This is a genomic window from Saccharopolyspora indica (assembly GCF_027853965.1).
Lineage (GTDB): Bacteria > Actinomycetota > Actinomycetes > Mycobacteriales > Pseudonocardiaceae > Saccharopolyspora > Saccharopolyspora indica.
Map to the genome: position 1 here is coordinate 337,827 of NZ_JAQGLB010000004.1, position 56,419 is coordinate 394,245.

59 protein-coding genes (2 of these 59 only partly in view) are annotated in these 56,419 nt (G+C 71.4%); 35 read left to right on the forward strand and 24 right to left on the reverse strand.

Annotated features, from left to right (window positions below; genetic code table 11):
* Positions 1-809, reverse strand: the 5' portion of a protein-coding gene (locus OU416_RS12210) for an FAD-binding oxidoreductase (protein WP_270927007.1). 295 nt of this gene lie to the left of the window's left edge; only the first 809 of its 1,104 coding nucleotides appear in the window; it begins with the start codon at positions 807-809; its stop codon lies beyond the left edge, outside the window.
* 298 nt (positions 810-1,107) lie between these two features.
* Between OU416_RS12210 and OU416_RS12215 the strand changes: the two genes are divergently transcribed.
* Both OU416_RS12215 and OU416_RS12220 read left to right on the forward strand, forming a co-directional pair.
* Positions 1,108-1,902 carry a pyridoxamine 5'-phosphate oxidase family protein gene (locus OU416_RS12215; RefSeq protein WP_270927008.1) on the forward strand — a complete coding sequence of 265 codons (795 nt, stop codon included), beginning with the start codon at positions 1,108-1,110 and terminating at the stop codon, positions 1,900-1,902.
* A gap of 122 nt (positions 1,903-2,024) precedes the next feature.
* Positions 2,025-2,507 carry a MarR family winged helix-turn-helix transcriptional regulator gene (locus tag OU416_RS12220; protein ID WP_093159055.1) on the forward strand — a complete coding sequence of 161 codons (483 nt, stop codon included), beginning with the start codon at positions 2,025-2,027 and terminating at the stop codon, positions 2,505-2,507.
* 227 nt (positions 2,508-2,734) lie between these two features.
* Here OU416_RS12220 and OU416_RS12225 read toward each other — a convergent pair whose 3' ends face one another.
* Positions 2,735-3,601, reverse strand: coding sequence for a hypothetical protein (locus OU416_RS12225; RefSeq protein WP_270927009.1), 867 nt, complete (start codon positions 3,599-3,601; stop codon positions 2,735-2,737).
* Positions 3,602-3,744: 143 nt separating this feature from the next.
* Here OU416_RS12225 and OU416_RS12230 point away from each other — a divergent pair, with 143 nt between their 5' ends.
* From OU416_RS12230 to OU416_RS12240, 3 genes are all read left to right on the forward strand, one after another.
* The gene (locus OU416_RS12230; protein ID WP_270927010.1) at positions 3,745-4,239 is read left to right on the forward strand and encodes a MarR family winged helix-turn-helix transcriptional regulator; all 495 of its coding nucleotides are present in this window, start codon (positions 3,745-3,747) and stop codon (positions 4,237-4,239) included.
* Entirely contained in the window at positions 4,236-6,797 is a 2,562-nt protein-coding gene (locus OU416_RS12235; RefSeq protein WP_270927011.1) for an MFS transporter, read from the forward strand. The genes OU416_RS12230 and OU416_RS12235 overlap by 4 nt, the downstream gene beginning before the upstream one ends.
* Before the next feature lie 72 nt (positions 6,798-6,869).
* On the forward strand, positions 6,870-7,700 hold the full coding sequence (locus tag OU416_RS12240) for a YceI family protein (protein ID WP_270927012.1): 831 nt from the start codon (positions 6,870-6,872) through the stop codon (positions 7,698-7,700).
* A gap of 70 nt (positions 7,701-7,770) precedes the next feature.
* Here the strand turns inward: OU416_RS12240 and OU416_RS12245 are convergent, their stop codons facing one another.
* The gene (locus OU416_RS12245; protein WP_270927013.1) at positions 7,771-9,345 is read right to left on the reverse strand and encodes an alanine/glycine:cation symporter family protein; all 1,575 of its coding nucleotides are present in this window, start codon (positions 9,343-9,345) and stop codon (positions 7,771-7,773) included.
* 200 nt (positions 9,346-9,545) lie between these two features.
* Here OU416_RS12245 and clpB point away from each other — a divergent pair, with 200 nt between their 5' ends.
* Entirely contained in the window at positions 9,546-12,128 is a 2,583-nt protein-coding gene (gene clpB / locus OU416_RS12250) for an ATP-dependent chaperone ClpB (protein WP_270927014.1), read from the forward strand.
* A 162-nt stretch (positions 12,129-12,290) separates the two neighbouring features.
* On the opposite strand, the gene OU416_RS12255 is transcribed toward clpB, so the two are convergent.
* Positions 12,291-13,262: a zinc-binding dehydrogenase gene (locus tag OU416_RS12255; RefSeq protein WP_270927015.1), complete on the reverse strand. Its 972-nt coding sequence runs from the start codon at positions 13,260-13,262 to the stop codon at positions 12,291-12,293.
* A 73-nt stretch (positions 13,263-13,335) separates the two neighbouring features.
* Positions 13,336-14,499 (reverse strand): MFS transporter, encoded by a 1,164-nt coding sequence (locus OU416_RS12260; RefSeq protein ID WP_270927016.1) that lies wholly within the window; start codon positions 14,497-14,499, stop codon positions 13,336-13,338.
* A 324-nt stretch (positions 14,500-14,823) separates the two neighbouring features.
* Between OU416_RS12260 and OU416_RS12265 the strand changes: the two genes are divergently transcribed.
* The 11 genes from OU416_RS12265 (at position 14,824) to OU416_RS12315 (ending at position 23,499) form a co-directional block, all read left to right on the forward strand.
* The gene (locus tag OU416_RS12265; RefSeq protein ID WP_372907173.1) at positions 14,824-15,495 is read left to right on the forward strand and encodes a TetR/AcrR family transcriptional regulator; all 672 of its coding nucleotides are present in this window, start codon (positions 14,824-14,826) and stop codon (positions 15,493-15,495) included.
* Positions 15,496-15,724: 229 nt separating this feature from the next.
* A complete protein-coding gene (locus tag OU416_RS12270; RefSeq protein ID WP_093159082.1) occupies positions 15,725-16,117 on the forward strand; it encodes a GntR family transcriptional regulator in 393 nt (130 codons plus the stop codon).
* Entirely contained in the window at positions 16,114-16,986 is an 873-nt protein-coding gene (locus OU416_RS12275) for an ABC transporter ATP-binding protein (protein WP_270927017.1), read from the forward strand. Before OU416_RS12270 ends, OU416_RS12275 begins: the two co-directional genes overlap by 4 nt.
* Positions 16,983-17,783: an ABC transporter permease subunit gene (locus tag OU416_RS12280; RefSeq protein ID WP_270927018.1), complete on the forward strand. Its 801-nt coding sequence runs from the start codon at positions 16,983-16,985 to the stop codon at positions 17,781-17,783. Before OU416_RS12275 ends, OU416_RS12280 begins: the two co-directional genes overlap by 4 nt.
* 93 nt (positions 17,784-17,876) lie before the next feature.
* Positions 17,877-18,806, forward strand: a complete 930-nt coding sequence (locus OU416_RS12285) for an ABC transporter permease (RefSeq protein WP_270927019.1) — start codon at positions 17,877-17,879, stop codon at positions 18,804-18,806.
* A 22-nt stretch (positions 18,807-18,828) separates the two neighbouring features.
* Entirely contained in the window at positions 18,829-19,602 is a 774-nt protein-coding gene (locus tag OU416_RS12290) for a S1 family peptidase (protein ID WP_270927020.1), read from the forward strand.
* Positions 19,603-19,733: 131 nt separating this feature from the next.
* Positions 19,734-20,438 (forward strand): type III secretion system chaperone family protein, encoded by a 705-nt coding sequence (locus tag OU416_RS12295; RefSeq protein WP_372907172.1) that lies wholly within the window; start codon positions 19,734-19,736, stop codon positions 20,436-20,438.
* 147 nt (positions 20,439-20,585) lie between these two features.
* Positions 20,586-21,359: an SDR family NAD(P)-dependent oxidoreductase gene (locus OU416_RS12300; RefSeq protein ID WP_270927021.1), complete on the forward strand. Its 774-nt coding sequence runs from the start codon at positions 20,586-20,588 to the stop codon at positions 21,357-21,359.
* 39 nt (positions 21,360-21,398) lie between these two features.
* Positions 21,399-21,947, forward strand: a complete 549-nt coding sequence (pyrE, locus tag OU416_RS12305) for an orotate phosphoribosyltransferase (RefSeq protein ID WP_270927022.1) — start codon at positions 21,399-21,401, stop codon at positions 21,945-21,947.
* Between the two features lie 107 nt (positions 21,948-22,054).
* Complete coding sequence (locus tag OU416_RS12310; RefSeq protein WP_270927183.1) at positions 22,055-22,738, forward strand: TrmH family RNA methyltransferase; 684 nt, start codon at positions 22,055-22,057, stop codon at positions 22,736-22,738.
* 80 nt (positions 22,739-22,818) lie between these two features.
* On the forward strand, positions 22,819-23,499 hold the full coding sequence (locus OU416_RS12315; RefSeq protein WP_270927023.1) for a DUF899 domain-containing protein: 681 nt from the start codon (positions 22,819-22,821) through the stop codon (positions 23,497-23,499).
* A 63-nt stretch (positions 23,500-23,562) separates the two neighbouring features.
* Here OU416_RS12315 and OU416_RS12320 read toward each other — a convergent pair whose 3' ends face one another.
* From OU416_RS12320 to OU416_RS12340, 5 genes are all read right to left on the reverse strand, one after another.
* Entirely contained in the window at positions 23,563-24,252 is a 690-nt protein-coding gene (locus tag OU416_RS12320; RefSeq protein WP_270927024.1) for a DedA family protein, read from the reverse strand.
* 159 nt (positions 24,253-24,411) lie between these two features.
* A complete protein-coding gene (locus OU416_RS12325) occupies positions 24,412-24,624 on the reverse strand; it encodes a hypothetical protein (protein WP_270927025.1) in 213 nt (70 codons plus the stop codon).
* Positions 24,625-24,845: 221 nt separating this feature from the next.
* Complete coding sequence (gene nagA / locus OU416_RS12330; protein ID WP_270927026.1) at positions 24,846-25,994, reverse strand: N-acetylglucosamine-6-phosphate deacetylase; 1,149 nt, start codon at positions 25,992-25,994, stop codon at positions 24,846-24,848.
* On the reverse strand, positions 25,991-26,911 hold the full coding sequence (locus tag OU416_RS12335; RefSeq protein ID WP_270927027.1) for an ROK family protein: 921 nt from the start codon (positions 26,909-26,911) through the stop codon (positions 25,991-25,993). The genes nagA and OU416_RS12335 overlap by 4 nt, the downstream gene beginning before the upstream one ends.
* 87 nt (positions 26,912-26,998) lie before the next feature.
* Positions 26,999-27,568, reverse strand: a complete 570-nt coding sequence (locus OU416_RS12340; RefSeq protein WP_270927028.1) for a SigE family RNA polymerase sigma factor — start codon at positions 27,566-27,568, stop codon at positions 26,999-27,001.
* Between the two features lie 90 nt (positions 27,569-27,658).
* On the opposite strand from OU416_RS12340, the gene OU416_RS12345 reads away from it, so the two are divergent.
* The 4 genes from OU416_RS12345 to OU416_RS12360 all read left to right on the forward strand — a co-directional run bounded on the left by OU416_RS12345 (position 27,659) and on the right by OU416_RS12360 (position 31,199).
* The gene (locus tag OU416_RS12345; RefSeq protein ID WP_270927029.1) at positions 27,659-27,937 is read left to right on the forward strand and encodes a YciI family protein; all 279 of its coding nucleotides are present in this window, start codon (positions 27,659-27,661) and stop codon (positions 27,935-27,937) included.
* A gap of 243 nt (positions 27,938-28,180) precedes the next feature.
* Positions 28,181-29,215, forward strand: coding sequence for a class II fructose-bisphosphate aldolase (gene fbaA, locus OU416_RS12350; protein ID WP_270927030.1), 1,035 nt, complete (start codon positions 28,181-28,183; stop codon positions 29,213-29,215).
* Between the two features lie 163 nt (positions 29,216-29,378).
* A complete protein-coding gene (locus OU416_RS12355) occupies positions 29,379-29,789 on the forward strand; it encodes a DUF3151 domain-containing protein (protein WP_270927031.1) in 411 nt (136 codons plus the stop codon).
* 309 nt (positions 29,790-30,098) lie between these two features.
* Positions 30,099-31,199, forward strand: coding sequence for an FUSC family protein (locus tag OU416_RS12360; RefSeq protein ID WP_270927032.1), 1,101 nt, complete (start codon positions 30,099-30,101; stop codon positions 31,197-31,199).
* Positions 31,200-31,247: 48 nt separating this feature from the next.
* Here the strand turns inward: OU416_RS12360 and OU416_RS12365 are convergent, their stop codons facing one another.
* The 4 genes from OU416_RS12365 to OU416_RS12380 form a co-directional block, all read right to left on the reverse strand.
* Positions 31,248-31,490 (reverse strand): hypothetical protein, encoded by a 243-nt coding sequence (locus tag OU416_RS12365; RefSeq protein ID WP_270927033.1) that lies wholly within the window; start codon positions 31,488-31,490, stop codon positions 31,248-31,250.
* Between the two features lie 12 nt (positions 31,491-31,502).
* On the reverse strand, positions 31,503-31,808 hold the full coding sequence (locus tag OU416_RS12370) for a winged helix-turn-helix domain-containing protein (RefSeq protein ID WP_270927034.1): 306 nt from the start codon (positions 31,806-31,808) through the stop codon (positions 31,503-31,505).
* Between the two features lie 114 nt (positions 31,809-31,922).
* On the reverse strand, positions 31,923-32,561 hold the full coding sequence (locus OU416_RS12375; protein WP_270927035.1) for an HNH endonuclease family protein: 639 nt from the start codon (positions 32,559-32,561) through the stop codon (positions 31,923-31,925).
* A 211-nt stretch (positions 32,562-32,772) separates the two neighbouring features.
* Entirely contained in the window at positions 32,773-33,474 is a 702-nt protein-coding gene (locus tag OU416_RS12380; protein ID WP_270927036.1) for a hypothetical protein, read from the reverse strand.
* A 103-nt stretch (positions 33,475-33,577) separates the two neighbouring features.
* Here OU416_RS12380 and OU416_RS12385 point away from each other — a divergent pair, with 103 nt between their 5' ends.
* Entirely contained in the window at positions 33,578-34,864 is a 1,287-nt protein-coding gene (locus OU416_RS12385; RefSeq protein ID WP_093159127.1) for an adenylosuccinate synthase, read from the forward strand.
* Between the two features lie 116 nt (positions 34,865-34,980).
* On the opposite strand, the gene OU416_RS12390 is transcribed toward OU416_RS12385, so the two are convergent.
* Both OU416_RS12390 and OU416_RS12395 read right to left on the reverse strand, forming a co-directional pair.
* Positions 34,981-36,594 (reverse strand): Na+/H+ antiporter, encoded by a 1,614-nt coding sequence (locus OU416_RS12390; protein WP_270927037.1) that lies wholly within the window; start codon positions 36,592-36,594, stop codon positions 34,981-34,983.
* 173 nt (positions 36,595-36,767) lie between these two features.
* Positions 36,768-37,874, reverse strand: a complete 1,107-nt coding sequence (locus tag OU416_RS12395; protein WP_372907175.1) for a glycerophosphodiester phosphodiesterase — start codon at positions 37,872-37,874, stop codon at positions 36,768-36,770.
* 194 nt (positions 37,875-38,068) lie between these two features.
* On the opposite strand from OU416_RS12395, the gene purD reads away from it, so the two are divergent.
* From purD to OU416_RS12420, 5 genes are all read left to right on the forward strand, one after another.
* A complete protein-coding gene (gene purD, locus OU416_RS12400; RefSeq protein WP_270927039.1) occupies positions 38,069-39,331 on the forward strand; it encodes a phosphoribosylamine--glycine ligase in 1,263 nt (420 codons plus the stop codon).
* A 98-nt stretch (positions 39,332-39,429) separates the two neighbouring features.
* Entirely contained in the window at positions 39,430-39,729 is a 300-nt protein-coding gene (locus OU416_RS12405) for a hypothetical protein (protein WP_270927040.1), read from the forward strand.
* A 12-nt stretch (positions 39,730-39,741) separates the two neighbouring features.
* Positions 39,742-40,908 (forward strand): transglycosylase SLT domain-containing protein, encoded by a 1,167-nt coding sequence (locus tag OU416_RS12410; RefSeq protein WP_270927041.1) that lies wholly within the window; start codon positions 39,742-39,744, stop codon positions 40,906-40,908.
* Positions 40,909-40,953: 45 nt separating this feature from the next.
* Positions 40,954-42,117 (forward strand): aminotransferase class I/II-fold pyridoxal phosphate-dependent enzyme, encoded by a 1,164-nt coding sequence (locus tag OU416_RS12415; RefSeq protein WP_270927042.1) that lies wholly within the window; start codon positions 40,954-40,956, stop codon positions 42,115-42,117.
* A 166-nt stretch (positions 42,118-42,283) separates the two neighbouring features.
* A complete protein-coding gene (locus tag OU416_RS12420) occupies positions 42,284-42,448 on the forward strand; it encodes a hypothetical protein (RefSeq protein ID WP_270927043.1) in 165 nt (54 codons plus the stop codon).
* Between the two features lie 83 nt (positions 42,449-42,531).
* On the opposite strand, the gene OU416_RS12425 is transcribed toward OU416_RS12420, so the two are convergent.
* The gene (locus OU416_RS12425; protein WP_270927044.1) at positions 42,532-43,125 is read right to left on the reverse strand and encodes an HAD family hydrolase; all 594 of its coding nucleotides are present in this window, start codon (positions 43,123-43,125) and stop codon (positions 42,532-42,534) included.
* An 80-nt stretch (positions 43,126-43,205) separates the two neighbouring features.
* Entirely contained in the window at positions 43,206-44,222 is a 1,017-nt protein-coding gene (locus OU416_RS12430; RefSeq protein WP_270927045.1) for a threonine aldolase family protein, read from the reverse strand.
* A 168-nt stretch (positions 44,223-44,390) separates the two neighbouring features.
* Here OU416_RS12430 and OU416_RS12435 point away from each other — a divergent pair, with 168 nt between their 5' ends.
* From OU416_RS12435 to OU416_RS12445, 3 genes are all read left to right on the forward strand, one after another.
* Positions 44,391-44,906, forward strand: coding sequence for a SigE family RNA polymerase sigma factor (locus OU416_RS12435; protein ID WP_093358235.1), 516 nt, complete (start codon positions 44,391-44,393; stop codon positions 44,904-44,906).
* A 14-nt stretch (positions 44,907-44,920) separates the two neighbouring features.
* Positions 44,921-45,565, forward strand: a complete 645-nt coding sequence (locus OU416_RS12440) for a hypothetical protein (RefSeq protein ID WP_270927046.1) — start codon at positions 44,921-44,923, stop codon at positions 45,563-45,565.
* Between the two features lie 152 nt (positions 45,566-45,717).
* Positions 45,718-46,302 (forward strand): TetR/AcrR family transcriptional regulator, encoded by a 585-nt coding sequence (locus OU416_RS12445; RefSeq protein ID WP_270927047.1) that lies wholly within the window; start codon positions 45,718-45,720, stop codon positions 46,300-46,302.
* On the opposite strand, the gene OU416_RS12450 is transcribed toward OU416_RS12445, so the two are convergent.
* The 3 genes from OU416_RS12450 to OU416_RS12460 all read right to left on the reverse strand — a co-directional run bounded on the left by OU416_RS12450 (position 46,290) and on the right by OU416_RS12460 (position 49,933).
* Positions 46,290-48,023 carry an ABC transporter ATP-binding protein gene (locus OU416_RS12450; protein ID WP_270927048.1) on the reverse strand — a complete coding sequence of 578 codons (1,734 nt, stop codon included), beginning with the start codon at positions 48,021-48,023 and terminating at the stop codon, positions 46,290-46,292. The genes OU416_RS12445 and OU416_RS12450 overlap by 13 nt on opposite strands.
* Positions 48,020-49,579 carry an ABC transporter transmembrane domain-containing protein gene (locus tag OU416_RS12455; protein ID WP_270927049.1) on the reverse strand — a complete coding sequence of 520 codons (1,560 nt, stop codon included), beginning with the start codon at positions 49,577-49,579 and terminating at the stop codon, positions 48,020-48,022. The genes OU416_RS12450 and OU416_RS12455 overlap by 4 nt, the downstream gene beginning before the upstream one ends.
* Before the next feature lie 87 nt (positions 49,580-49,666).
* Entirely contained in the window at positions 49,667-49,933 is a 267-nt protein-coding gene (locus tag OU416_RS12460; RefSeq protein WP_270927050.1) for a hypothetical protein, read from the reverse strand.
* A gap of 212 nt (positions 49,934-50,145) precedes the next feature.
* Between OU416_RS12460 and OU416_RS12465 the strand changes: the two genes are divergently transcribed.
* Together OU416_RS12465 and purB are read left to right on the forward strand one after the other, a co-directional pair.
* Positions 50,146-50,574, forward strand: a complete 429-nt coding sequence (locus OU416_RS12465) for a sigma factor (protein WP_270927051.1) — start codon at positions 50,146-50,148, stop codon at positions 50,572-50,574.
* Positions 50,575-50,628: 54 nt separating this feature from the next.
* Complete coding sequence (purB, locus tag OU416_RS12470; protein ID WP_270927052.1) at positions 50,629-52,062, forward strand: adenylosuccinate lyase; 1,434 nt, start codon at positions 50,629-50,631, stop codon at positions 52,060-52,062.
* 64 nt (positions 52,063-52,126) lie between these two features.
* Here the strand turns inward: purB and OU416_RS12475 are convergent, their stop codons facing one another.
* Positions 52,127-52,777: a TenA family protein gene (locus tag OU416_RS12475; RefSeq protein WP_270927053.1), complete on the reverse strand. Its 651-nt coding sequence runs from the start codon at positions 52,775-52,777 to the stop codon at positions 52,127-52,129.
* 119 nt (positions 52,778-52,896) lie between these two features.
* Here OU416_RS12475 and OU416_RS12480 point away from each other — a divergent pair, with 119 nt between their 5' ends.
* The 3 genes from OU416_RS12480 to OU416_RS12490 all read left to right on the forward strand — a co-directional run bounded on the left by OU416_RS12480 (position 52,897) and on the right by OU416_RS12490 (position 55,150).
* Positions 52,897-53,790 carry a phosphoribosylaminoimidazolesuccinocarboxamide synthase gene (locus OU416_RS12480; RefSeq protein WP_270927054.1) on the forward strand — a complete coding sequence of 298 codons (894 nt, stop codon included), beginning with the start codon at positions 52,897-52,899 and terminating at the stop codon, positions 53,788-53,790.
* 199 nt (positions 53,791-53,989) lie between these two features.
* On the forward strand, positions 53,990-54,673 hold the full coding sequence (locus OU416_RS12485) for a DUF2334 domain-containing protein (protein WP_270927055.1): 684 nt from the start codon (positions 53,990-53,992) through the stop codon (positions 54,671-54,673).
* A gap of 111 nt (positions 54,674-54,784) precedes the next feature.
* Positions 54,785-55,150, forward strand: a complete 366-nt coding sequence (locus tag OU416_RS12490; protein ID WP_270927056.1) for an ATPase — start codon at positions 54,785-54,787, stop codon at positions 55,148-55,150.
* An 11-nt stretch (positions 55,151-55,161) separates the two neighbouring features.
* On the opposite strand, the gene OU416_RS12495 is transcribed toward OU416_RS12490, so the two are convergent.
* Positions 55,162-55,797, reverse strand: a complete 636-nt coding sequence (locus OU416_RS12495) for an MBL fold metallo-hydrolase (RefSeq protein WP_270927057.1) — start codon at positions 55,795-55,797, stop codon at positions 55,162-55,164.
* 45 nt (positions 55,798-55,842) lie between these two features.
* Positions 55,843-56,419, reverse strand: the 3' portion of a protein-coding gene (locus OU416_RS12500; protein ID WP_270927058.1) for an NAD-dependent epimerase/dehydratase family protein. It continues 410 nt past the right edge of the window; only the last 577 of its 987 coding nucleotides appear in the window; the start codon falls outside the window, past its right edge; the stop codon is at positions 55,843-55,845.

Genomic DNA, 56,419 nt, shown 5'->3' on the forward strand with positions numbered 1-56,419 from the left:
ACGCGGGGGTTCTCGCCGTACTGCGCCAGCTCGTCGACGATCGCCCGCATCGGGGCGACGCCGGTGCCGCCGGCGACCATCAGCACGTCCGGGGAGTTCTCCCGGTCCACCGTCATCCGGCCCATCGGCGAACCGATCCGCCACTGGTCGCCGATGCGGGCGTGCCCGACCAGCGCTCGGCTCACCCAGCCGCCCTCCACCGAGCGGACGTGGAACTCCATGATCCCGTCCTCGGCGGGCGCGTTGGCCGGGGTCAGGTAGCGCCACAGCCGGGGCCGCTGCGGCACCTCCACGCTCACGTACTGCCCGGGCAGGTAGGGCACCGGGTGGTCGGTCTGGACGCGGAGCACCGCGACGTCCCAGCTCAGCCGCTCGTGGTGGACGATCTCGCCGGTGTACCAGGCGGGGCCGTCGTCGGCGGCGGCCGCTTCGGTCATGGCCGAGGCCATCACCGTGTACGCCTCCGCCCAGGCCCGCTCGACGGTGTCGGTCCAGGCGTCGCCCGCGTGCTTCTTGATCGAGGCCAGCAGTGCGGTGCCCACCGCTTCGTAGTGGTCGGCGACCACGCCGAACTTGCGGTGGTCGCGGCCGAGCTGGTGCAGGAACGGCAGCAGCTCGTCGGGCTTGTCGACCATCTGGATGACGTGCACGAGCGCCCGCAGCAGGCGGCTGCGCTGCACCTCCATGTTCACCGCGAAGAGCTCGCGGGTGGCGGGCGAGAGGCTGAAGAGCATCCCGTAGAAGAACTTGGCGACGTCGTCGATCTGCGGTTCGACGACCTCGAAGCTCTCGCGGATCAGGCGGACCATCTTGCTCACACCTGAGGACGGCTCGTTCGGGGGTGGTCCGGGGCTCAGTACGGCGTTCGCTGTCATGGTTCGGGTGCAGTCTTCTCCACGTTGGCGGCGGTACCCGGAACAGGTGCACCGCTACTGGCTTGCGTCCCCCGACACTGGGCCGACCCTAACCCGGGGCCTGGGGCACGTCTGCCTTGATGCCACTTTTGAGTGTTTCTTAACTACTACTCGTAGATAGTGCATTAACCGGTCGGGGGAACCTAGTATCCACCTCTGTGAGTGGAGAGGAAGGCGTGACACGGTGAGCCGCGTGAGCCCCGACCCGACCCCGAGCGGTACCGCCGATGAGGCGCTCTTAGCCCTGGAACTGTCCGACGCGCCCGCCCGCAAGTCCTCCTGGCAGGGCACCACTCCGCTCCAGCACCACTCGTTCGTCGCGGTGCCCCGCGACCCGTTCGTCGAGGACGACCACCAGGCGCAGCTGCCCGGTTCGAGGGGCGAGCACCTCCTCCAGCAGGCCTACGGCAGCGAGAAGCGCGCTCGCAAGTTCTACGACGACCAGGTCCTGGACCACCTCAACCCGCAGATGAAGGAGTTCATCGGGCGGATGGACCTGGCCTTCATCGCCACCGCCGACGCGCGCGGCGAGTGCGATTCGAGCCTGCGCGCCGGCGCGCCCGGCTTCATCGAGGTGCTCGACGACCGGCACGTCTGCTACCCCGAGTACCGCGGCAACGGCGTGCTGGCCAGCCTCGGCAACATCAGCGAGAACCCGCACATCGGCATCCTGCTGGTCGACTTCGTGACCGACCTGATCGGCCTGCACCTCAACGGCAAGGCCCGCATCGTCGAGGACGCCGACCTGCGCGCGATCCACCCCGCGCTGCCCGCCGACTTCGCCCGCGGCCGCACCCCCGAGCGGTGGGTGGTCGTGCAGGTCGAGGAGGCCTACATCCACTGCCGCAAGCACATCCCGCGGATGGTCCCGGTGCTGCGCCAGCGCAGCTGGAGCACCGACGACGGCAAGCGCAAGGGCGGCGACTACTTCGAGGCCAAGGGCACGCCGCGGCCCTGGCACCACGCCGAACCGGTCTCCGCCAACTGATCGCCGGTGGGCCGTCCGCGCTTCGGGAAGCCCCTCCTAGAGTGGGGCGAAACGGACTACCGTGGGACCTCATCGGTGCTGCGGGTGTGCCTTCGGCAGGTGGAGGCGCGGGCGGGAGAGCTGTGATCGAGCAGGACGAGGCGCGGGCGACCGACGGGGTGCGCGAGGAAGGCGTGGACCGGCGCTCCGCGGCGGAGACCGTCGAGCGCGAGCTGGTCATGATGTTCCGCCGCGCCCGCAACCTCTCCACCACGGTGGCGGCCCACGTGCACCCGGACCTGGACCCGGCCTCCTACAGCCTGCTGCTGATGATCGACGACGCGGGACCGCTGCGCGGCATGGACGTGGCCGGGCGCACCGGCCTCGACAAGTCGACGGTCAGCCGCCAGATCGCGACCCTGGTGGAGCTGGACCTGCTGGAGCGGGTGCCGGACCCGGACGACGGACGCGCCCGCCGCATCCAGCTCTCCGACCTCGGCCGCGAACGCCTGGCCCAGGTCCGGGCCGAACGCCGCAAGCACCTGCACGGCCAGTTCGCCAGCTGGACCACTCAAGACCTCAAGGACCTGGCCCGCCTCCTGGCCAAGCTCAACGCCATGATGTGACGCCCGACCTCGCTCGCGCGGCCACACCTGAACGCTGCGCACCCGCCCTGGGCGCCGAGGTGCGGTTCCGCGCGGGATCGGCCCTACTGGAGCTCCGTTTCCGCTGGCTGCGGGCCGTGAGTGTTTTGTGGGGCTATAGCACCCCAAACCACTCACGGGTACTGACCAGGTGAAACGGAGCCGATCGCAGTGCCCGCGGCCTCGCGGCCGCCGCCCGCGTCGATCGGCTAGTCCTCGTTCGACGGGATGATCCGGTGGCGGACCGCCGGGCCGCCCGGCAGGGCGTCCTTGCGCTTCTCGACGAAGGCGGCTTCGTCGAGCTTGCGGGTGATCACCCGGCTCAGGACGGTCAGCGCGTGCTGCACCTCCAGGTGGTCCAGCCCGTCGATCTCGCCGGTCAGCAGCGGGCTGTCACCGCTCAGCGTCGTCCACCCCTGATCGCGGCCCAGCCGGACGGTGATCGACTCCCCGGTTGGCAGCGCGACCACCACGTCGACCTGCTCCGCCGAGGCGTCCCTGCCGCGGTGCAGCGCGGCGCGGTGCAGGTAGTCGGCGCGCTCGGCGAGTTCGCCGGGATCCTGGTCCGCGGCCAGCTCGCGCTGGGCTTCGCGGGTGATCGCGGTGCCCGTGTCCGCCAGTCCGTGCAGCAGCTCGTCCCGCGTCCAGCCCGGCCCCTGGTCGGTGGGCGGGTCCAGGACGTCGGCCACCGCTTGCAGGGCCCGGCCCGAGCCGGCGGTGATCCGGGTGAGCGCGTCGTCCGGGGCGCGGCTGTACGCCGGGCGGGCCACGGCGTCGACCAGCTGCGCGAGCGGGCGCACGGACTCCGCCTTCAGCGGTCCGCCCGGGGCCGCTTCCGCGCTGACCGGGTCCTGGGTGCGGGCCGAGGGATCGATGCTGCGGGCCTTGAGGTCGGCGTAGATGGTGTCGCGCGAAACCCGCGCCAGCCGGGAGAGCTCCGCGATGTTGCGGGAGCCGCTGCGCCACGCGGCGGCGACGAGGTCGGCGCGTTCCTCGGCGAAGCGTTCCCGGCGATCCGCCCAGCCGATGAGGGCGGCGAGGGCGGCGAGGCGTTCATGTTCTCGAGCGTCTGACATGTCCGGCAGCATATGTCGAATCACTCGACATGTCGAGTGATTCGACACTCCTGCCTCGGTGCTCGGGGTCACAGGTAGACAAGTTGCGTGCTACAACCAAATGAGGTTATGGTTGCGTGCAGCAACTAAAGGATTGGGTTCGCATGGGACCGACACTCGAGACCTGCGGTGAACTGCTCCGCCCGCTGCGGGCGTTGATGGGGCTCAAGCAGGTCGCTCTGCAACGGGGGTACTTCGGCGATCAGGAGGTTCCCTACGCCGCGGCCGGGTTGCTCGCCGAGCTCGTGTTCCGCGGTGAATGCCGCGCCTCCGACCTCGCCCACCACCGCATCGTCGACGCCTCCGTGGTGAGCAGGCAGGTGGGCCAGCTCGAACAGGCCGGGCTGATCAGCCGCCGGCCGGACCCCGCCGACCGGCGGGTATCGCTGCTGCGCGCCACCCCCGACGGCGAGCGCGCGGTGGCCGAACTCGAACGCAGGAAGGCGGAGTGGATCGCCAACGCGCTGGAGGGCTGGGAGGACGCGAAGGTCCGCGAGCTCGGCCGGCTCCTGGGGGAGGCCATGGACGACATCCGCCGCCACACGATCGACGAGGGGATCTGCCACGCAGACCCCGCTACCAGGGAAGGAACTCGATGACGAGCTCGACGGAGACGGTGCGGGACGCGCCGGCCCGACGGGATGCGCACGGGTCCGCCGACGAATCGCCGATGTCGCACCGGCAGATCATGGAAGCGATGTCCGGGCTGATGCTGGCGCTGCTGGTCGCCATCCTCAGCTCGACCATCGTGTCCAACGCGCTGCCGCGCATCATCGCCGACCTGGACGGCACCCAGGGCCAGTACACGTGGGTGGTCACCGCGATGCTGCTGACCTCCACCGCGTCCACCCCGATCTGGGGCAAGCTCTCCGACCTGTTCAGCAAGAAGCTGCTCTACCAGCTGGCCATCGTGATCTTCACGGTCGGCTCGGTGGCGGGCGGCTTCGCGCAGTCGATGGAGACGCTGATCGGCTTCCGGGCCCTGCAGGGCATCGGCATGGGCGGTCTGCAGGCGCTGATCCAGGTCGTGATCGCGGCCATGGTCTCGCCGCGCGACCGCGGTCGCTACAGCGGCTACATCGGCGCCACCTTCGCGGTGGCCACGGTCAGCGGCCCGCTGGTCGGCGGCGTCATCGTGGACACCGCCTGGCTGGGCTGGCGCTGGTGCTTCTGGGTGACCGTGCCGATCGCGGTGATCGCGTTCGTCGTGCTCGGCCGCACGCTGAAGCTGCCGGTCGTCAAGCGCGAGGTGAAGATCGACTGGTTCGGCGCGCTGTTCCTGGTCGGCGGCGTGAGCCTGCTGCTGGTGTGGGTCTCGCTGGCGGGCAAGTCGTTCGACTGGTGGTCGGCGGAGACCGCGGCCTACGTCGGCGGCGGCGTGCTGGCGCTGATCATCGCGGTGATCATCGAGTCGCGGGTCAGCGAGCCGATCGTGCCGCTGCGGATGTTCCGCAACCCGACGGTCACGCTGGCCACCATCGGCACCGTCGCGGTCGGCACCGCGATGTTCGGCGGCTCGGTGTTCCTCGGCCAGTACTTCCAGATCTCGCGCAGCATGACGCCGACCGAGGCCGGGCTGATGACGCTGCCGATGGTCGGCGGGATGTTCCTGTCCTCGACCATCTCCGGGCAGGTGATCTCCCGGGTCACCGGCAAGATCAAGCCGTTCCTGGTGGCCGGGTCGGTCGTGATGGTCGCGGCGATGTGGCTGCTGAGCACCATGGACCACGAGACGAACCTGTGGTTGGTCGGCGTCTACCTGTTCCTGATGGGCACCGGCGTCGGCATGCTGATGCAGAACCTGGTGCTGGCGGTGCAGAACGCGACCAGCGCGCGGGACATGGGCTCGGTGACCTCGGTGGTCACCTTCTTCCGGACCCTGGGCGGTTCGGCGGGCGTCTCGGTGCTCGGCGCGGTGCTGGCCACCCAGGTGTCGGACTACATCCTGCAGGGCCTGGCCAAGATCCCCGGCGCCGCGCAGGCGGCGGGCGGCAACAGCGGCGGCACGCTGGACGTCGACGGCCTGCCGGAGCCGATCCAGGTCATCGTCCGGGCCGCCTACGGCGACGCGATCGGCGACATCTTCTTCATCTCCGCCTGCGTCGCGGTGGTCACCTTCGTGGCGGTGCTGTTCCTCCGGGAGACGCCGCTGCGGACCACGATCGACAGTCACGAGGAAAGGGAGGCGGTTGCGGTGGCCGCGCACGAGGACGCTGTGGACAACCTCACCCGTCCTGTGGACAACTCGGCTGCGACCAACGGCTCTCCGCAGGTGCCACCGGCCGCCGAGCCTGTGGACAACTCTGTGGACAGGCGCTCCGAGGCCTGGTCAGAGCCGGTGGCGCCGCGTCGCTACGCAACCAACGGCAGGCATCTGGCCGGTGAACTCGGCGGGGCCGGGCTGTACGTGCACGGCACCGTGCAGGACTCCGCGGGCGGCCCGGTCGGCGGCGTGGTGCTCACCCTCACCGACGCCAACGGGCGGCAGGTCGAGCGGGCCCGCACCGACCAGGACGGCCAGTTCCAGCTCTCGGTCGCCCACGGCGGCACCTACGTGCTGATCGCCTCCGGCGGCAGCTACCAGCCCACCGCCTCGATGGTGGTGGTCGGCGACCGCCCGGTGCGCCACGACGTCCAGCTGCTGGGCGCCGGCCGCCTCGTCGGCCTGGTGCACGTCGGCGGCGTCGGCGTCGCCGGGGCGATGGTGGTGCTCACCGACGTGCGGGGCGAGGTCGTGGCCACCGCGGCGACCTCCGCGGACGGGCACTACGCGTTCGGCGACCTGGTGGGCGGCGCGTACGCGCTGACCGTCACCGCGCCCCACTACCGGCCGGTGGCCAACTCGGTGACCGTGGCCGACGGCGAGCAGACCACGGCGGACGTGGTGCTGCAGAGCGGCGCGCAGCTGACCGGCGTGGTCCGGTCGGCGAACCTCGGCGTCGCGGTGCCGGACGCGCGGGTGACGCTGCTGAACTCCGGCGGCGCGGTCGTCGGCGCGGCGACCACCGACGTCGACGGCAACTACACCTTCACCGACCTGCCCGACGGCGAGTACACGGTGATCGCCACCGGTTATCCGCCGGTCGCCAGCTCGCTGCGGCTCGCGGGCGAGGCGAGCACGCACGACGTCGAGCTCGGCTACCCGGAGACCGACTGAGCGAGCGGGTGGTGGGGCCGCTCGCCCCACCACCGGCTCGCCCGCTCTTCACGCTCTTAGGAGATGTTCTGGATGGATCTCGGCCAACAGCAGGTCGTCGGCTCCGGCGCGGTCACCGCGACCGTTCGCGGCGGTGACGGCTGGCCGGTCCCGGAGGCGGTGCTGACCGTCATCGACGGCACCGGCACCCAGGTCGCCCGCGTGCAGGGCGACGCGCAGGGCTCCGTGGTCGCCGCCGGGCTGTCGTCCGGCGCCTACACCGCGATCGTCACGGCGGTGGGGCACGAACCGGTCGCCCGCACCACGCTGGTGCACGACGGGACCGCCGCCACCCTCGGCGAGGTCGAGCTGCGCCGCGCGGGTGGCGCGGACCTGCCGTCGCCGGGGCTGTGGCGGATCGACCCGGTGCACTCGTCGATCCAGATCACCGCCCGGCACCTGGGGATCAGCAGCATCCGCGGCCGGTTCAACGAGTTCGGCGGCGAGATCCGCATCGGCAACCCGGTCGAATCGTCCACTGTGGAGGCGATGATCGCCGCGCCGAGCATCGACACCGGGAACGGGATGCGCGACGACCACCTGCGCACCGCGGACTTCCTGGACGTCGAACGCCACCCGGAGATCGCCTTCCGCTCCACCGCGCTGCGCCAGCGCGGCGGCGACCGCTGGGACCTGGACGGCGAGCTGACGCTGTGCGGGCTGACCCGCCCGGTGCGGCTGGACACCCGCTTCGCGGGAGTCGGCCCGGACCCGTGGGGCGGCACCCGCGCCTCGGCGACGGCGACCACCCAGCTCCGCCGCGAGGACTTCGCGATGAACTTCAACCAGGCCCTGCAAACGGGCATCGCGGCCATCGGCACCACCCTGAAGGTCGAGATCGACGTCCAGGCCGTCCGCGAATAGGGCGCCCGCAACGTGAAACCGCCGGCCCCCGAGAGCGGGGACCGGCGGTTTTCGTGCTGTCAGCGGAAGATCAGACCTTCTCCTCGGCGGATTCGGCCCTCGGGACCTCGCCGTTGCGGAGCTTGTCCTTGAAGCTCTTCAGCTCCTTCTTCACCACCGGGATCAGCAGGTACAGGCCGGTGATGTTGAACAGCGCCAGCGCGAACAGGACCGCGTCGGCGAAGTCGAGCACGCTGCCCAGGGTCAGCACCGAGCCGACCACGGTGAAGGCGCAGAAGACCACGTTGTAGACGCGCTCCTGGGTCTTGCTCTTGCCGAACAGGTACAGCCACGCCCGCTGGCCGTAGTAGCCCCAGGTGATGATCGTGGAGATCGCGAACAGGGCGACCGCGACGGTCAGCACGTACGGGAACCACGGCAGCACGGTGGCGAAGGACTCCGAGGTCACCGTGACGCCGTCCGGGGTCTCCCCGCCGTTGAGCACGGTCTGCTGCGCGTCGGTCCAGAACTGGGTCTTGGCGATGACGATGGTCAGCGCCGTCATGGTGCAGACGATGACGGTGTCGATGAACGGCTCCAGCAGGGCGACGATGCCCTCGGTGGCCGGGTCCCTGGTCTTGACCGCCGAGTGCGCGATCGGGGCCGAGCCCAGGCCCGCCTCGTTGGAGAACGCGGCGCGCTGGAAGCCGATGATCAGCACGCCGATCAGCCCGCCGAAACCGGCCTCCGGGGTGAACGCGCCGGAGATGATCTCGCCGATGGCGCTGGGCACCGTGTCGTAGTTGACGCCGATGACGATGAGGCAGGCGACCACGTAGATGATGCCCATGGTCGGCACCAGGCGGCTGGTGACCGCGCCGATGGACTTGATGCCGCCGATGATCACCGCGCCGATCAGCACCGCCAGCAGGATGCCGAAGATCAGCGCCGCGCCGTCGGAGCCGAGCAGGCCCTCCTCGCCGCCGGTGACGTTGCGCAGCTGCGCGAAGGTCTGGTTGGCCTGGAACATGTTCCCGCCCGCGATGGCGAAGAACAGGATCATGACCGCGGCGAGCACCGCCAGCGCCTTGCCCAGGGTCACGCCGAACGCGTTCGGGAACCGTTCGGCGATGCCCTTGCGCAGGTAGTGCATCGGGCCGCCGGAGACGGTGCCGTCGGCGGCGATCTCGCGGTAGCGCACGCCCAGGGTGCACTCGACGAACTTGGTGGCCATGCCGAGCAGGCCGCAGATGATCATCCAGAAGGTCGCGCCGGCTCCACCGACCGTCACCGCCACGCCGACACCGGCGATGTTGCCGAGGCCGACCGTGCCGGAAACGGCCGAGGCGAGTGCCTGGAAGTGGGTGATCTCGCCGGGTGCGTCCTTCTCGCTGTACTTGCCGCGCACCAGGTCGATGGCCAGCTTGAAGGAGCGGATCTGCACGAACCCGAAGACGAGGGTGAACACCGCGGCGGCGATCACCAGCCAGGCCACGATCCACGGGAAGGTCACCCCGAAGACGGTGATCTCGCCGAAGACGATGCCGGAGAAGCCTTCGGAGATCGGGTTGAAGACCGTGTTGATCGCGTTCTCGATGCCAGAGAGCGCGCCGCCCTCTTCGGCAGCCAGGACGAGTTGACCGTCCGGCGCTGTCGTAGTGGTCATGGCGCGTTAGCTAAATCGGGTGAAATGTCAACTGCAAGTCCCTAAAGGGGGGTTTGCCTCAAAGTGCAACCACCTTGTGACGTGCGCCATGTTTCCGAACTTGAGCGGAACTCGCTCAACTTTTCTCACGTTGATGGTGGTAGACGAGCCCGGGACAGGGCAAGATGTCCGGGCAGGTGCCACCGGCGACGAGGTGAGGAATGGACGCGTTCAACCCGACGACCAAGACCCAGCAGGCGATCTCCTCGGCGGTGCAGGCCGCGACCGTGGCCGGCAACCCGGACGTCAGCCCGGGGCACCTGCTCGGCGCGCTGCTCGCCCAGGGCGACGGGCTGACCGCGCCGCTGCTGACCGCCGTCGGCGCCGAGCCCGCCGCGGTGCGCCGCGAGCTGGAGCAGCTGGTCAACGCGCTGCCCGCGGCCAGCGGCAGCACGGTGTCCGCGCCGCAGCTGTCCCGCGACGCGGTCAAGGCGCTCACCCACGCCCAGCGGCTGGCCACCGAGATGGGCGACGAGTACGTCTCCACCGAGCACCTGCTGGTCGGGCTGGCCGCCGAGGGCGGCCGCGTGGCCGACCTGCTGAAGAAGCACGGCGCCACGCCCGAGGCGCTGACCGACGCCTTCGGCAACGTTCGCGGCTCGGCCCGGGTGACCAGCCCGGATCCCGAAGGCACCTACAAGGCCCTGGAGAAGTACGGCCAGGACCTCACCGACCGCGCGCGCAAGGGCGATCTGGACCCGGTGATCGGCCGCGACACCGAGATCCGCCGCGTCGTGCAGGTGCTCTCCCGCCGGACCAAGAACAACCCGGTGCTCATCGGTGAGCCCGGCGTCGGCAAGACCGCGATCGTGGAGGGCCTGGCCCAGCGCATCGTCGCCGGGGACGTGCCGGAGTCGCTGCGCGGCAAGCGCGTGGTGGCGCTGGACCTCGGTTCGATGGTGGCCGGGGCGAAGTACCGCGGTGAGTTCGAGGAGCGGCTCAAGTCGGTGCTCAAGGAGATCACCGACTCCGCGGGGCAGGTCATCACCTTCATCGACGAGCTGCACACCATCGTCGGCGCCGGGGCCAGCGGCGAGGGCGCGATGGACGCCGGGAACATGATCAAGCCGATGCTGGCTCGCGGCGAGCTGCGCATGGTCGGCGCGACCACCCTCGACGAGTACCGCAAGCACATCGAGACCGATGCCGCGCTGGAGCGCCGGTTCCAGCAGGTGCTGGTCGGCGAGCCGAGCCCGGAGGACACCGTGGCGATCCTGCGCGGGCTCAAGGAGCGCTACGAGGTCCACCACGGCGTGCGGATCACCGACGGCGCGCTGGTCGCCGCCGCCACCCTGTCCGACCGCTACATCACCGCGCGCTTCCTGCCGGACAAGGCGATCGACCTGGTCGACGAGGCCGCCTCCCGGCTGCGCATGGAGATCGACTCGCGCCCGGTGGAGATCGACGAGGTCGAGCGCGCCGTGCGGCGGCTGGAGATCGAGGAGATGGCGCTGTCCAAGGAGGACGACCCGGCCTCCCTGGAGCGGCTGGCCGCGCTGCGCGCCGAGCTGGCCGACCGCCGCGAGAAGCTGTCCGGGCTGACCGCGCGCTGGCAGCAGGAGAAGGAGTCCATCGACAAGGTCCGCGACCTGAAGACGCAGCTCGAGCAGCTGCGCGGCGAGTCGGAGCGCGCCGAGCGCGACGGCGACCTGGGCAAGGCCGCCGAGCTGCGCTACGGCCGGATCCCGCAGCTGGAGAAGGAGCTCGACGCGGCCACCGCCGCGCAGACCGAGCGCAAGGCGATGCTGCAGGAGGAGGTCACCGCCGACGACGTCGCCGACGTGGTGAGCTCCTGGACCGGCATCCCGGCCGGGCGGCTGCTGGAGGGCGAGACGGCGAAGCTGCTGCGCATGGAGGAGGCGCTCGGCGCCCACGTGGTGGGGCAGGCCGAAGCGGTGCGAGCGGTGTCCGACGCGGTGCGCCGCACGCGCGCCGGGGTCGCCGACCCGGACCGGCCCACCGGCTCGTTCCTGTTCCTCGGGCCGACGGGCGTCGGCAAGACCGAGCTGGCCAAGGCGCTGGCCGGATTCCTCTTCGACGACGAGCGGGCGATGATCCGCATCGACATGAGCGAGTACGCCGAGAAGCACTCGGTGGCCCGGCTGGTCGGCGCGCCGCCCGGCTACGTGGGCTACGACCAGGGCGGGCAGCTGACCGAATCGGTGCGCCGCAGGCCCTACTCGGTGGTGCTGTTCGACGAGGTGGAGAAGGCGCACCCGGACGTCTTCGACGTGCTGCTGCAGGTGCTCGACGACGGTCGGCTCACCGACGGCCAGGGCCGCACGGTGGACTTCCGCAACACGATCCTGGTGCTGACCTCGAACCTCGGCTCGCAGGCGATCGCCGACCCGAACCTGTCCGAGCGGGAGCGCGACGACGCGGTGCTCTCGGTGGTGCGCAAGCACTTCAAGCCGGAGTTCCTGAACCGGCTGGACGACGTGGTGGTGTTCCACTCGCTGTCCACCGACGAGCTGACGTCCATCGTGGACATCCAGGTGGAGCACCTGGGCCGCCGCCTCGCGCAGCGGCGCCTCACCCTCGACGTCCAGCCCGCCGCGCGGGACTGGCTGGCCCTCAACGGTTTCGACCCGATCTACGGCGCCCGCCCGCTGCGCCGCCTGGTCCAGTCGGCCATCGGCGACCAGCTCGCCCGCAAACTCCTCGCGGGCGAGATCCGCGAGGGCGACAACATCAAGGTGGACACCACCGACGACAACCAATCCCTCACCGTCACCGCGGGTTGACACCACGGTGAAGGGCACCTTTTAGCAAGTAACTCGCCTAAAGGTGCCCTTCACCTACCACCCGATCGCGCTCGCCGAGGTGGGCTCACTCGGACGGGGTAGGTGTGAAGGGCACCTTTCACCAACTGTGCTGGCGAAAGGTGCCCTTCACCTCTCGCCGGGTCAGGTGAGGAGCAGGGTTTTGCCGATCGTGGTGCGGTTTTCGACGGCTGCGTGGGCTTCGGCTGCTCGTTCGAGGGGGAAGGTCTGCCCGATGAGGGGTTGGATGGTGCCCGCTGCGGCCTTGGTCATCATCTGCTCCGCCCACCGGCGCTGGTGGGGGCCGAAGTCGAAGAGCTGCTCGATGCCGAGCACCTCGACGCCCCGGTGACCTGCTTCCGCCGGGGAGATCTCGGTGGCCGAGCCGCTGGACGCGCCGTGCACGGAGAAGCGCCCGCCGCGGGCCGTCACCTCGAACGCGGCACGGCCGATCTGACCGCCGACGCCGTCGAACACGACGTCGGGGCCCTTGCCACCGGTCGCTTCGAGGACCTGCTCGGTCCAGTCCGGCGCGGAGTAGTCGACCACCGCGTCGGCGCCCAGTTCCCGGAGCGCGCCGAGCTTCCGGGCCCCGCGTGCCGCCCCGACGACCCGCGCTCCCGCCTCGCGGGCGAGCTGCACCAGCAGGCTGCCCACGCCACCGGCCGCGGCTTCGACCAGCACCTGGTCGCCGGGGCCGATCGCGGCCTTCTCCACCAGGCCCTGCGCGGTGCTGCCGTCGCTGAAGAGCGCGGCGGCTTCGGGCAGGCCCAATCCGTCCGGCACCGGGAACAGCTCGTCGACCTCGGCGAGCGCCTTCTCGGCGAAGCCGCCGGTGTCCCCGAGCTCGGCCAGGACGCGCTGCCCCAGCCACTCCCGGCCCACGCCCTCGCCGACCGCGCCGACCTGCCCGGCGACCAGCCCGCCCGGCACGTAGGGCAGCTGCGGCCGCTCGTGCCACTCGTCGGCGCCGCGCCGGATCTGCGTCTCGACGAACGTCAAGCTCGCCACCGCCACGTCCACCACGACCTGCCCCGGACCGGCCACCGGATCCGGCGCCGAACCGGGGACCAGCACCTCGGGACCGCCGAAGCGGACCACCTCGACCACTCGCATGTCCTTCGCTCCCTCCGCCCGCCGACGCGGGCGAACCGAGCCTCCAACTTCGAGCAACGTCGAAGTCAAGCCATCACCGGTGCAGGTAGGTAGACACCACCGCGATCGCGGCGAACAGCGCCGCCGCCGAGGCGAAGACGACCGTCGCCGCGGTGAGGCCGAAGAACGTGCTCACCACGCCCAGCACCACGCTCGGCACGCTGGCCGACAGGTAGGCCACCACGTAGATCAGCGCCGAAGTGCCCGCGCGGTGCTCGGGCGAGGCCAGGCCGGTCAGCATCCGCATGCCGCCCATGAACATCACGCCCCAGCCGGTGCCCAGGACCGCTGCGGCGGTGAAGAACACGACCGGCTGGTGCTCGACGGTCGAGGTCGCCACGCCGGCCAGGCCGAGGACCATCACCGGCCCGCCGATCCGCACCGCGCGGCGGGAGTCCACACCGGACAGGACCAGCTGCGAGAGCCCGCCGAACCCGGCCAGCGCCGCGACCGCCGCGCCGCCGATCAGGTACGGGCTGCCCTCGACCAGGCCCTTGGCCACCGACGGGCCGAGGGACATGAACATCCCGCCGACGATCCAGGACGCCAGCAGCGTGGTGGCCATGAGCGCGAACGCGAGGCCCTTGCCCGCCGGGATGGACGGCCGCTGCGGGCGCAGCACCTCGCGCAGCTTGCGGCGGTGGGCGACCGGCTCGGGCATCGCCAGCACGCCGGGGATCGCCACCGCGAGGCCGAGCACGAGCAGCAGGTAGCTGGTCAGCGTCGGGCCGGGCACGTACTGCACGAGCGCGCCGGCGAGCAGCGAACCCAGCGCCATGCCGAACGCCGCGGCCACGCCGTTGAGCAGCGAGCCGTGGTTGGAGCCGGGGCGCTGGAAGTCCAGCAGCGAGCCGCTGATCGCGCTGGTCGCCACGCCGGTGGCCAGGCCTTGCAGCGCCCGGCCCGCGTACAGCCAGCCGACGGCGGGCGCGAAGGCGAGCAGCAGCATCGAGACGATCTCGAGCGCGAGCGCGGCCAGCAGCACCGGTCGCCGCCCGATGTGGTCGGACAGCGAGCCGAACAGCAGCAGCGCGGCCAGGATCGCCACCGCGTAGACGGCGAACACCTCGGTGAGCACGGTGGTGGTGAAACCCCACCGCTGCTGGTAGATCGAGTACATCGGGGACGGCGCGGTGGACGCCATCAGGAACAGGGCGTAGAGCGCGCCGACGAACCAGAACGAAGCGGACCGGGACAAGCCGCTGTCCCGCCTCTCCGCGATTCTCAGTGATGGTTGCGTTTGGGGCTGATCTTGCGGTTTGGGGGTTTCTTGTGGCTGGGTCGCGTCACGGTCCCCTGAGGTGCGGTTGAGCGGGACTCCGGTTGACACAGGGGGTGTCATGGTTGCTTCTCATCCCTCGAATGGCCGGAACGAATGATTCCGCTCAACCCAACCCACCACCGGAACGGATCATTCCGTTCCGGGTTATCCTGTGGCCCACGACACCCCTGGTGTCAGGAGTCCTGCCCAACCGCACCTCAGGGGACCGTGATGCAACACAGCCACAAGAAACCGCCAAACGTGAGAACGACTCCAAGCGCAACCACCACTGAAAATCGCGGAGAGGCGGATAAGGGAGAGGCGGAACAGCACAGCGATCGGGTCATCCGGGCGGCTCGGGACGTGTTCGCCGAGCAGGGCTTCGCCGCGCCGATGTCCGAGGTGGCCAAGCGTGCGGGCGTCGGTGTGGCCAGCATCTACCGCCGCTACCCGAGCAAGCACGAGCTGATCGAGCAGGTGCGCATCGTCGGTTTCCGGCTGCTGCTCGCCGAAGCCGAGCGGGCGCGCGCCGAGGAGTCCGACCCGTGGGCGGCGCTGGTCCGGTTCATGCGGCGGTGCTTGCGGGAGGGGTCGGGCATCGGCACGGTGCTGCCGCCGATGGATCCGCAGCACGTCTACTCGGACGAGTTCCGCGGCCTCCAGCAGCGGGTGCCGAAGGCGATCGAGGAGCTCGTCTCGGCCGCCCAGCGGGCCGGCGAGCTGCGCGAGGACGTCGACTGGACCGACGTCCTCCTGCTGCTCAAGCACCTCAACCCGCGCCTGCCCGCCACCGAGCAGCGCCGCGCCGAGCTGCGCTCCCGCTACCTCGGGCTGGTCCTCGAGGGCCTGCGCCCCGGCGGCCCGGAGCTCCCCGGCCCGCCGCCGGACCGGGCGGAGTGGCAGGCGCTGTGCGACAACCTGGCGACTCCGTAGCGATTTCGCGCGAAATCGTCCTCCACCCCTCGTGCCGGGTGCCGATTTCGCGCGAAATCGCCACCCTCCACCACCCACCCGAGCCGCTGTCCTAGTTCGACCCACCCGAACGCCCCGGCCTTCGTCGGGGCGTTCGTGCTGTTCAGGGGCGACTTCGGCCGTTCGGGTCGACAAAGATCGTCGTATGGTTATCCTATGGTCATAGGTTAATAGAGATTGGAGCGAGTGCTTGATCGAGTTCCGGGTCGACACGGGATCGGGCGTGCCGCCGTACCGGCAGCTCGTGCATCAGGTCGAGCACGCCCTCCGGCTCGGGCAGCTGCAGGTCGGGGACCGGCTGCCCACCGTCAAGGAACTCGCGAAGAACCTGGTCATCAACCCGAACACGGTGCTGAAGGCCTATCGCGAGTTGGAGCACAAGGGATTGGCCAAGGGCCGTCCGGGACAGGGCACGTTCATCGAACGGGGCCTGACCGGGCTGCCCGCGGAGAAGCAGGCCGAGCTGCGCGCCGGCCTGGAGTCGTGGCTGGCCGAAGCGCATCGCGCGGGCATGGACGCCGACGGGATCGCGGCGCTGGTCGCGACGGTGCTGGCCGAATTTCGCCTGGAGGAGCGGACTTGAACGAGATAGCGATACGAACCAGCGGACTGGGCAAGCGCTACCGGCAGAAGTGGGCGCTGCGCGGCTGCGACATCGAGGTCCCGGCGGGCCGGGTGGTCGGCCTGGTCGGCCCGAACGGCGCGGGCAAGTCGACGCTGATGAACCTCGCGGTCGGCCTGTTGGCGCCGACCGAGGGGACGCTGGAGGTGCTGGGCCGCGAGGTGCGGGCGGACACCGTGCTGCACCGGGTCGCCTACATCGACCAGGAGCACACGATGTACCGGAACTTCACGGTGCGCGAGATGGTCAAGACCGGCCGGAAGCTCAACGCGCGCTGGGACGACCGGATCGCGTTCGACCGGCTCGCCGAGCTGAACATCCCGCTGGACAGCCGGGTCGGCGCGCTCTCCGGCGGCCAGCGCGCGCAGGTCGCGCTCGCGGTGGCGCTGGCCAAGGAACCCGAGCTGCTGATCCTCGACGAACCGGTGGCCAGCCTCGACCCGCTGGCCAGGCGCGAGCTGATGAGCGTCCTCATGGAGGCGAAGGCGGACACGGGCTGCACGGTCGTGCTGTCCTCGCACGTGGTCTCCGAGCTGGAGCGGCTCTGCGACTACCTGATCGTGCTCGACCACGGCCGGACCAGGCTCGTGGGCGACATCGACGAACTGCTCGACGAGCACCGGGTGCTGACCGGGCCGAGCGGGCTCCCGGAGCCCGAGCGGATCGTGCACCGGCACGTCGACGGGGAGCGCAGCTCGCTGCTGATGCGCGGGAACGCGCCGGTCGACCCCGGTTGGGCGGTGCAGCGGGTCAACCTCGAAGAGCTGGTCATGCGGTACCTGAGCCTGGCCGCCCCGCAGCGGACCGGAGCTGCGGAGGTCGCGGCGTGATCTGGGTGACCTGGCGGCAGCACCGCGCCGGAATGGCGGTTCTCGCGGCGGTCTTCCTCGGCGCGGCGGGGATCTTCCTCCTCGCCGACGCGCTGGGGGCCACCGCGCAGGTGGTCTTCGACGCCCAGTCCGGGTTCGCGGAGCTGGTCCGGATCGGTGAGCAGATCGGCGCGATCCGGCTGCTGCCGCTGCTGATCGGTGTCTTCGTGGGAGCTCCGCTGGTGTCCAGGGAGGTGGAGCAGCGCACCTGCCGGTACTCCTGGACCCAGGGCGTCTCGCGAATTCGCTGGCTGAGCACCAAGGTCCTGCTGCTCGGCGCGGTGGTCCTGCTGCTCAGCGCGGTCTACACCGCGGTGCACATGTGGTGGTTCGAGCCGGTGGCGGGGCAGCAGGGCTGGTTCACGATCTACAACCAGGCGGGCGTGGTGTTCCCCGCGTACTGCCTGTTCAGCTTCGCGCTCGGCGTGGCCGTCGGAACGGTCGTCAAGCAGAGCGTGGCCGCGATGGCGATCACCCTGGTCGGCAGCGCCGCGGCGATGATCGGGATGTGGGTGCTGCGGAGGGGCTTCGCGGAGCCGGTGACCGTGTCCGCACCGGCCGGATCCTCCACAGTGGACGAGATGGCGCAGGGCGGCCACATCATGTCCTTCGGCAGCGGCGCCGAGATCAGCTACGTCACCTTCCACCCGGCCGAGCGCTTCTGGCCGTTCCAGTTCACCGAGGCCTCGATCGTCCTCGCGCTGACCCTGTTCGCGCTGGCGCTGGCCTTCTGGTGGCTGCGCCGCAAACTCAGCTGAGCCCCGTTCCGGGCGCAATCGAAAACCCTTCCCAGGGCGCGGAAAACGCGTCCCGACGGATGCTGCCCGGAGAACGCTGACAAGGAGTTTCGCATGATCTGGTTGACCTGGCGGCAACACCGGGTTGCCGTCCTGTCCACCGCCGCGGTGTTCCTCGGCCTCGCCGCGTGGTTCTTGCTGATCGGCAGCGGAACGCGAGGTTCGCTGGCCCCGGCGGAACTGTCCTACTGCATCGGGCTGCGGTTCGACTGCGGCGAGTGGCAGTCGTCGCTGATGTGGTTGCGCGATCTCGAGCAGACGCTGCTGCCGCTGCTGCCCGCGCTGATCGGGGTCTTCCTCGGCGCACCGCTGCTGTCGCGGGAGATCGAGCAGCGCACGTTCCGCTACACCTGGACGCAGGGCATCACCCGCGGCCACTGGCTCAAGAGCAAGGTGCTCCTGCTCGGTGCCGCGATCGTGCTGCTGAGCACCGCGTTCTCGGGCGCGTACATGTGGCTGTACGACCCGGCCGTGCCGGAGCAGGGCTGGTTCGACGCGTTCAACCAGGCGCTGCCGGTCTTCCCGGCGATGTGCCTGTCCGGCTTCGCGCTGGGGGTCGCGGCCGGTGCGCTGACCCGGAAGCTGCTGGTGAGCATGGCGCTGGCGTTCGGCGCGTTCCTCGCCGTCTTCCTGCCCATCGTGATCTGGATCCGGGCCACCTACCAGGCACCGCTGAGCATCCCGGCCGATGCCTACGCCGCCGAGGGCCGGAAGGGGTGGGCCGTCGACTTCTCCTTCCGCGACGGGTCCGGGACCACCTACGACATCTGGGAGGCGTCCCGGCAGGCCGGGATGGACGTCTCCGGCGGCTTCGGCTCCAAGGACATCGAGCAGCTGAACCGGGCCGGGTTCACCGAGTACGTGTCGTTCCAGCCCGCCGACCGGTTCTGGACGTTCCAGCTCATCGAGACCGGGATCTACCTGTGGCTGACCGCCGGCTGCATCGCGCTGGCGTACTGGCTGCTGCGCCGCAAGGCGCTCTGACCGCGTGGAGAGAGGAAGAGGAATGCGAATTCGCACGTTGCTGATCGCCGTCTCAGGTGCGGCGCTGGTCGGGGCTTCGACCGCCGGGACCGCGGGTGCCGTCGTCGGTGGTGGCCCGGCCGACGAGGCCTACCCGTTCATGGCGTCGTTGCAGGTCCCGGGCGAACCCCGGTTCCACTGCGGGGCCACGCTGATCGACGAGGAGTGGCTGCTGACCGCCGCGCACTGCGTCGATTCCTTCGAAGCGGATCAGCTGACCGCTCGCATCGGCAGCCCGGACCGCACCGCCGGTGGCGAGGAGCGCGGGATCGCGGAGAAGATCGCGCACCCGGACCACCGCAAGGAGTACCTGGCGCAGTACGACTTCGCGCTGCTGAAGCTGGACCGGCCCGTCGACCTGCCCACCGTGGCGATCGCGGAGTCCGCGCAGCCGCCGGGCAAGGACGTCCGGGCCATCGGCTGGGGCCGTGAGTGCAGCGAGTTCGACTGCGGCGCGATGCCGGTCTTCCCGCGCGAGCTGAAGCAGTTCGACTCGGAGGTGGGCGCCGACTCGGAGTGCCACAAGACCGACGGCACCGTCGACGTCTGCGTGCGCGGGATCGGCGGCGCGTCGGTGTGCAGCGGCGACTCCGGTGGCCCGGCGCTGATCCGCAACGCGGCCGGGCGCTGGGAGCAGATCGGTGTCACCAGCCGGTTCGGCGGCATCGAGGAGGACGAGATCTGCGGCGACGAGCCCGACATCTTCGCCGACCCGGTCGTGGTCCGGGACTGGATCGGGCAGCAGATCGGATCCTGACCTGCGCAACGCCCGGCCGACCCGGGGGCGGCCGGGCGTTTCCGCAGGTCAGGATCGGCCGATGGGGTGGTTCGGCGGTGGATCTCCAGGTGATCTTCGTCTTCGGCGGTGATCGGACTACCCTGCGCAGTGTGGGCATACCTGCGTGGCTCTGGTTCGTCGTCGCCGTCCTCGCCATCGGCGCGGGCGTCGCGCTGCTGGTCGCTGACCGGTCGCAGCGCGTCTCGAACAACCGGGAGCGGCGGCGCTGGGCCGCGCTGCGCGGTTGGCAGTTCGCCGAGGCCGACCAAGTCCTGCCGACCCGCTGGGAGCGCGGCGCGCTCGCCCAGTACGGCAGCCCGACGGCCACCGACGTGGTCGCCGGATCGACCTTCACCGCCGACGGCCGCCGCCAGGTCTACGTGATGGACCTGGCCGTCAACGGCCGGGCGGCGACCGTGCTGGCGGGCATCCGCTGCCGCCGGTCGGCCCCCGCCACCATCGAGCTGTGGCTGCCCGACGTGCCGGTGCCCCAGGACTCCGAGCTGGACCTGCTCGGCCCGGTCGGCTCCCGCTACGCCTTCGTCACCGAGGTGGCCGCGGCCCGCCCGCTGGTGACCCCGGACCTGGTGGACGCCACCGAGGAGATCGGCTCCGACGTCACCGTGGTGTGGCTGGAGGACGACTGGGTGCTGGCCGCCCTGGAGCCGGGCCAGGCCGACCCGGCCCGCCTGGAGCGCCTGCTCCGCGACCTCGGCGACCTGGCCGACCTGGTCGACCCCTTCGACACCGACCCCAACGAGCCGGAACCCGCCGCGGAAGCCGAGCCCACCTCCTCGGAATCCTCCGCGCGCTGACCGCTGCCCGCTTCGGCGGTGGCGGGCACCGATGCTTCGGCGGTGGCGGCCGTTTCGGCAGGTGATGGGCCGTGAGCGTTTTGTGGTGCCATAGCACCCCAAACCACTCACGGGGCACGACCTGGGGCGCAGGGTAAATTCGGGCGCATGCCTACCGCACTCGTCACCGGAGCCACCGCGGGGATCGGGCGCGCCTTCGCCCGCCGACTCGCCGCCGAAGGCCACGACATGGTCCTGGTCGCCCGCGACGCCGATCGGCTCGCCGAGCTCGCCGACCGGTTGCAGGCCAGGCACGGGGTGCGCGCGGAAGTGCTCCCGGCGGACCTGGCCGACGCCGCCCAGCGCGCGAAGGTCGAGCAGCGCCTCGCCGACCCCGAGCGGCCGGTGGACGTGCTGGTCAACAACGCCGGGTTCGGCACGTCGGGCAGCTTCTCGGAGACCTCGACCGCCGAGCTGCAGCGGCAGCTGGACGTCAACGCGGGCGCGGTGCTCGCGCTGACGCACGCCGCGCTGCCGGGCATGTGCGAACGCGGCCGCGGCGACGTGATCAACGTGTCGAGCGTGGCGGGGTTCTTCCCGGTCGCCGGTTCGACCTACGGCGCGACCAAGGCGTACGTGACCGCCTTCTCGCAGGGCCTGTCGGTCTCGCTGATCGGCACCGGCGTGCGGGTCATGGCGCTGTGCCCGGGCTTCACCCAGACCGAGTTCCACCAGCGCGCCGGGCTGGAGATGGGCCGGCTGCCCAAGGCGTTCTGGCTGCAGGCCGACCAGGTGGTGCACGCGGCGCTGGCCGACCTCCGCAGCGGCAAGGACGTCTCCGTGCCGGGCGCGCAGTACAAGGCGCTGGTCGCCATCGGCCGCCTGGTGCCGCAGAAGCTCCAGCGCATGATCGTCGCCCGCACCGTCCCGGGCCGCACCTGACGACCACCCGGCGCGGGCCGGGCCGTATGCTGAAAACTCGTGGTCACAGTGGATGAACAGCAGCGCTCCGAACTCGCCCGCCTGGTCCAGGACATCGCCGTCGTGCACGGCAAGGTGACGTTGTCCTCGGGCAAGGAAGCCGATTACTACGTCGATCTCCGGCGCGCGACGCTGCACCACCGGGCGGCACCGCTGATCGGCCGGTTGCTGCGCCAGCTCACCGCGGACTGGGACTACGTCGCCGTCGGCGGGCTCACGCTCGGCGCCGACCCCGTCGCGACCGCCATGATGCACGCCGAGGGCGCGCCCCTGGACGCCTTCGTGGTGCGCAAGGACGCGAAGGCGCACGGCATGCAGCGGCGCATCGAGGGCCCGGACGTCACCGGCCGCCGGGTGCTCGCGGTCGAGGACACCTCCACCACCGGCGGCAGCGTGCTGACCGCCGTCGAGGCGCTGCGCGAGGCCAACGCCGAGATCATCGGCGTGGCGACCGTCGTCGACCGGGACACCGGAGCGCGCGAGAAGATCGAGGCCGCCGGACTGCCGTACCGCTCGCTCTTGGGCCTCGCCGACCTAGGTCTGGCGTGAGCGGCCCGAGGCCAACCCAGTCTGGCCCGGGGGCCAACCCCAGCCTGCGCAACCGCACCTCAGGGGACCGTGACGCAGCCCAGCCACAAGAAACCGCGAAACGAGAGATCGCTCCCGAACGCGACCACCACTGTGAATCGCGGGGAGGCGGGACTGCCGTCGGCCCTACCGAGTGGGGTGCCGCGGTCGGTGTAGGGCCCTGGGAGGGGCCCTGGCCGACCGATGAGCGCTACGACGCCGAGCTGCTGGAGCACGGCGACCGGCGCAACGTGGTCGACCACTACCGCTACTGGCGGCGCGAGGCGATCGTCGCCGACCTGGACCTGCGGCGGCACGACTTCCACGTGGCCATCGAGAACTTCCAGCACGACCACAACATCGGCACCGTGGTGCGCACCGCGAACGCCTTCGCGGCGAAGGCCGTGCACATCGTGGGCCGGCGGCGGTGGAACCGGCGCGGCGCGATGGTCACCGACCGCTACCAGCACGTCCACCACCACCCGGACCTGTCCTCGCTGCGCGAGTACGCGGCCGAGCACGACCTCGCCGTGGTCGCGGTGGACAACACGGCGGGGGCGGTGCCGATCGAGCGCACGGCCCTGCCGCGCCGCTGCGTGCTGCTGTTCGGCCAGGAGGGCCCCGGCCTGCGCGAGGACTCGCGGCGGGACGCCGACCTGGTGGTCTCCATCGCGCAGTACGGATCGACGCGCTCGATCAACGCGGGCGTGGCCGCGGGCGTCGTGATGCACACCTGGATCCAGCAGCACGCGGATCCCGCCGCGGCCTGGTGATCGACCGGCGATGAGTTCGCGGGCCCGGCCTGGTCTACCCCGGTGAACCGCGAATTCGCCGTGCTCGATGAGAGGCCGCCATGTCCGCCAACGCACTACCGCCCGTCGTCGACGCCGAGACCTGGCAGCGGCAGCTCGACGAGCTGCGCGCCCGGGAGAAGGCCGCGACCCGCGAGCTCGACGCGATCGCCGCGCAGCGCCGTCGCCTGCCGATGGTCGAGCTGCCCGACTACACCCTCGAAGGTGAGGACGGGCCGGTCCGGCTGGTGGACGTCTTCGACGGCAAGTCGCAGCTGATCGTCTACAACCACATGTGGTTCCCCGGCCAGGAGTGGCAGTGCGGGGGCTGCACCATGTTCACCTCGCAGTTCACCAGGCTGGAGTTCCTGGCCGACTACGACGCCCGGTTCGTCGTCGTCACCCAGGGACCGATCGACGAGGCGCTCGCCTACAAGCGGCGGGTGGGGAACCGGATGACCTGGTACTCGACCGCGAACAGCCGGTTCGGGGAGGACGTGGGCGCGCCGCCCGGCGGCGGATTCGCGATCAACGTGTTCCTGCGCGACGGCGACACCGCCTACCGCACCTGGCACAGCAGCGGTCGCGGCACCGAGCAGCTCAGCCACACGTTCCCGCTTATCGACCTGCTGCCCTACGGGCGGCAGGAGGAGTGGCAGGACTGCCCCGAGGGCTGGCCGCAGGGGCCCGCCTACGGCCGGTGGCCCTCCTCCGAGACCATCGCCGCGCGCTACGGCGAGTAGCGGGCCCGGAAAGCAGTCGCGCGGACCCGGTGGAACCGGATCCGCGCGACGGTGGCGACTTGGTCAGCTCGCGGCCTTGCGGGCCTTCTCGCGGCGGCCCTTCAAGTACTCGATGAGGATCGGGATGACCGAGATGACCACGATCAGGATGGCCATCGCTTCGAGGTTGTCGCGGATCCACGGGATGTTGCCGAGGAAGTAGCCGAGCAGCGTCATGCTCACGATCCAGGCGACGCCGCCGATCGCGGAGAAGCTGAAGAACTTCTTCTGGTCCATCTGCGCGATGCCCGCGACCGCGGTGATGAAGGTGCGCACGATCGGCACGAACCGGGCCAGGATGATCGCCCGCGCGCCGTACTTCTCGAAGAACTCGTGGGTCTTGTCCACGTGCTCGCGCTTGAACAGCTTCGAGTCCGGTTTGTTGAACATGGCGGGCCCGACCTTGCGGCCGATCCAGTACCCGGTCACGTTGCCCACGAAGGCGCACACCGTCAGCAACGCGCAGACCAGCCAGATCGGGGTGTCGATCGCACCGGCCGCGACGAACAGGCCGGTGACGAACAGCAGGGAGTCACCCGGCAGGAAGAAGCCGATGAGCAGGCCGCACTCGGCGAAGATGATCAGGCACACGCCGATCAGGGCGAACGGGCCGAGCGCCTGGACGATGTTCTCTGGGTTGAGCCAGTCCGGCAGCAGGGCCAGCGCGGTGGTGTTCGCGGCGGCGTTGACAATCGCGGGCAGTTCGGTCGTCACGGTCGCCAACGGTACCGCGAGGCCTTGGAGCCCGATCCGCGGGCGAGTGACCCGCCGTGCACGCACCACGTTCGGCTGATCACCCGGTGGAATGACGAGGCCGGGACCCGAGCACGTTCGGCGAGGATCTGGCCCGGTGTCAGGTGCGCCCGGACGGGCTCACCAGAAGTACCGGGCGGCGACGGTCATGCCGGCCATGAGAACGCCGGTGACCAGCCCGAGAACCACGGCGAACACCAGCACGCCCACGACCGGCAGCGGCTTCCGCTGCGGCGGGGCCGGGGCCTGCGCCGCCGCACCCATCCCGGGGCTGCCCCCGGCCTGAGCGCGCAGCGCCGCGGACAGCAGGTGCTGAGGATCAGGAGAAGTCACGCCCCGAGCCTAGCCACTCGGCCGACCAGGGCTCCGTCACCCGCGGCCCGCGATTTCAAGGGAAATCAGACGTCCGATTTCCATTGAAATCGCGGAACCACCGGCGCGTCGGGATCTGACACGCCGGTGGACCGCGCAAGTTCCATTGAAATCAGACCTGCGATTTCCATTGAAATCGCACGTCACTCCGGCGGGCCGGGACTCCGACGCGCCGGAGCCGGTCAGCGCGGGTCGACGGCCCAGGCGCCGTCCTTGAGGACTCCGGTGAGCCGCAGGTCGGTGTCCAGGACCGCCAGGTCGGCCGCGAGGCCGGGGCGGATCGAGCCGATGCGGTCGTCGAGGCCGAGTAGCTGGGCCGGCTTGGTCGACGAAGCCGCCACCGCCGCCGGGACGCTCTGCCCGCCGGACTCGACCAGGTTGCGGAACGCCACGTCCATGGTCAGCGTGCTGCCCGCCAGCGAGCCGTCCGCCAGCCGCGCCTCGCCGTTGGCCACGGTCACCGGGAGCTTGCCCAGCTCGTAGGTGCCGTCCCCGGCGTCGGTGGCGCTGATGGCGTCGGTGACCAGCACCGTCCGCCCGGTGCCCGCGTGCGAGGCGGCCAGCTGCACGATCGCCGGGTGCAGGTGCACCAGGTCGCAGATCAGCTCGACGGTCACCCGCTCGTCCTCCAGCAGCACCCCGATCGGGCCCGGCTCGCGGTGGTGCAGCGGGCGCATCGCGTTGAACAGGTGGGTGGCCACCGTCGCACCGGCCTCCACCGCGGGCACCACCTGCGACAGCACCGCGTCGGTGTGCCCGACGGCGGCGATCACGCCGTGGTCGACCAGCTGGCGGACCGCCTCGATCCCGTTCGGCAGCTCCGGCGCCAGGGTGACCATCCGGACCGTCCCGCGTCCCGCGTCCAGCACCTGCTGGACGGCGGAGGACTCCGGGGCCCGCAGGATGGCCGGGTCGTGCGCGCCGCAGCGCGCCGAGGACAGGAACGGGCCCTCCAGGTGGATGCCCGCCAGCTCGCCGTCCACCACCAGGTCGCTGAGCGCGCTGATCTGCTTGGTCAGGTCGGGCAGCGGGGCGGAGACCAGGCTGGCCAGCATCGTCGTGGTGCCGTGCAGGCGGTGCGCGGCGATCGCGGCCCGCGCCTGGTCGACCTCGATGCTGGTGAACGAGCCGCCGCCACCGCCGTGGCAGTGGATGTCCACGAAACCGGGCACCAGCCACTGCCCGCGCAGATCCACGACCTGGCCCGCAGCGGTCGGTCCGGTGCCGACCTCGGCGATCTTCCCGCCGGAGATCCGGACCCAGCCCTGGTCCAGCACTCCGTCCGGGGTGACGACCTGCCCACCGGCGAGGATCAGTTCGGGAGCGTTCACTTTGTTCTCAACCCTTCCGTCGCCAGCAGCGCTGCCCCGAGGCAGCCCGCGGTGTCGCCGAGTTCGGCCAGTTCCAAGCGCGGGCGGCGGTGGTACGCCGCCAGCATGCCTTCGAGCCGGTCGCGCAGCGGCTCGGTGAGCAGGTCGCCGGCCTGCGCGAAGCCGCCGCCGAGCACGATGCACTCGGGTGCGGCGACCGTCACCAGCACCAGCAGGCCCTTGGCCAGCGCGTCCACTGCTTCCTGCCACACAGCTTGCGCGTCCGGGTCGCCCGCGCGCACGGCCGAGGCCACTTCGGCGCTGCTGCGCTCCACACCGGTGCGCTCCCGGTAGCGGCGCGCCACGGCCGCGGAGGACGCCAGCGCTTCGACGCAGCCGGTGCGCCCGCAGCCGCAGGGCTCGCCGTGGCCGATGTCGACGTGCCCGATCTCGCCCGCGAAACCGCCGCCGGAGTAGAGCTGCCCGTCGAACAGCAGCGCCGCGGCGATGCCGGTGCCGATCGGCAGCACCACCACGTCGCGCATGCCGCGCGCGGCGCCCAGGCGGGCTTCGGCCAGGCCGCCGGCGCGCACGTCGTGGCCCAGGCTCACCGGCAGGTCGATGCGCTCGGCGAGCAGGTCGCGCAGCGGGGCGTCGCTCCAGCCGAGGTTGGCCGAGTAGACGCCGATGCCGCGGTCCTCGTCGACCGCGCCCGGCACGACGACGCCGACGGCGTCCACGGAGGCGTCCACGCGCAGCTCGGTCACCAGCTCGGCCACGGCGGCCACCACCAGCTCCGCCGTCGCCGCGCCGTCGGCCCCGCGCGGGGTCGGGCGTCTCAGCCAGCGCAACGGCTCCGCGCGGTGCCGGTCGACGGCGACCAGCGCGGCCTTCATCTCGGTTCCGCCGACGTCGACGGCGATGGCGTTTGCGGTCACGCCGACGATCCTCCGCTACCGAACACCTATTGGTCTACACCAAACTGGTGTGTTGTTCGCGGAAGGTTTTCGCGGACTTCCCGCGCCTCAACTGCCCATCAGCTTCTGCAGCGCGTCCAGCGCGCGGCTCGCGGTGGACTTCACCGTGCCCCGCGAAACCCCGGTGGCCTCGGCGATCTCCGCTTCGGACAGGTTGCCGTAGTAGCGCAGGACGAGGACTTCGCGCTGCCGCCGCGGGAGCTTCGCCAGCGACGCCACCACCGCCTGGTGCTCGGCGGTCAGCATCGCCAGCGATTCCGCCGAACGGGCGTCGGCCTGGTGCGGCGGCTGGTACTCGCGGGCCGTCTTGCGGCGGCGTAGGACCGAACGGCTGCCGTTGACCACCGCGGTCCGCAGGTAGCCGATCGCCGCCCGCGCGTCGCGCAGGCCCGCCCAGTTGCGGTACAGCCCGGTGAAGGCCTCCTGCACCACGTCCTCGGCGGTGGCCGGGTCGTCGACCAGCAGGATCGCCAGCCGCACCATCCGCATGCGCTGCTGTCGGTAGAGGTCCTCCAGGGTCAGCGGAGCTGACTCGTCGACCGCTGCGCCGTCCAGCGTGCGCAGGTGGCCGAGGGTCTGCTCGACGCTCCGTTCGACTCCGCGTGAATCACCGGCCATGATCGGACAAGCTACCGGTTGTCCCCCGGTCGGTGTGGCCCGGCCGGGTAGCGTGCGCATCGATCGTGATCCGGAGTACGGAGGTTCGGCATGGCCAGGTTCGTGGTCGATTTGGTCTACGGCGAGGACCAGGAGCACCGCTTGCAGGTCCGCCCGGCGCACCGGGAGTACAGCCGGGAGCTGGCGGACCGCGGCGTGCTGCTGGCCGGTGGCCCGTTCACCGACGGCGAGGGCGCGCAGATCGTCTACGAGGTGGCCGACCGGGACGAGCTCCAGGCGGTCCTGGACGCCGACCCGTACACCGAGGCCGGGGTGATCGCGCGGACCACGATCCGGGAGTGGGACGTGGTCGTCGGCGCCTGGCTGTAGGGCGTTTCAAGATCAAAAACGGTGACCGCCTCGGAGGGCGAAACCGCAGCGTGTGAGGATGTACACAGGATTCGTCCGGTTCTGAATCCTGTCACCGGCTTTTCAAAACCGGCCCGGCTCGGGCACTGTGACGCGAAAGTGTGGCGCCGAGCCGGAACGGCCCGCTGGTGGCCTGCCGCGGCTCGTAGGATGCTGCGCAACTCCCCGTCACCAAGACTGAACTCCATGCGAGGAGGACGACCGATGCCCATCGCGACCCCCGAGGTCTACGCGGAGATGCTGGACCGGGCGAAGGCTGGCGAATTCGCCTACCCGGCCATCAACGTGACCTCGTCGGAGACGCTCAACGCGGCGCTGCGCGGGTTCGCGGAGGCCGAGAGCGACGGCATCATCCAGTTCTCGACCGGCGGCGCCGAGTTCGCCTCCGGCACCAAGGTCAAGGACATGGTCACCGGCGCCACCGCGCTGGCCGAGTTCGCGCACGTCGTCGCCGCGAAGTACCCGGTGAACATCGCGCTGCACACCGACCACTGCCCGAAGGACAAGCTGGACGGCTTCGTCCGGCCGCTGATCCAGATCAGCCAGGAGCGCGTCGACCGCGGCGAGAACCCGCTGTTCCAGTCGCACATGTGGGACGGCTCGGCGATCGACCTCGACGAGAACCTGGAGATCGCCCAGGAGCTGCTGGCCGCCGCGCACCAGGCCAAGATCATCCTGGAGCTGGAGGTCGGCGTCGTCGGCGGCGAGGAGGACGGCGTCGCCAACGACATCAACGAGAAGCTCTACACCGCGCCCGGCGACTACGAGAAGACCGTGGACGCCCTCGGCAGCGGCGAGAAGGGCCGCTACCTGCTGGCCGCGACCTTCGGCAACGTGCACGGCGTCTACAAGCCGGGCAACGTCAAGCTGCGCCCGGAGATCCTGAAGCAGGGCCAGGACGTGGTGTCCGAGAAGCTGGGCCTGGCGGCCGGTTCCAAGCCGTTCGACCTGGTCTTCCACGGCGGCTCGGGCTCGCTGCTGGAGGAGATCCACGAGGCGGTCTCCTACGGCGTGGTGAAGATGAACATCGACACCGACACCCAGTACGCCTTCACCCGCCCGGTCGCGGACCACATGTTCAAGAACTACGACGGGGTCCTCAAGATCGACGGCGAGGTCGGCAACAAGAAGGCCTACGACCCGCGCAGCTACCTCAAGGTGGCCGAGCAGGCGATGGCCGCCCGAGTGGCGCACGCCTGCGAGAACCTCAAGTCCGCGGGCCGCATGCTCGCCGGCTGACCGCTCCGCGCATGAACCAACCGGGTGACGCCACCCGGTTGCAGGACGAGTGAAGGGCACCTTTCGCCAAGTAAGTTGGTGAAAGGTGCCCTTCACTCTTCACCGGGTCGAGTGGTGCGCCCGGTGGCGGACGAGGTGGCGGTGGGCCTGACAGGATTGGGCCATGACGAGGAACCTGTTGGAACCGCCGGAGACGTTGCTGCCGGAGAGCCCGGAGGCGCAGGCCGAGCTCGAAGCGGGCACCGACCCGACCGTGGTCGCCGCGCACCACCCGGCCTTCAGCGCTGCCTGGGCCGCGCTCGCCGAGGGCGCGCTGGAGTCCGGCCAGAACATCGCCGCCTACGCCTACGCCCGCACCGGCTACCACCGCGGGCTCGACGCGCTGCGCCGCGCGGGCTGGAAGGGCTTCGGCCCGGTGCCGTGGCGCCACGAGCCGAACCGGGGCGTCCTGCGCTCCATCGCGGCGCTGGCGAAGGCGGCGCAGTCGATCGGCGAGGACGAGGAGTTCGACCGCTGCCGCCAGCTGCTCGCCGACAGCGACCCGGCCTCCCTCGAACCCACCGGCCTGGCCTGACCCCCGTGCCGGACGTCGTCACCCGGGCCCTGGTCAATTTCGTACGAAATTGACCAGGACCCGGCAGGGTTCCGGCAAAGCCGTCCTGGGCGGGCTCGGGTGGCGGTTTTGCCTGAAACTGACCGGACAGTCCGGGCGTGGTGGCGGTTTCCGGCAGAACTGCCGCCCCGGCACCGGCCCGACCGGACTTTGCCGGAGCCCTGCATCACCCGGGTGAACGTCAATTTCGTACGAAATCGACGCCGCCCTCGCGAGCTCCGGCGAGGATCACTGCCGTGGTGCTCGGATCGCGGGGCGATCTGACGGACAATGTCCTACGTGCACCGATTGCGCGAGGAAGTGACCCGGCGACTGCGCCGACTGATGCGCACCGGCGTGCCCATCGTGCAGTGCGCCGTCGCCGCCGGGCTCGCGTGGTTCCTGGCGCGGCACCTGTTCGGGCACCCGCAACCGTTCTTCGCGCCGATCGCGGCGGTCATCTCGCTCGGCGTCTCGCTGGGCCAGCGGATGCGCCGCGCGCTGGAGCTGGTCGTCGGCGTGAGCATCGGGATCGGTGTCGGCGACGTGCTGATCTCCTTCATCGGCACCGGCACCTGGCAGATCGCGCTCGTCGTCGCGCTGGCCATGAGCACGGCGGTGCTGCTGGACAGCGGTGTCGTCATCGTGCTGCAGGCCGCGTCGTCATCGGTGCTGGTGGCGACCCTGCTGCCGCCGGCCACCGCGGGCGGGCTGACCCGCATGCTCGACGCGGCGATCGGTGGCCTGGTCGGGTTCGTGGTCGCGGCGCTGCTGCCCGCCAACCCGCTCGCCGTGGCGCACCGCAACGGGCGGCTGGTGCTCGGTGCGCTGGCCGACGCGCTGCGCGGCGTCGCCGGGGCGGTGGCGCGGCAGGATCCCGAGATGGCCGGTGACGTGCTCGCGAACGCCCGCAAGAGCCAGAAGTCGGTCGAGGAGTTCCGCACCGCGCTGGAAGCCGGGCAGGAGATCGCCAAGTTCGCCCCGATCCGGTGGCGGCGGCGCGGTGACCTCGAACGCTACGAGACCGCGTCGACGCCCATCGACCGGGCGTTGCGCAACACCCGGGTGCTGGCGCGTCGCGCGTTGGCCGCGCTGCGCGACGGAGAGCCCGTGCCGCGTCCGCTGCCCGGCCTGCTGGAGGAGCTGGCGGGCGCGGTGGTGCTGCTGCGCGACGAGCTCGCCAGCGGAGTCGATCCGCTGCAGACCCGCGAGGCGGCCCGCTCGGTGGCGAAGAAATCCACTGTGGAGCTGCTCGGGGAGGGCGACTTCTCGATGCAGGTGGTCGTCATGCAGGTCCGCTCGATCGCGGTCGACCTGCTGCAGGCGACCGGCCTGAGCCGCACCGAGGCCACGGCCGCCCTGCCGCCGCTGTACCCCGAGGCCAAGGACTAGGTCCGGTCTTCGTCTTTGAAGCGGCAGAACGAGTTCGTCAGACGATCTCTACGGCCGGTCGAGGACCGCTGCCAGGGCGTTGTGCAGGGCTTCGTGGTCGCGCGGGTCGTGGAGCGTGCAGTCCGCCGCCGAGACGCGGTACCACTCCTCGGCTCCGGCGTAGCGGATCCACACCTGCACCGCGCCGTCGACGCAGGTGGTGGCCAGTTCCAGCGCACCGGTGATGACGCCGACCTCGTCGGTCATCACCCCACCCGGCGGCGCGGCGATGGACGAGCGCAGTTCCGGCATGACCCTCTCCTCTCACGACCTCCCGATGATCGCGTCGAGCGCCGCGAGGTGCGACTCGTAGGCGCGGCGGCCCAGCGGTGTGGCGCTCAGCCAGGTGCGCGGACGGCCGTCGACGTTGCCCTTGTGCACCTCGACGTAGCCGACGGACTCCAGCGTGGAGATGTGCTTGGACAGGGCGGAATCGCTGACCTCGACTGTGTCGCGGACGCGGCGGAACTCGGCCTGGTCGGCCGTGACCAGCAAGGCCATGATCGAGAGCCGGACCGGGGAGTGGATCTCGCGGTCCAGCAGGTGCCGGGGGTGCTCCGGCCGGCTCAACTCGGGCGGCCTTCGGGCGCGGCGATCTCGATCTTGCTCATCCCCGCAATCTCGCAACCGCTCGCCGGTGTGTCAAGCGGCGCCCGCCGGTCGAGCGGGCGCCGCCGATCCGGCTCAGCAGCCGTCGAGGGCCTTCTGCAGCGCCGACTTCTCCGCGTCGGTGATGGTCAGCTCGTACTTGTGCTTGCTGCCGACCCACATCGAGGCGTACTCGCAGTGGTAGTCGGCCAGCGGCGGCATCCACTGGTCCGGCGTCTGGTCGCCCTTGGACTGGTTGACGTTGTCGGTCACCGCGATCAGCTGCGGGCCCTCCAGGTCGTTGGCGAACGCCTGGCGCTTCTCCTGCGTCCAGTCCGCCGCGCCGGAGCGCCACGCGGCGGCCAGCGGCACCACGTGGTCGATGTCCACATCGGACGGCTGGGTCCAGGTGTCGCCGTCGTACGGGCTGTACCAGCTGCCGGAGGTCGGGTAGCAGTCCGAGCCGACCTGCACGTCCTTGCCGTCCCGCTTGAGCACGGCCTCGCGGGTGTTGCAGTTGTCCGGGCCGTCGATCCAGTGCGGGAACTTCTCCCGGCTGTAGCCGTCCATCGAGCCCTCGGGCGCGACCTTGAGCTCGCCGAGCTGGGTCTTGGCGGTCGCCGGGTCCGGGATGCCCGGGGGCTCGGCGCCGGCCGGCGCGGCCAGGCCGAGGCCCAGAGCGGCCGCGAGCGGCAGGGCGGTCAGGGTCGCGCGCAACGTTCGGTGGCCTGTCATGGCTTCCTCCGCGTGGGCGTTTCGCCGTTGTCGGATTTCGACCATTGCCCACGCAGGTGGCCGGATCAATGCCAGTGCGTGGCCAGCGGGTGACTTGGCGTGAAATCGCCACCGATCGTGTCATCTTCTGGTGAATTTCGCACCGGCCTGGTTCCGGTCGCCGCTCCACGATCGAGTGATCTCGGCGATTTCCCAGACATTTCGCCCGTTTTCACCGTGCGAAGCGCAGGTCCTCCGTGTGCCGGTACCAGACCCACTTCTCCGCCGGGCGCGGGTGCGTCATGCCGTCGTGGACGACCGTCGCCGAGCGGAACGACGCCTGCACCGCGCGCCCCCGCGTGACCTCGCTGCGGCGGCGCAGCAGGCCGCGGCGCACCGTGGTCACCAGCAGCCCGTCCATCGCGGGGTCGAGCATCGCGTTCATCGGGTCCGGGGTGGACTCCGGCAGCGGCTCGGCCTCCGGGTCCGGCGAGATGGTGATCTCCAGCGCGCTGCCGTTGAGCACCTGCTCGTCGTCGCAGTACACCTGGCCGGTGATCGGCTCGATGCGCCCGGCGCCGAGCAGCACGCCGCCCGAATCGTCGCGGATCAGCGCGGACGGGCGCGGCGCGGCGGTCAGCGCGCGCTCGAAGTCGCCCGCCCGCAGCCCCCACAGCCGGGCCGCCGGGGAGTCGGCGACCGGCACGTAGCCCACCACCAGGTCGCCCAACCGGTTCTTCCGGAGCAGGCGGAGCACGACCGAGGCGAAGTCGGCGTCGGTGCCGTGCACCACCAGCCGGTCCGCGGTCTCGGCGAGCAGCGGATCCAGGTCCTGGCGGGTCGGTGTGACCGGCAGGTCGAACCATTGCACACCGTCACCGGACGGACGCGCTGCGCGGTCGACGTTTCCGCAGGACAATGCGGTCGTACTCACGTTTCGCTCCTGGTTTACCCTGATCGACCGGCATACCCCGTGGTGGGAGCGGGCGAAGCGTGCGGTCACGCTGGCTACCACCCAGTCCAGGTTGGAGTTTCACATGCCGGCGATCGTGCTGATCGGCGCCCAGTGGGGCGACGAAGGCAAGGGTAAGGCGACCGACCTGCTCGGCGAGCAGGCCCAGTGGGTCGTCCGCTACCAGGGCGGCAACAACGCGGGTCACACCGTGGTGCTGCCCGACGGGCAGGACTTCGCGCTGCACCTCATCCCGTCCGGGATCCTGACCCCGGGGGTGACCAACGTGATCGGCAACGGTGTCGTTGTCGACCCCGGCGTGCTGCTCGAGGAGCTGGCCGGGCTGGAGGAGCGCGGCGTGGACACCTCGCGGCTGCTGCTCTCCGCCGACGCGCACCTGATCATGCCCTACCACGTGGCCATCGACCGGGTCACCGAGCGGTACCTGGGCAAAAAGCAGATCGGCACCACCGGTCGCGGCATCGGGCCCTGCTACCAGGACAAGATCGCTCGCGTCGGGGTCCGGGCGCAGGACCTGCTGGACGAGAAGATCCTCCGGCAGAAGGTCGAGGCGGCCCTCGACGTGAAGAACCAGATCCTGGTCAAGGTCTACAACCGCCGCGCGATGGACGTCGACGAGGTCGTCGACACCGTGCTGGCGCAGGGCGAGAAGTTCGCGCACCGGATCGCCGACACCAAGCTGCTGATCAACCAGGCGCTGGAGCGCGACGAGACGGTGCTGCTGGAGGGCTCGCAGGGCACCCTGCTCGACGTCGACCACGGCACCTACCCGTTCGTGACCTCGTCGAACCCGACCTCCGGCGGCGCCTGCGCCGGCTCCGGCATCGGGCCGACCAAGATCGGCGCGGTGATCGGCATCCTCAAGGCCTACACCACCCGCGTCGGCGCCGGTCCGTTCCCGACCGAGCTCACCGACGAGGCGGGCGAGAACCTGCGCAAGCAGGGCGGCGAGTTCGGCGTCACCACCGGCCGCTCGCGGCGCACCGGCTGGTTCGACGCGGTGATCGCGCGCTACGCGACCCGGGTCAACGGCATCACCGACTACTTCCTGACCAAGCTGGACGTGCTGTCCGGGCTGGAGACCATCCCGGTCTGCGTGGCCTACGACGTCGACGGCGAGCGGGTCACCGAGATGCCGATGACGCAGACCGGCGTGCACCACGCGGTCCCGGTGTACGAGGAGATGCCGGGCTGGTGGGAGGACATCAGCGGGGCGCGCAGCTTCGAGGACCTCCCGGCCAACGCCCGCGCCTACGTCGAGCGCATCGAGGAGCTCTCGGGCTCCCGCGTCTCGGCGATCGGCGTCGGCCCCGGCCGCGACCAGACGATCGTCCGCCACACGATGGCCTGACCCGTGACGGGGGATCCCGACCGGGATCCCCCTTTCGGGCCCCCGCCGTCACCCCGAAACCCCAGGTGGAGCGGGGGCGGGCGTCAATTTCGCGCGAAATTGACCAGGCCCCTTGCTCAGCGGTTGCGCCAGGAGCTGTCGAGGGCCGCTTCTTGGAGGTCGAGCTCGCGGAGGACCCTGCGGAGGACTTCGTCGTCGAGGTTGCCCGCGTCGCGCTCGTCGGCCATCGCCGAGCGCTGGACCTCCAGGAGGTCGCGGCGCAGGTCGGAGAAGCCCCGGCTGGTGGTGTCCTCCCGCTCGGCGGGAGTCCGGCCGACCTGCTCGGCCGCGGCCATGCCCTGGTGCTCCACCAGGGCCTTCATCCGGGTGATGATGCGGTCGAAGCGCTCCGGGTCGGTGCGCAGGTCCGCCGGGGTGAGGCCGTCCAGGTAGCGGAGGGCCGCGTTGGTCGCCGTCACCCGCGCTTCGGCCTCCTCGTGGTCGTCGCGGGCCGCCTCGGCCGGGTCGATGACGTCGAGCTTGCGGATCAGCCAGGGCAGCGTGGTGCCCTGCACCAGGATGGTGGCGACCGTGATCACCGACGCGACGAACTGGATCAGGTCCCGCGCCGGGAACGGCTCGCCCGTGCTGGTGGTGAACGGGATCGCGCCGGCCGCGGCGAGGGTGACCACACCGCGCATCCCCGCCCACGAGATCACCGCCGTGCGCCGCCACCGGCCGCCGGGCCGCTTGCCGGGGCTCAGCAGGTGCGACAGGCCGGGCAGGTAGTTCGAGCTGAACATCCACAGGACCCGGAAGCCGACCGTCGCGGCGAAGATCGCCAGCGTCGCCAGCAGCAGCGAGCTGATGTCGCGCCCGGAGGCGATCAGCGCGTCGACCACCGTCTTCAGCTGGAGCCCGATGTAGGCGAACACCAGGCTCTCCAGCAGCAGGTTGATCGAGGCCCAGACGGTGTGCTCCTGGAGGCGGCCCGCGGCGCGGGCGCGCGGCTGGTTGTGGCCGACGTAGAGCCCGGCGGTGACCACCGCGAGCACGCCGGAGCCGTACAGCTCCTCGGCCGTGAGGTAGGCGATGAACGGCACCAGCACGCCCAGCACCGTCGCGACCTGCACGTCCGGGATGCGGGTGCGGGCGGCTTGCGCGAGCACGCCGAACACCAGCCCCAGCCCGACGCCGAACACCACGGCCAGCGCGAACACCAGCACGCCGTGCGCGAGGGTGGGCGTGGCCCCGACGACGGCGGCGATCGCCATCCGGTAGATCGTCAGCGCGGCGGCGTCGTTGATCAGGCTCTCGCCGCCGAGGATCGTCATGACGCCGCGCGGCAGCTTGAGCTGGCGGCCGATCGCGGAGGCGGTCACCGCGTCCGGCGGGGCGATCACCGCGCCGAGGACGATCGCCGAGGTCAGCGGCAGTTCGGGGATGAGCGCGTAGGCGAGCCAGCCGATCACGAACGAGGTGGCGATCACCTGCAGCACGCCGTGGTGGGCGATCTTGCGGATCTGGGCCCGGAAGTTCGTGTAGGAGCTCTCCAGCGCCGCGGCGTAGAGCAGCGGCGGGAGCACGACGGTGAGCAGCAGCTCCGGGTTGATGTTGAGCTCGGCGGTGCCGGGGATCAACGACACCAGCAGCCCGACCAGCACCAGCAGCAGCGGAGCCGCGATCTCGCGGCTGCGGGCCAGCGCGGTGACGAGCAGCGCACCGATCAGCACGAGCAGCAGTTGGACCACCAGATGCCACCTCCGTCCACCATGGACAGGTTAGGCGGCGCCCGAACCGCCTCGCTCGGCACCGATGCTCAGGCCGAGCGCGCGTTTCGGCAGGTGATGGCCCGTGAGTGCTTTGAGGGGCTATGGCACCACAAAGCACTCACGGGTCTTGAACAGCGGAAACGGAACCGCTATCAGCGGCCTGCGGCGAAGTCGTCGCGGGCGACCACGGCGATGTCCGGGTGGTCGGCGAAGATCCCGTCGATGCCGGTCTCCAGCAGCGCGCGGAGGAAGCCGAAGACGTCCCCGAAGGCGGCCGGGTCGTCCGAGGTCCGGAAGTCCTTCGGCAGGAAGTTGTTCTCCGCCCGCACGGTGTAGGGCACGACCTCCAGCCCGGCCGCGTGCGCGTCGGCCACCACCGCCGTCGGCTCGGCCAGGTACCCGTCCTCCTTCACCGGCAGGATCACCTTGGTGTCCGGCCCGATGACGTCGGCGTAACCGGCGATCTCCTTCAGGCCCTCCGGCGTGACCAGGTCCGCGTAGGTGCGCGGGTCACCGGACTCGACGAAGTCCTGCGGGGCGCCGCTGTTGCTGATCAGCTGCACCAGGTCGACCTTCAGCGACCCGTCCAGCTCCTTGAGGTTGGCCACCTCGAAGGACTGCACCGCGACCTTGGCGTTCGGCCGGTTCAGCCCGTTGCGGGTCAGCGCCTGCACCACGCCGGGCTCCAGCGGCAGCCCGATCGAGGCGAAGTAGCTCGGGTGCTTGGTCTCCGGCGCGACGCCGATCTCCCGCTTCAGCTCGCGGGACAGCCGGGCGCGCAGGTCCAGGACCTCCTGGAACGTCGGCACCTCGTAGCGGCCGTCGTAGATGGTGTTGTTCGGCCGCACGTCCGGGATGCGCTCCTCGGCGCGCAGCGTCTTGAGCTCGGCCAGCGTGAAGTCCTCGGTGAACCAGCCGGTCAGCGTCTCGCCGTCGATGACCTTGGTGGCCTTGCGGTCGGCGAACTCGGGGCGGTCGGCCACGTCGGTGGTGCCGCCGATCTCGTTCTCGTGCCGCGCGACCAGCACGCCGTCCTTCGTCGGCACCAGGTCCGGCTCGATGAAGTCGGCGCCCATCCGGGCGGCCAGCTCGTAGGAGGCCAGCGTGTGCTCCGGGCGGTATCCCGAGGCGCCCCGGTGGCCGAAGACCGACACCAGCTCGGCGTCGGCCTGCCGGTTCGGTGCGGCGATCGCGGGCGCGGTGACCAGCCCGAGCGCCGCCGCGCTCGCGACGGACAGCGCCGTCAGGCGTACCCGAATCGTCAATGTGCCCTCCCGTGTTCCGCAGCGCGTGGATCAACGCTGCACATTCGGGCAAAACACTGACCGCCGCAATCGACCATTCGCGCAAGCGGGTGCAACGTCCGGTCGACTGCCAGGTGAACGCCCGGTTGGGCCACTCGTTGGCGGGGGCAGCTCCCAGGTGGCCTGCCGCACGCTCTACGCTGCGGTTCGTGCGAATCCTCGTGATCGGTGGTGGCGGCCGGGAGCACGCGATCGCCCTGGCCCTGTCCCGCGATCCCTCCGTCACCGCGCTGGCCTGCGCGCCCGGCAACGCCGGCACCGCTGCGCTGGCCGAGAACTACGGCGTCGACGTCGCCAAGCCCGCCGACGTGGTCAAGCTGGCCACCGAGTGGCAGGCCGACCTGGTCGTGTTCGGCCCGGAGACGCCGCTGGTCGCGGGCGCGTCCGACGCGGTCCGCGCGGCGGGCATCGCCTGCTTCGGCCCGTCCCGGGCGGCGGCCCGCATCGAGGGCTCGAAGGCCTTCGCGAAGGACGTCATGCTCGCCGCCGGGGTGCCGACCGCGCACAGCGAGGTGGTGGACAACCCCGCCAAGCTGGACGCCGCGCTGACCCACTTCGGGCCGACCTGGGTGGTCAAGGACGACGGTCTGGCCGCGGGCAAGGGCGTGCTGGTGACCAGCGATTTCGACGCGGCGCGGGCGCACGCGCTCAAGCTGCTCGACGGCGGTCACCCGGTGCTGCTGGAGTCGTTCCTGGACGGCCCGGAGGCCTCGCTGTTCTGCCTGGTCGACGGCACCGCTGTCGTGCCGCTGCTGCCCGCGCAGGACTTCAAGCGCGTCGGCGACGACGACGCGGGCCCCAACACCGGCGGCATGGGCGCCTACGCGCCGCTGCCGTGGGCGCCGGAAGGCCTGGTCGACGAGGTCGTGCGCACCATCGTGCAGCCGACCGTGGACGAGCTCGCCCGCCGCGGCACCCCGTTCTCCGGCCTGCTCTACGCCGGTCTCGCGCTGACCTCCAGCGGCCCGCAGGTGATCGAGTTCAACTGCCGCTTCGGCGACCCGGAGACCCAGGCGGTGCTGTCGCTGCTGCACACGCCGCTGGCCTCGCTGTTCAACGCGGTGGCCAACGGCACGCTCGCCGAGCAGCCGCCGCTGGAGTGGGAGCCCGGCGCCGCGGTGACCGTCGTGGTGGCCGCGGAGGGCTACCCGGGGCGGCCGCGCGTGGACGACGTGATCCAGGGCAGCGACGCGCAGGGCGTGCTGCACTCCGGCACCCGTCGCCGCGAGGACGGCGCGGTGCTCTCCGCGGGCGGCCGCGTGCTGTCGGTGGTCGCCACCGGCGAGGACTTGGCGGCGGCGCGCGAAGCGGCCTACCAGCGGGTCGGCGGCGTGCACCTGCCCGGTTCGCACTACCGCACCGACATCGCGCTGCGCGCCGTGCGCGGCGAGATCACCGTTCCGACCGCCTGATCGATCGGACATTCCGGCGAAAACCGCCCGGTGGCAGGGGAAATCCCGCCGCCGGGCGGTTTTTTCTGGTGTTCTTGGAGGGGATTCGAGGAGGGGCCGTGACGCAGGCTGGCTACAACTTGTCGGCGTTGGAGGACTGCCGGGCGGAGCTGGACGGCAAGGCGGGGCCGGTCGGCGCCGTCGGTGACGGTTTCGAGGGGCAGCACGTCGACGCCGCGATCTTCGGCGAGCTGGACGCCGCCGGCGACTTCGCCGCCGCGATCACCGCGCTGGACGCCGCGGGCAAGAAGCAGTTCGACGCCGCCGAGCAGCTGCTGCGCAGCGCCAGCGGCGCGCTCGACGCGGTGCGCAGCAGCGTCGACGAGATCGACCAGGCCAACGCCGAATCATTCCGCTGAACTGGGGATCTGATGGGGATTTCGGGAGACGTGGCGGGCAAGCCCGGTGGCGGGCGGCTCGCCGAGCAGCTGCGCAAGATCGAGGACAGCAGGCCGGACGACATCCGTGCGATCGGCGCCCGCTGGCGCGACGCCGCCGGGCAGGCCGATGACCACGGCAACGCGCTGGGGCAGACGGTGAACGGTCTCGACGGTGCGTGGGAAGGCGGCTCCGCGGACGCGTTCGTCGGCTACCTGGGCAAGATCAACGACGGGTTCGGCAAGGCGCGCGAGGCGCTGCAGGGCTCCGCCGACGTGCTCGACCGAGCTGCCGGAGCGGTGCAGGCGGCGAAGGACGAGGTCAACTCGATCGGCGAGCGGGCGCTGGCCGACGCGCGCCGCGCCGAGCAGGCGTACGAGAAGGAGATCGCCGACGACGCCGCCGAGGAGGAGGCGGCCAAGCGGCGCGACGACGCCATCACGAAGGCCATGCAGGAGCACGCCGCGGAGGCCGAGGGCAAGATCTCCGAGGCGAACGCCGAGCTCAGCGCTGCGCTGGGCGAGCTGCGCAGCGCCGCGGCCGGGCTCGACGACGTGTTCTCCGCACTGCCGAAGGCCGGGGAGCAGCCGTTCACGCCCGCCGAGGGCCGGAAGGTCGACTGGGCGATGACGATGCCGTCGGCGACGGCTCCGCAGTCCGCGCCGCCCGGCGGCGAGTCCTCCGGCGGTTCTGGCGGCTCCGGCTCCGGCTCCGGAGGGGCGGGCGGCTCCGGTGGTGGCGAATCCGGCGGTGGTGGCGGTGGCCTGGGGCCCAGCGGTGGCCCGCCCGCCGGTCCGCCGCCCGGCAACGTGCAGGAGTGGATCAAGGAAGCGATCAAGATCCTGCAGGCCAACGGCATCCCGGTCACCGAGGACAACATCGACGAGATCTGGACGATCATCCAGAAGGAGTCGGGCGGCAACCCGAACGCGATCAACGACTGGGACTCCAACGCGGCCAAGGGCACCCCGTCGAAGGGCCTGATGCAGTGCATCGACCCCACGTTCCAGTCCTACAAGCTGGCGGGTCACGACGACATCTGGAACCCGGTGGACAACATCATCGCGGGCGTCCGCTACACCTTCGACCGCTACGGCGGCTTCGACGGCCACCCCGGCCTGAAGTCCATGGCCCAGGGCGGCGGCTACCAGGGCTACTGATGCCGCGGGGTTCCCGGCGCGCACCGCGTTTGACAGGCTGAACGCATGGTCGATCCTGCTGTTCTGGGCGTCGCGCAGCGCGCCGATGTGGCTCCCTTCCAGGTCATGGAGGTGCTGACCGCCGCAGCGGAGCGGCAGCGGGCGAAGGGGGACGTGGTCTCGCTGGCCGCGGGCCAGCCGTCCACGCCCGCGCCGCGCGCCGTCCGCGAAGCCGCCGCCGCGGCCCTCGAACGCGACTCGCTCGGCTACACCGAGCAGCTCGGGCTGCCCGCGCTGCGGGAAGCCGTCGCCGGGCACTACGGCGAGCTGTCGGTGCGGGCCGACGACGTGGTCGTGACCACCGGGGCGTCCGGCGCGTTCCTGCTCGCGTTCCTCGCCGCGTTCGACGCCGGGGACCGGGTCGCGCTGGCCCGCCCGGGATATCCGGCGTACCGGAACATCCTGTCCGCGCTGGGCTGCGAGGTCGTGGAGCTGCCGTGCGACGCGACGACGCGCTTCCAGCCGACCGTCGCGATGCTGGAAGCCCTCGACCGGCCGGTGGACGGGCTGATCGTGGCGAGCCCGGCGAACCCGACCGGCACGGTGCTCTCCGGCACCGAGCTGGCCGGCCTCGCGGGGTGGTGCGAGGCCAACGGCGTGCAGCTGATCAGCGACGAGATCTACCACGGGCTCAGCTACGGCGAGCCGCTGCACTCGGCGTGGGAGTTCTCCCGCGAGGCGATCGTGGTGAACTCGTTCTCGAAGTTCTGGTCGATGACGGGCTGGCGGCTGGGCTGGATGCTGGTGCCGCCGCGGCTGCGGCGCGCCGTCGACTCGCTGACCGGCAACTTCACCCTCTGCCCGCCCGCGCTGTCCCAGCACGCCGCGATCGCGGCCTTCTCCCCGGAGGCCCTCGCCGAGGCCGCCGGGCACGTCGAGCGCTACCGGGAGAACCGGGAGCTGCTGCTCGGCGGGCTGGAATCGCTCGGCATCACGCGGGTGGCCCCGGCCGACGGCGCGTTCTACGCCTGGGCGGACATCGGGGACCTCACCGACGACACCACGGCGTTCTGCCGCCGCCTGCTGGACGACACCGGGGTGGCGGTGGTGCCGGGCGCGGACTTCGACCCGGCGCTGGGCGACCGCTACGTGCGGATGTCCTTCGCGGGCAGCACCGAGGACATCGCCGAAGCCCTCGACCGGCTGAAGTCCTGGCTGCCCACCCGCTGACGCGGGCGGGGCGTCAATTTCGTACGAAATTGACCAGGGCCCGGGTGGCGCGGGGTCGGGGGAGCCCTGAGATTTCCCGGGTGTGCGGGTCGGGTGGGACTAATCGGGCATCGGATCTGGCAGTCTTGGGAGTACGAGTTGCTGCGGTCGAGCTGAGGTGCGTGCGATGTTGTGGAAGGTGATCGGCGGACTGCTGGTCCTGTGGCTGGTGATCTCGGTCGCGGGGTTCGTCATCAAGGGCCTGTTCTGGCTCGCGGTGATCGGCGGTGTCCTGTTCGTCGCGACCGCCGCGGTCGGCTGGGCCCGCGACCGCAAGCAGATCAAGTCCTAGCCCCGCTCCACTCGATGGAGTGGTAGGTGAAGGGCACCTTTGAGCAACTTACTTGCCTAAAGGTGCCCTTCACCTCGAAAAGATCACCTGGTCAGGTGGGAGTGGAGGAGGGGGCGGGCTGCTTCGGGGCCGGTCCAGAGGTCGGCGTTCAGGCCTGCTTCGCGGGCCGCGTCGATGTTCTCCTGGCGGTCGTCGAAGAACAGGCAGTCCGCCGGTCGGGCGTCGAGGGTGTCCAGCAGGGCGCGGTAGATCCGGGCGTCCGGTTTCGCCAGCTTCAGGTCGCCGGAGAACACCAGGTGCTCGAACAGCCGCGCCCAGTCCGCGCGCTCCGCCGCGCGGCCGAACGACGACGGGGCGTTGGACAGCAGGGCCAGCGCGACGCCCTGCTCGTGCAGGTCGTCGAGCAGCTGCCGCGAGCCCGGGGCGGTCTCCAGCCAGCCCGCGACGTCGGCGCTGGTCAGCCGATCGGAGAGGGCGGCGTCCACCTGCCGGTCCAGCCGTGCGGCCACGGCGCGCCAGTAGTCCAGGTCCGGGCAGCCCCAGTCGTATGCCTTGCGCTCGGCGAAGTACGCCGCTTCGAACTCCTCGGGATCGGCGTCGAGCATCGCGGCGATCCCCGGCAGCGCCGCGGTCCGCCTGCTGATCACCTCGCCGTAGTCGAAAACGACCCACCGCACCACGTGCACCTCCTGCTCAGAGCCTGTTCGTCGTTGCTTCGCCGGGGTGGTCTGCGCGGTCGGCTCCGCCGACGGTGCCTTCAGAGCCCGACTTCGTCGATCCGGCGCAGCGCTTCCCCGATGTCGGCCTTGGTGACGTCCCGGTGCGTGACGAACCGGATCTGGCCGCTCATCGAAACCGCGCGCACACCGATCGCCGTCAAGCGTTCCAGGGCGAGGCCCACGTCCGGCACCGCCGCCAAGACGATGTTGGTCTGCGGGGTGCTGACCGACCAGCCGTGCTCGGCCAGTCCCTCGGCGAGCAGCCGCGCGTTGTCGTGGTCCACGGCCAGCGCGTCCATGCGGTCCAGCGCGACCAGCCCGGCCGCGGCCAGCACACCGCCCTGCCGGACTCCGCCGCCGAGCATCCGCCGCACCCGCCGGGCCTCGCCGATGAAGTCCTCGCCACCCGCGATGACGGACCCGACCGGCGCGCCGAGCCCCTTGCTCAGGCACGCCTGCACGCTGTCGGTGCCGACGGTCAGCGCCGCGGGCGGCAGCCCGAGGGCGACGGCGGCGTTCCAGATCCGCGCGCCGTCGAGGTGGATGCGCAGGCCGCGCTCGCGGGCGGCGGCTGCCAGCTGCGCGTGCTCGTGCGGCGGCGTCACGGCGCCACCGGCGCTGTTGTGCGTGTTCTCCAGGCACAGCAGCGTCGTGCGCAGGGTGTCGTAGCTGGATTCGCCGTGCGCTCGCACGGTCTCCGGCGTCGGTCGCCCGGGACCGGCGTTCCACTCCAGCGGTTGCGGCATGCCGCCGGCGAGCCAGGCGGCGGAGCCGAACTCGTAGGCGAGCACGTGCGAACCGTGCGGCGAGAGGAACCGGTCGCCGCGCTGCAGGTGCAGCATCAGCGAGATCAGGTTGCCCATCGACCCGCTCGGCACCCAGAGGGCGGCGGCGGTGCCGAGCAGCTGGGCGACGCGTTCCTCCAGGGCGCGCATCGTCGGGTCGTGGTCGAGCACGTCGTCGCCGACTTCGGCGGCCGCCATGGCCGCGGACATCTGGGCGTCGGGACGCGTGACCGTGTCGGAGCGGAGGTCGATCGGAGCCAGCTTGGTCACGAACGGATCACATCACACCGGACCCGGGGGAGGGCAACAGCCCGGCGCGGCGGGCTGCGGGGACTGCGGTATCAATCACGGGGTGGATTGCCGCTCCGGCGCGTGCAACGGTTGGAGGCGGGAATCCCGTCCTGGACGTGCAAGCACTTGACGAGCGGAGAGTTCCGCGTGGACCAGCGCGAGGAGCAGGAGTTCGCGGAGTACTTCGCGGCTCGGCGGGAGGCGGTGCGTCGGATGGCGTACATGATGTGCGGTGACTGGCACCGCGCGGACGACCTCGCCCAGACCGCGTTCATCTCCCTGCACCGGCACTGGCGGAAGGTGCGCGACAAGGGCGCGCTGGACGCCTACGTGCGCCGGACCCTGACGCGGGCGGTGATCGACGAGTCCCGGCGCCCGTGGCGGCGGGAGCGGGCCGCGGAGGTGCTGCCGGACCGCCCGGTGGACAGCCCGGACGTGGACGACTCGGTGGCGACCAAGCAGACCCTGCTCGCCGGGTTGCAGAAGGTGCCGCCGAAGCAGCGCGCGGTGCTGGTGCTGCGGTTCCTGGAGGGGCTGGACGTGGCGGGTGTCGCGGCGGTCATGCGGTGCAGCGAGGGCAACGTCAAGAGCCAGTCGGCCCGGGGTCTCGCGGCGTTGCGCGAGGCGCTGGGCGACCAGCTCGGAGATCTGCGGTCGGCGTGAGGAGGTGCGGGTAAGTGGACGAGCGCAAGCTCGAAGAGCTGTTTCGTGATTCGGTGCAGTCCGTTCCTCCGGCGTCGTTCGACGAGCACGACGTGGCGCGGGCGTCGCGGCGGATCACTGCTCGACGCCGGATGACGGCGCTCGGGGGGACGGTGGCGGTCGCCGCCGTGCTCGCGGGCGGAGTCTCCCTGGTCATGCCCACGGAGTCGAAGGTCGCCAGCCAGCACGCGCAGCCCGAGGTCTCGACGGCCTCGCCGCGCAGCGAGGACGGGCCGGGCATCCTCCTCGACCGCGGCGGTCGCTGCGGGCCGGACGCGCAGGTGGCCGCGGCGGTGACCAAGGAGCTCCCGGAAGCCGCGGCGACGGCGCCGGTGGCGGCCCCGGACTGCCCGTCCGGGGCGAAGGTGGCGGCCTTCGTGCTGCGCGAGGGGCCTGCGGCGGGCAGCGTGACGGTGATCGTGAGCCCGGCGGGCACGGTGCCGCCGGATCAGTCGAAGCCGGGCGACACGCGGCATCCCGACGGCACCGAGCAGTCCGTGCGGCAGGCGCGCAGCGGCAAGCTGGTCGTCGTGCGCAGCGACCCGGACGAAGGTTCCCCGGCCGCGCCCTACCGGACTCGGCTGCCCTCGATCGCCGGAGGCATCGCAGGCCAGTTCTGACCGCGCTGAGCTGGGGCTTCGCCACCGCGGAATCGCGTGGTGGCGTGGTCCATGCATCAGGAGGGGCACCCGCAGTCCAGGGAAGCACTCAGGTTCCGCCACCCGCACCGCCACGCAGACCAGCCACCAACAGACTCTTAGGATCGGCAGGCATGACAGCGGCCAGTACTCCCAAGGGCGAGCGGCGGCGGCAGGCGTTGGTGGTGGCCGCCGCGGAACTGCTCGTCGAGGGCGGTTTCGAGGCCGTCCGGCACCGCGCGGTCGCCGAGCGGGCCGGATTGCCGCTGGCCTCCACCACCTACTACTTCTCCTCGCTCGACGACCTGATCGGCGCCGCGGTGGAGCACGAGTCGCGGCAGGAGCTCGCAGCGGGCCGCGCCCGGCTGGAGGAGCTCGCCGACCAGCCGCGCAGCACGGACGCGGTGATCGAGCTGCTGCTGGACATGCTGCTGGGCCGGGACTCGCGCGACGGCGGCGCGGAGGCGGTGCTGCTGCGCTACGAGCGGCTGGTCGGCTCGCCCCGCCGCCCCTACCTCGCGCCGCTGATGCGCGAGCTCGGCGCCGAGCTGCACGAGCTGCTGGCCGAGATCTTCGCCCGCAGCGGTGTGGAGGTCGGCCGGGAGCGGCTGCTCGAACTGATCGCGCTGGTCGACGGCACCGTGGTCAACGCGCTGATCGAGAGCGACCCCGATCCGCGCGGTGCGGCCCGCCGGATGCTGCGCGCTCAGCTCGGCTGAGCCACCCGGTAGAGGTCGGCGTAGGAGCCGCCTGCGGCGAGCAGCTCGTCGTGGCTGCCCAGCTCCACGATGCGCCCGTCGGACATCACCGCCACCCGGTCGGCGTTGCGCGCGGTGTGCAGCCGGTGCGCGATGGCGATCACCGTGCGGCCGTCCAGCAGCGTGGCCAGCGCCTGTTCCAGCTCCCGCGAGGTGGCGTTGTCCAGCAGCGAGGTCGCTTCGTCCAGCACCACCGTGTGCGGGTCGGCCAGCAGCACCCTGGCCAGCGCGAGCTGCTGCGCCCGCGAGGCGGGAACCGGGTGGCCGCCCGCGCCGAGCACGGTGTCCAGCCCGTCCGGCAGGGTTCGCAACCACTCCTGCAGCCCGACCGACTTCAGCGCGTCGGTCAGCTGGTCGTCGGTGAAGTCGCGGTCCGGCAGGGCCAGGTTGTCGCGGAGCGTGCAGGCGAAGATGTGCTGCTCCTGGGTCAGCAGCACCACCTCGCCGCGCAGCTGCTCGGTCGGCAGGTCGGCGATCTCGGTGCGCCCGAAGGCGACCGAACCGGAGCTCGGGCGGCTGATGCCCGCGATCAACCGGCCCAGCGTGGACTTGCCCGCCCCGGACGGGCCGACCACGACCAGCCGCTGCCCGGCGGGCACGGTCAGGTCGATGCCGTGCAGCACCTCGCGGTCCTCGCGGTAGGAGAAGCGGGCGTCGCGGACGACCAGCTCGCGCGATCCGTCGAGCTCCTGCCGCTCGGCGTCGGCGGTCGGCACCTGGTTGACGCCGAGGATCCGCTGCAGCGCGGTGTACCCGGTCTGAAGCTCCTCCAGCCACCGGAACAGCTCGTCGAACGGGCTCGACATCGCCTGGGCGTAGAGCACGACGGTGATGACCGTGCCGATCTCCACCGATCCGCCCCAGTACGCCCAGCCGCCGATCAGCAGGATCGCGCCGATCGGCAGCACGTACGACAGCTCCAGGCAGGGCAACCAGACGGTCAGCAGGCCGCGGTGCCGGTACTCGGCGTTCACCGTCTCACCGAGCGCCTGCTCGTTGCGCGCGATGCGGCGCTCGCCCAGGCGCAGCGCGCTGATGGTGCGCGAGCCCTCGACGGATTCGTGCGTGCTCGACTGCACGTCCGCCCAGCCGGCCATGATCCGGCGCAGCGTCGGCAGCGAGCGCGGGTAGTACCACCGGGTGCTGAGCACCATCAGCGGCACGGCGATGAGCATCCCGCAGGCCAGCAGCGGCGAGGTGAGGACCATCGCGGTGCCGGTCAGCAGCACGGTGATCAGCGCGGTGGTGATCTCCGGCGCGGCGTTGCGGATGGTGAAGTCCAGCCGGTCGACGTCGGTGGTGGTGCGGCTGAGCAGGTCACCGGTGCCCGCCGATTCGACCGTGCCCAGCGGGAGCCGCAGCGCGTGCCCGACCATGCCCTCGCGGGACTCGGCCAGCAGGTGCTCGCCGAGCAGCGTGGCGCGCATCCGCGCCGCCCGGATCAGCAGCGCGTTCGCCACGAGCACCACGAGGAACGCCCCGGCCAGCAGGTCGATGCGCTGGGTCGTGGTGCCCGCGACCACCCCGTCGACCAGCGTGCCGAGGATCTGCGGCCCGGCCAGCCCGACCACGGTGGCCAGCCCGAACAGCAGCATCATCACGGCGAACCGGCCGCGGTGCACGCGCAGCGTCCGCCACGCCCAGTGCCGCACGGTGCGCCCGTCGGCCAACGGCAGCTTCACTTCTCCGCCCCCATGTCCAGCGCCCGGTCCGCCACCGATGCCCACAGCGGGCTCTGGCTGAGCACGATCGTGGTGCGACCGGCGCGGAATTCCTTGACCCGTGCCACGATCCGCGCCTCGGTGTGCGCGTCGACCGCGGAGGTCGGTTCGTCGAGGATCAGCACGTCGGCGTCCGCGCACAGCGCGCGGGCCAGCAGCAGCCGCTGCCGCTGACCGCCGGACAGCGAGCGGCCGCGCTCGTCGAGCACGCCGTCCGCGGGCAGCGCGGCCAGCACGTCGTGCGCGTCCGCGGTGTGCAGCGCGGCGTCCATGTCGATCCCGGCCCCGAGGTCGACCTCGGTCCGGACCGGGCCTGCGAACAGCAGGTCCTGGTTGTGCGCCAGCAGGATCCGCCGCCGCACCTCGTCCGGATCGACCTCGCGCAGCGGCACACCACCCGCGTGCGACTGCCAGGCCAGCCGTTCGGCCACGGCTTCGGCCTGCTCCCCGGCGTCGATGACGGTCAGCTCGCCCGCGGGGATCCGCTGCCCGCTGGTCTCGTCGAACAGGTCCAGCGGCCCCTCGGGCAGCGCCCGCGGGTGCTCCGGGGTCGGCGGCTCCGGCTCCACCTGCAGCAGCGCCTGCGCCCGGCCCGCCGCGACCATGCCACCGGCGAACGAGTAGGCGGCTTCGGACGCCGTGCGCACCGGGATGACCAGGAACGCCGAGACGCCGTAGAACGCGACCAGCTCGCCGACGCTGATCGTGCCGTCGAGCGCGAGCCGCGCGCCCAGCCAGGTCACCAGCACCGTCACCAGGCCGGTCAGCAGCACCTCCGCGCCGACCAGCCACGACTCGATCCGCCCGGCCGCGATCCCGGCGGTGCGCACCCGCTGGCTCGCGGCGGTGAACCGCCCGTGGAACCGGGGCTCGCCGCCGACGCCGCGCAGGATCCGCAGCCCGGACACGATGTCCGCCGCCTGCGCGCTGACCTGGCCCAACTGCTCGCGCTGGGCTTCCTCGCGACGGCGCAGCGGGCTCAGCAGCGGGCTGATGCCGAGCGTCGCCAGCGGCACGCCCACGAGCACCACCGCGCCGAGGAGCGGGGAGATCAACAGCAGCAGCACCGCCGCCACGGCGAAGGACACCAGCGCCCCGGTCGCCCGCCCGACGACCTCGAAGACGTTGCCCACGCGGTAGATGTCCGAGGCGCCGATCGTGACGACTTCACCGGCCCGGACCTTGCGCGTCAGCACGCCACCCAGCCGCGTCACGTGCGCCAGCACGAGGCGCTGCGAGCCCGCCGCGCCGTGCAGCCAGATGGTGTGCGTCGTCCAGTGCAGGACGCCTGCGGAGAGCATCTGAACGAGGCCGAGCCCGAGCACGACGAGCGCCCAGCTCAGCAGCGTGCCGAAGTCGTGCGGGCGGATGCCGTCGTCGATCGCGGCGCCGATGGCGAGCGGCATCAGCGCGGTCGGAAGCATCCAGAGCGAGCCCGCGGCGGTAGCGGTCAGCAGCAGTCCGGGCCGTTGTGCGAGCAGGGACCACAGGAAGCGGAGGGAACTTGCGGCAGCCATGGCCCGATCGACGTTAGCTCCCGGCAATTGCGATGGCGATCCATTTTCCGGGCACCCTCACCCGGCCGGTGGTGGCCGGATGCGGGTTCAGAAGTCCCAGGTGGTCTCGGCGAACTCGCCTTCGGCGATGCGCTCGGCGCAGTCCGGGCACCTGTCGGTGATGGGCTTGGAGCGCGGGTCGCGGCCGATCGGCGTGGGCTGCGGGATCTTCAGCTCGGTCGCGCACAGCGCCGGGACGACCTGACCCGCGTAGACCGCGCCGGGACGCATGGTGGTGGCGTGCCGCTGGGCCAGGCCCATCCCGACGATCCAGAACACGTCCTGCCGCTCGTCGCCGTACACGTCGATCTCCATGCTGTTGTGCCCTCGCTCCTGAGTCGCCGCGAACCAACGATATTGGTCTGGACGTTGCCATGGCCACCACCGCCCAGGGCATTGAGGTCCTCTTAAAGCAGTGCACGGCTGGTCTTACGGACTCCATTTTCCCGCGTCGCGCCGGAGACCGTGCAACCCCGCGCGGAGCGGCTGCGTATAGAGCGGCGGGGCGCGGAAAGGGGACGAGCTCCATGCGAGCCGAACAGGAACGGGCGTTCCGCGAGTTCGCCGGGGAACGCGCGTTGTGGTTGTGCCGTTCGGCGTACCTGCTCTGCGGCGATTGGCGCCTGGCCGAGGACCTCGTGCAGAACACGCTGCTCGAGCTCTACCGTGCCTGGCGCCGGGTTGATGTGTCCACAGTGGATTCATACGCGCGCCGGACCCTGCTGGACGACGGTTCGGTGCTGCTGCACGAGCTCGACCCGGTCACCGCCGACGACCCGTTCCGGGTGGCCACGTCGACGCACTTCATGCTCGACGGCAGCGTCACGATGGTCAGCAGCTGCAACTACGACCCGGTCCTCGACGACCAGCAGGACCCGAACCCGCGGCCGGAGGTGGCGGTCCCGTTCGACCAGCTCGACGTGTTCGCCACCGACCACGACCTCGCCTTCCGCTGACCGGCGCGACGGGGTGGGCCGAACGGCGGCAATGCGCCGGTATCCTGCATGTTCGTGACGGTCAAGCCCAGCATTCCGAACGTCCTCGCCGCCCGCTACGCCTCGCCCGAGCTGGTCGAGCTGTGGTCGCCGCAGCACAAGATCATCCTGGAGCGCAAGCTGTGGCTCGCGGTGCTGCGCGCCCAGGCCGACCTCGGCATCGAGGTCCCCGAGTCGGCCCTGGCCGACTACGAGCGGGTGCTGGAGCAGGTCGACCTGGACTCCATCGCCGCGCGCGAGCGGGTCACCCGGCACGACGTGAAGGCCCGCATCGAGGAGTTCAACGCCCTCGCCGGTCACGAGCAGATCCACAAGGGCATGACCTCGCGGGACCTGACCGAGAACGTCGAGCAGCTGCAGATCCGCCGCAGCCTGGAGCTGGTGCGCGACCGCACCGTCGCGGTCCTGGCGCGGCTCGGGCAGCTCGCCGCCGAGCAGGCCGAGCTGGTGATGGCCGGGCGCTCGCACAACGTCGCCGCCCAGGCGACCACCCTCGGCAAGCGCTTCGCCACGGCCGCCGACGAGCTGCTGGTCGGCTTCCACCGGCTGGAGGAGCTGCTCGCCCGCTACCCGCTGCGCGGCATCAAGGGCCCGGTCGGCACCGCGCAGGACATGCTGGACCTGCTCGGCGGCGACGCCGGGAAGCTCTCCGAGCTGGAGCGCCGGGTCGCCGGGCACCTGGGCTTCGGCCGGACGCTGACCAGCGTCGGCCAGGTCTACCCGCGCTCGCTGGACTTCGAGGTGCTGTCCGCGCTGGTGCAGCTGGCCGCCGCACCGTCCAACGTGGCCACCACGATCCGGCTGATGGCCGGGCACGAGCTGGTGACCGAGGGCTTCAAGCCCGGTCAGGTCGGCTCCAGCGCGATGCCGCACAAGATGAACACCCGGTCCTGCGAGCGGGTCAACGGCCTCGCGGTGATCCTGCGCGGCTACCTCTCGATGACCGGCGAGCTGGCCGGTGACCAGTGGAACGAGGGCGACGTGTCCTGCTCGGTGGTGCGCCGGGTGGCGCTGCCGGACGCGTTCTTCGCCTTCGACGGGCTGCTCGAGACGTTCCTGACGGTGCTGGACGAGTTCGGCGCGTTCCCGGCGGTGGTGGCCCGCGAGCTGGACCGCTACCTGCCGTTCCTGGCGACCACGAAGGTGCTGATGGCGGCGGTGCGGGCCGGTGTCGGCCGGGAGACCGCGCACGAGGCGATCAAGGAGAACGCGGTCGCGGTGGCGCTGGCCATGCGCGAGCAGGGCGCGGAGCGCAACGACCTGCTCGACCGGCTGGCCGCCGACGACCGCCTGCCGCTGACCCGCGACCAGCTCGAAGAGCTGCTGGCCGACCGCCTCGCCTTCACCGGCGCGGCGGCGGCCCAGGTCGGCGAGGTGGCGGCGCAGATCGAGGAGATCACGGCCCGCCACCCCGAGGCCGCGGCCTACCGCCCCGCCGACATCCTCTGACGGTCGGCACCCGTCCCGTGAGCGTTTTGGGGCGCTATAACACCCCAAAACGCTCACGGGCAGCTCACGGCCAGTGGGCGTTGAAGAAGTCCAGCTCGCAGCGGGTGGCCTGCTGGAACAGGCGCAGGCAGCGGGCCCGGTCGCGCTCGTCGAGCTCCGCGCCCACCCGGTCCAGCTCGCCGCGCAGCCAGCGCACCCACGCCTGGAACTCCGGGTTGTCGTGCAGCGTGATCCACTCCGCGTGCACGAAGTCCTCCGGCAGCGCGTCCGGCGCGCGCACGGCCCACTCCAGGTAGGACCACTCCGCGACGGTCAGCACCGTCAGCACCTCGGCGTAGCTGCCGCGCTCGTTGGCGTCCTGCATCAGCTCCCGGAAGGCCTCCGTCGCCTCGTCCAGCTCCGGGTGCACCCGGTCGGACTCGCCGACGCCCAGCGCGTCGAACGCGCGCTGGAAGTAGGTGTTCTCCTCGCTGGTGACCACTCCGACGCTGCCCGCGATCGCCAGCCGCGAGGCGTAGCGGTCGGCCTTGGCGATCCCGGAGCCGAGCAGCGCCAGGAAGTCGTCCACGAACTGGTAGTCCTGCACCAGGTAGGAGCGCATCGAGTCGGCGGGCACCTGCCCGGTGAACAGGGCCTGGGTGAACGGGTGCCCGATCACCGCCGTCCAGTCGGGCTCGCTGCGCTGGCGCAGCCAGTCGGTGAAGGTCTCGGTCACGGAAGTCCTCCTGTCCGCCGGGCGTCCGGCGTGGTGCGTCCACTACGCCACGCCGCGGCTGTCCCCGCCAACTCGTACCACCGGCGGGAGCGCGCGGGCTGGTGGGGGAGAATCGGCACGTGGTTGCACTCGCCGATTACCCCCAGATCGCAGCGGGCAAGGTCCGCCAGCTGCACGCCGTGGACGACGAACACCTGCTGCTGGTCGCCTCCGACCGCCTGTCGGCGTACGACCACGTGCTGGACACGCCGATCCCGGACAAAGGCCGGGTGCTCACCGCGATGAGCGTGTACTGGTTCGAGCTGCTCGCCGACGTGGTGCCGAACCACCTGGTCAGCGCGGACGACCCGCGCATCCCCGGCGAGGTGCGCGGCCGCGCGCTGCTGGTGCGGCGGCTGGAGATGCTGCCGGTCGAGTGCGTCGCGCGCGGCTACCTCACCGGATCCGGGCTGGCCGACTACCAGCGCACCGGCGCGGTGTGCGGCGTCGAGCTGCCCGCCGGGCTGGTCGAGTCCTCGCAGCTCCCGGAGCCGATCTTCACCCCGGCCACCAAGGCGGAGCTCGGCGACCACGACGAGAACATCAGCTTCGACGCGGTCGCCGCGGAGCTGGGCGCGGAGCGCGCCGAGCAGCTGCGCGAGGTGACGCTGCGGGTGTACGCGCGGGCGGCGGAGCACGCGCGCGGCCGGGGCGTGATCCTGGCCGACACCAAGTTCGAGTTCGGCCTGGCGCCCGACGGCTCGCTGGTGCTGGGCGACGAGGTGCTGACGCCGGACTCCTCGCGCTACTGGCCCGCCGACGGCTACCAACCGGGCCAGGTGCAGCCCTCGTTCGACAAGCAGTACGTGCGCAACTGGCTGACCTCGCCGGCCTCCGGCTGGGACCGCGCCGCGGACACCCCGCCGCCGTCGCTGCCCGCCGACGTCATCGCGGCGACCCGCGACCGCTACGTCGAGGCCTACGAGCGCATCACCGGCCGCTCCTTCGCCGACTGGCCCACCCCGGACGTCTGATCAGGGCCCGGGTGACCACCACCCCTGAGGTGGTGCTTCGCGCCGCTGCCGTATGGACCCGGGTGAACGTCAATTTCGTACGAAATTGACGCCTCGTCACTCGGGCGTGGGAACGGCGGGTGGAGGTTCGCCGGATTTGCGCCGGGGGGACATCTCGGCGTCAGGTGGCCGTCATCCGGGCCGGGCGCAATGAGTCCTCGTGAGCCCGCCGCTGGTGGTGTCGTTGTCCGGACTCGACCTCCCGGTGCTGGACCAGTGCGTCGAGTTCGGCGCTGACCTGGACCGGCGCGCCGTGCCGTTGTCGCTGCTGATCGCGCCGCACCCGGCCCCGCCGAACCCCGTGCTGGACTGGATCGCCGGGCGGGTGGACTCCCGCGACGTGGTGAGCCTGCACGGGTTCGCCCGCACCGCGCCGGGGCTGCGGGCGCGGCTCGCGCCCGCAGCCGGGCTGCCCGCGCACGAGGCCGGGCTGCACCTGGTCGCCGCCGCCGCGGTCCTGGAGCGGTTCGGGCTGCGGACCAAGACCTTCATCCCGGCTCGGTGGTTCGGTTCGGCGGGCACCATCACGGCCCTGCGGCGGCGCGGCTTCTCGGTGTGCGCGGACGCGATGGCGGTGCGGGAGCTGGCCACCGGCCGGGTGCACCGGGGACGCATCCGCATGATCGGACCGGGCGAGCGCGCCGAGCCGTGGTGGTGCCGCGCGCTGGTGCTCGGCGCCGGGCGGGCGGCCCGGCTGGGACGCCCGGTGCGGCTCGCGGTGGACTCCGCCGTGCTGCGCAAACCCGCTGCGCGGCAAGCGGTTCTGGACGCGATCGACCTGGCCCTGCACCACGGCGCGCGGCCGGTCACCTATGCCTCGTTCGGAGTGCCCGGCGGACTGTGAAACCCGATGAGGATCCCTTCATCGGAGCTTCAGGGCTGCCTCACGCTCGGCCGCGAAGCTGGTTTCAGTCAAGGAGAGAGCCGGACGAGAGGCAGCGGAACGATGCGGACGATGAAGCGGACCTGGCTGGTGGCGGGCGCGGCGGTGGCGGTGCTCGGACTCGGTGGCACGGGAGTGGCCCTGGCGGGCGCGGCGGAGCAGGCCCCGGCTCCGGCGCCGCTGCCCACGGCCCCGGCGCAGGTGCAGAACCCCGCCCAGCCGGCGCCGGTGTGCGTCGATGACGACCTGGACGACCAGTTCGACGACCAGGACGACCGGTTCGACGACGATCGCTTCGACGACGACCGGTTCGACGACGACCGCGACGACCGGTTCGACGACTGCGACGACCAGTTCGACCACGACGACGTCGACGACCACGACGACGCGGACGACCGGGACGACGTGCACGACGTCGACGACCGCGACGACGACTGAGCGGCGACCGCTCAGAGGCCGGTCGGGGTGCCCTTGGTGAGGACCTCGACCGCCGTGCCCTCCGGGCCGAGCTGCTCGAACATCCGGTAGTGCATCTGCGGCACGGCCAGCACCGCCTCGTGGATCGGCACCGCCGTCCGGGGCGCCACCGCGCGCAGGAAGTCGACCGCCTCGGAGAGCTTCAGCCACGGTGCCGCGGTCGGCAGGCCGAGGACGTCGATGCGCTGCTCCGGCACGAAGAACGAGTCGCCCGGGTGGTAGAACGCGCCGTGGTCGACGACGTAGCCGATGTTGTCGACCACCGGGACGTCCGGGTGGATCACCGCGTGCTCGCCGCCGACGACGTTGACCGCCGCGCCGCCCAGCTCGATCGAGTCACCGGGCCGGGCCGTGGTCGCGGGCAGCCCGCGTTCGGCGATCGACACCGCCGAACCCGGGTCGACCACCAGCTGGGCGTCCGGGTTGGCCGCCAGCAGCGCGGGCAGCCGCTCCAGGTCGAGGTGGTCGAAGTGCTGGTGGGTGACCAGCACGGCGTCCAGGTCGCGCAGGTCCTCGAAGTCCGCGGAGAACGTGCCGGGGTCGATCAGCAGTCGCGCCGATCCGGTCTCGACCAGCACGCACGAGTGTCCGAAGTGGGTGATCTGCACGGTGTTCCTCCTCGAGAGCCGGTGCCCCGACCACTCTCGCACTCCTCACCAGAGCCGGTGCGGCAGCGTGCCGAGCAGCTCGGTCTCCTCGGCCGCGGTCAGCCCGGCCTTGCGCTCGCGGTCGGCTCCCCGCGCGCGTTCGGTCTCCAGCGCCGCCGTCACGGTCTCGGCCAGCGGCCGGATGCGCAGCCCGGCGGCCAGCGAGGGCGCGGCGTCGTGCGAGGCGAAGCCGTCGTAGTCGTCGGGGATCCAGAGCGGCAGCGACTTCGGCCCGCTCCAGCGCTGCACCCCGGCTTCGTCGAGCGCCTCGGGCGCGACGGCCGCGAGTTCGGTGCCCTCCGGCGCGATGACCGCGGCGATCTCCTTCAGCAGCGCCTCCAGCGCGGTGGCCGGGCCGATGCCGTCGAAGGTGCCGGTGATGCCGCGCTCGGCGGCGGTGACGATCCAGTCGGCCAGGTCGCGCACGTCGATGTGCTGGGACGGCGTGCCGGGGGTGTCCGGCACGAGCACCCGTCCGCCGCGCGACATCCGCAGCGGCCAGTAGCCGAACCGGTCGGAGGGGTCGTTCGGCCCGGTGATCAGGCCCGGGCGGACCACGAACGCGCGCTCGCCCATCGCCTCC

Coding starts and splice junctions, on each gene's coding strand:
- OU416_RS12365 (WP_270927033.1), bottom strand. CDS start 31,490: ATGCCGGAACTGCGCTCGTCCATCGCCGCGCCGCCGGGTGGGGTGATG.
- OU416_RS12255 (WP_270927015.1), bottom strand. CDS start 13,262: ATGCGAGTGGTCGAGGTGGTCCGCTTCGGCGGTCCCGAGGTGCTGGTC.
- OU416_RS12300 (WP_270927021.1), top strand. CDS start 20,586: ATGCCTACCGCACTCGTCACCGGAGCCACCGCGGGGATCGGGCGCGCC.
- OU416_RS12445 (WP_270927047.1), top strand. CDS start 45,718: ATGACAGCGGCCAGTACTCCCAAGGGCGAGCGGCGGCGGCAGGCGTTG.
- OU416_RS12285 (WP_270927019.1), top strand. CDS start 17,877: ATGATCTGGTTGACCTGGCGGCAACACCGGGTTGCCGTCCTGTCCACC.
- OU416_RS12245 (WP_270927013.1), bottom strand. CDS start 9,345: ATGACCACTACGACAGCGCCGGACGGTCAACTCGTCCTGGCTGCCGAA.
- OU416_RS12340 (WP_270927028.1), bottom strand. CDS start 27,568: ATGGCCGGTGATTCACGCGGAGTCGAACGGAGCGTCGAGCAGACCCTC.
- OU416_RS12375 (WP_270927035.1), bottom strand. CDS start 32,561: ATGACAGGCCACCGAACGTTGCGCGCGACCCTGACCGCCCTGCCGCTC.
- OU416_RS12410 (WP_270927041.1), top strand. CDS start 39,742: ATGGGGATTTCGGGAGACGTGGCGGGCAAGCCCGGTGGCGGGCGGCTC.
- OU416_RS12465 (WP_270927051.1), top strand. CDS start 50,146: ATGCGAGCCGAACAGGAACGGGCGTTCCGCGAGTTCGCCGGGGAACGC.
- OU416_RS12420 (WP_270927043.1), top strand. CDS start 42,284: ATGTTGTGGAAGGTGATCGGCGGACTGCTGGTCCTGTGGCTGGTGATC.
- OU416_RS12355 (WP_270927031.1), top strand. CDS start 29,379: ATGACGAGGAACCTGTTGGAACCGCCGGAGACGTTGCTGCCGGAGAGC.
- fbaA (WP_270927030.1), top strand. CDS start 28,181: ATGCCCATCGCGACCCCCGAGGTCTACGCGGAGATGCTGGACCGGGCG.
- OU416_RS12230 (WP_270927010.1), top strand. CDS start 3,745: ATGGGACCGACACTCGAGACCTGCGGTGAACTGCTCCGCCCGCTGCGG.
- OU416_RS12225 (WP_270927009.1), bottom strand. CDS start 3,601: ATGTCAGACGCTCGAGAACATGAACGCCTCGCCGCCCTCGCCGCCCTC.
- OU416_RS12460 (WP_270927050.1), bottom strand. CDS start 49,933: ATGGAGATCGACGTGTACGGCGACGAGCGGCAGGACGTGTTCTGGATC.
- OU416_RS12315 (WP_270927023.1), top strand. CDS start 22,819: ATGTCCGCCAACGCACTACCGCCCGTCGTCGACGCCGAGACCTGGCAG.
- OU416_RS12345 (WP_270927029.1), top strand. CDS start 27,659: ATGGCCAGGTTCGTGGTCGATTTGGTCTACGGCGAGGACCAGGAGCAC.
- clpB (WP_270927014.1), top strand. CDS start 9,546: ATGGACGCGTTCAACCCGACGACCAAGACCCAGCAGGCGATCTCCTCG.
- OU416_RS12235 (WP_270927011.1), top strand. CDS start 4,236: ATGACGAGCTCGACGGAGACGGTGCGGGACGCGCCGGCCCGACGGGAT.
- OU416_RS12360 (WP_270927032.1), top strand. CDS start 30,099: ATGTCCTACGTGCACCGATTGCGCGAGGAAGTGACCCGGCGACTGCGC.
- OU416_RS12415 (WP_270927042.1), top strand. CDS start 40,954: ATGGTCGATCCTGCTGTTCTGGGCGTCGCGCAGCGCGCCGATGTGGCT.
- OU416_RS12490 (WP_270927056.1), top strand. CDS start 54,785: ATGAAGCGGACCTGGCTGGTGGCGGGCGCGGCGGTGGCGGTGCTCGGA.
- OU416_RS12290 (WP_270927020.1), top strand. CDS start 18,829: ATGCGAATTCGCACGTTGCTGATCGCCGTCTCAGGTGCGGCGCTGGTC.
- OU416_RS12240 (WP_270927012.1), top strand. CDS start 6,870: ATGGATCTCGGCCAACAGCAGGTCGTCGGCTCCGGCGCGGTCACCGCG.
- OU416_RS12385 (WP_093159127.1), top strand. CDS start 33,578: ATGCCGGCGATCGTGCTGATCGGCGCCCAGTGGGGCGACGAAGGCAAG.
- OU416_RS12455 (WP_270927049.1), bottom strand. CDS start 49,579: ATGGCTGCCGCAAGTTCCCTCCGCTTCCTGTGGTCCCTGCTCGCACAA.